This window comes from Providencia sp., assembly GCF_040396775.1.
GTDB lineage: Bacteria > Pseudomonadota > Gammaproteobacteria > Enterobacterales > Enterobacteriaceae > Providencia.
Map to the genome: position 1 here is coordinate 57,672 of NZ_JBEBNT010000005.1, position 57,671 is coordinate 115,342.

The 57,671-nt window shown below is 40.6% G+C and carries 55 protein-coding genes and 2 pseudogenes (2 of these 57 cut by a window edge); 35 read left to right on the top strand and 22 right to left on the bottom strand.

Going from position 1 to position 57,671, the window contains the following annotated elements; all coding sequences use genetic code 11:
* A protein-coding gene (locus ABWP91_RS07960; RefSeq protein ID WP_353242818.1) for an extracellular solute-binding protein crosses the window boundary here: on the bottom strand, nt 1–705 show its start. 1,506 nt of this gene lie to the left of the window's left edge; the window shows 705 of its 2,211 coding nt (coding positions 1–705); the start codon lies at nt 703–705; the stop codon falls past the left edge of the window.
* Between the two features lie 345 nt (nt 706–1,050).
* Here ABWP91_RS07960 and ABWP91_RS07965 point away from each other — a divergent pair, with 345 nt between their 5' ends.
* The 3 genes from ABWP91_RS07965 to ABWP91_RS07975 are packed head-to-tail and all read left to right on the top strand — an operon-like array spanning nt 1,051 to nt 3,870.
* Nucleotides 1,051–1,872: an MBL fold metallo-hydrolase gene (locus ABWP91_RS07965; RefSeq protein ID WP_353242819.1), complete on the top strand. Its 822-nt coding sequence runs from the start codon at nt 1,051–1,053 to the stop codon at nt 1,870–1,872.
* 13 nt (nt 1,873–1,885) lie between these two features.
* A complete protein-coding gene (locus tag ABWP91_RS07970) occupies nt 1,886–3,133 on the top strand; it encodes an MFS transporter (protein WP_353242820.1) in 1,248 nt (415 codons plus the stop codon).
* A 23-nt stretch (nt 3,134–3,156) separates the two neighbouring features.
* On the top strand, nt 3,157–3,870 hold the full coding sequence (locus ABWP91_RS07975) for an MgtC/SapB family protein (RefSeq protein WP_353242821.1): 714 nt from the start codon (nt 3,157–3,159) through the stop codon (nt 3,868–3,870).
* Between the two features lie 71 nt (nt 3,871–3,941).
* Here the strand turns inward: ABWP91_RS07975 and hypT are convergent, their stop codons facing one another.
* Entirely contained in the window at nt 3,942–4,850 is a 909-nt protein-coding gene (gene hypT / locus ABWP91_RS07980; protein ID WP_353242822.1) for a hypochlorite stress DNA-binding transcriptional regulator HypT, read from the bottom strand.
* 456 nt (nt 4,851–5,306) lie between these two features.
* Here hypT and cuyB point away from each other — a divergent pair, with 456 nt between their 5' ends.
* The 6 genes from cuyB to ABWP91_RS08010 all read left to right on the top strand — a co-directional run bounded on the left by cuyB (nt 5,307) and on the right by ABWP91_RS08010 (nt 12,861).
* On the top strand, nt 5,307–6,038 hold the full coding sequence (gene cuyB, locus ABWP91_RS07985; RefSeq protein WP_353242823.1) for a cysteate racemase: 732 nt from the start codon (nt 5,307–5,309) through the stop codon (nt 6,036–6,038).
* A 78-nt stretch (nt 6,039–6,116) separates the two neighbouring features.
* Nucleotides 6,117–7,418, top strand: a complete 1,302-nt coding sequence (locus tag ABWP91_RS07990) for an anaerobic C4-dicarboxylate transporter (protein WP_206084713.1) — start codon at nt 6,117–6,119, stop codon at nt 7,416–7,418.
* Between the two features lie 736 nt (nt 7,419–8,154).
* Nucleotides 8,155–9,228: a zinc-binding dehydrogenase gene (locus ABWP91_RS07995; RefSeq protein WP_353242824.1), complete on the top strand. Its 1,074-nt coding sequence runs from the start codon at nt 8,155–8,157 to the stop codon at nt 9,226–9,228.
* Nucleotides 9,229–9,376: 148 nt separating this feature from the next.
* Nucleotides 9,377–10,237 (top strand): ABC transporter substrate-binding protein, encoded by an 861-nt coding sequence (locus ABWP91_RS08000; protein WP_370661211.1) that lies wholly within the window; start codon nt 9,377–9,379, stop codon nt 10,235–10,237.
* Between the two features lie 157 nt (nt 10,238–10,394).
* Nucleotides 10,395–11,879: a sugar ABC transporter ATP-binding protein gene (locus tag ABWP91_RS08005; RefSeq protein ID WP_353242825.1), complete on the top strand. Its 1,485-nt coding sequence runs from the start codon at nt 10,395–10,397 to the stop codon at nt 11,877–11,879.
* 10 nt (nt 11,880–11,889) lie between these two features.
* Nucleotides 11,890–12,861 (top strand): ABC transporter permease, encoded by a 972-nt coding sequence (locus ABWP91_RS08010; RefSeq protein WP_353242826.1) that lies wholly within the window; start codon nt 11,890–11,892, stop codon nt 12,859–12,861.
* A gap of 161 nt (nt 12,862–13,022) precedes the next feature.
* On the opposite strand, the gene ABWP91_RS08015 is transcribed toward ABWP91_RS08010, so the two are convergent.
* From ABWP91_RS08015 to ABWP91_RS08025, 3 genes are all read right to left on the bottom strand, one after another.
* A complete protein-coding gene (locus ABWP91_RS08015) occupies nt 13,023–14,030 on the bottom strand; it encodes a LacI family DNA-binding transcriptional regulator (protein WP_353242827.1) in 1,008 nt (335 codons plus the stop codon).
* 215 nt (nt 14,031–14,245) lie between these two features.
* On the bottom strand, nt 14,246–15,070 hold the full coding sequence (locus ABWP91_RS08020) for a sulfite exporter TauE/SafE family protein (RefSeq protein WP_353242828.1): 825 nt from the start codon (nt 15,068–15,070) through the stop codon (nt 14,246–14,248).
* Between the two features lie 53 nt (nt 15,071–15,123).
* On the bottom strand, nt 15,124–15,471 hold the full coding sequence (locus ABWP91_RS08025; protein WP_353242829.1) for a thioredoxin family protein: 348 nt from the start codon (nt 15,469–15,471) through the stop codon (nt 15,124–15,126).
* A 172-nt stretch (nt 15,472–15,643) separates the two neighbouring features.
* Here ABWP91_RS08025 and ABWP91_RS08030 point away from each other — a divergent pair, with 172 nt between their 5' ends.
* A complete protein-coding gene (locus ABWP91_RS08030) occupies nt 15,644–16,519 on the top strand; it encodes a leucine-rich repeat domain-containing protein (protein WP_353242830.1) in 876 nt (291 codons plus the stop codon).
* Nucleotides 16,520–16,568: 49 nt separating this feature from the next.
* On the opposite strand, the gene ABWP91_RS08035 is transcribed toward ABWP91_RS08030, so the two are convergent.
* The 5 genes from ABWP91_RS08035 to ABWP91_RS08055 all read right to left on the bottom strand — a co-directional run bounded on the left by ABWP91_RS08035 (nt 16,569) and on the right by ABWP91_RS08055 (nt 21,229).
* The gene (locus ABWP91_RS08035; RefSeq protein WP_353242831.1) at nt 16,569–16,976 is read right to left on the bottom strand and encodes a DUF3597 domain-containing protein; all 408 of its coding nucleotides are present in this window, start codon (nt 16,974–16,976) and stop codon (nt 16,569–16,571) included.
* A gap of 166 nt (nt 16,977–17,142) precedes the next feature.
* Nucleotides 17,143–18,585, bottom strand: a complete 1,443-nt coding sequence (locus tag ABWP91_RS08040; RefSeq protein WP_353242832.1) for a hemagglutinin repeat-containing protein — start codon at nt 18,583–18,585, stop codon at nt 17,143–17,145.
* A 158-nt stretch (nt 18,586–18,743) separates the two neighbouring features.
* Nucleotides 18,744–19,409, bottom strand: a complete 666-nt coding sequence (ccmB, locus tag ABWP91_RS08045; RefSeq protein ID WP_353242833.1) for a heme exporter protein CcmB — start codon at nt 19,407–19,409, stop codon at nt 18,744–18,746.
* Complete coding sequence (ccmA, locus tag ABWP91_RS08050; protein ID WP_273803253.1) at nt 19,409–20,026, bottom strand: cytochrome c biogenesis heme-transporting ATPase CcmA; 618 nt, start codon at nt 20,024–20,026, stop codon at nt 19,409–19,411. Before ccmA ends, ccmB begins: the two co-directional genes overlap by 1 nt.
* Nucleotides 20,027–20,050: 24 nt before the next feature.
* Complete coding sequence (locus ABWP91_RS08055) at nt 20,051–21,229, bottom strand: NAD-binding protein (RefSeq protein WP_353242834.1); 1,179 nt, start codon at nt 21,227–21,229, stop codon at nt 20,051–20,053.
* A 362-nt stretch (nt 21,230–21,591) separates the two neighbouring features.
* On the opposite strand from ABWP91_RS08055, the gene cptA reads away from it, so the two are divergent.
* Nucleotides 21,592–23,301 (top strand): phosphoethanolamine transferase CptA, encoded by a 1,710-nt coding sequence (gene cptA, locus ABWP91_RS08060; RefSeq protein WP_353242835.1) that lies wholly within the window; start codon nt 21,592–21,594, stop codon nt 23,299–23,301.
* Between the two features lie 49 nt (nt 23,302–23,350).
* Here the strand turns inward: cptA and ABWP91_RS08065 are convergent, their stop codons facing one another.
* A complete protein-coding gene (locus ABWP91_RS08065) occupies nt 23,351–24,037 on the bottom strand; it encodes a DUF421 domain-containing protein (RefSeq protein WP_353242836.1) in 687 nt (228 codons plus the stop codon).
* Between the two features lie 289 nt (nt 24,038–24,326).
* Between ABWP91_RS08065 and ABWP91_RS08070 the strand changes: the two genes are divergently transcribed.
* From ABWP91_RS08070 to ABWP91_RS08085, 4 genes are all read left to right on the top strand, one after another.
* Entirely contained in the window at nt 24,327–24,650 is a 324-nt protein-coding gene (locus ABWP91_RS08070; RefSeq protein WP_353242837.1) for a hypothetical protein, read from the top strand.
* A gap of 190 nt (nt 24,651–24,840) precedes the next feature.
* Nucleotides 24,841–25,281, top strand: coding sequence for a GNAT family N-acetyltransferase (locus tag ABWP91_RS08075; RefSeq protein WP_353242838.1), 441 nt, complete (start codon nt 24,841–24,843; stop codon nt 25,279–25,281).
* 78 nt (nt 25,282–25,359) lie between these two features.
* Nucleotides 25,360–25,626 (top strand): DksA/TraR family C4-type zinc finger protein, encoded by a 267-nt coding sequence (locus ABWP91_RS08080; protein WP_219245829.1) that lies wholly within the window; start codon nt 25,360–25,362, stop codon nt 25,624–25,626.
* A gap of 430 nt (nt 25,627–26,056) precedes the next feature.
* Nucleotides 26,057–28,063, top strand: a complete 2,007-nt coding sequence (locus ABWP91_RS08085) for a BCCT family transporter (protein WP_353242839.1) — start codon at nt 26,057–26,059, stop codon at nt 28,061–28,063.
* 106 nt (nt 28,064–28,169) lie between these two features.
* Here the strand turns inward: ABWP91_RS08085 and ABWP91_RS08090 are convergent, their stop codons facing one another.
* Entirely contained in the window at nt 28,170–28,670 is a 501-nt protein-coding gene (locus tag ABWP91_RS08090) for a contact-dependent growth inhibition system immunity protein (RefSeq protein ID WP_353242840.1), read from the bottom strand.
* A complete protein-coding gene (locus tag ABWP91_RS08095) occupies nt 28,670–28,801 on the bottom strand; it encodes an endonuclease toxin domain-containing protein (protein WP_353242841.1) in 132 nt (43 codons plus the stop codon). The genes ABWP91_RS08090 and ABWP91_RS08095 overlap by 1 nt, the downstream gene beginning before the upstream one ends.
* A gap of 1 nt (nt 28,802) precedes the next feature.
* Between ABWP91_RS08095 and ABWP91_RS08100 the strand changes: the two are divergent.
* Nucleotides 28,803–29,027 (top strand): annotated as a pseudogene (locus tag ABWP91_RS08100) (choline transporter); the annotation flags it as partial.
* Nucleotides 29,028–29,133: 106 nt separating this feature from the next.
* Here the strand turns inward: ABWP91_RS08100 and ABWP91_RS08105 are convergent.
* The 8 genes and pseudogenes from ABWP91_RS08105 to ABWP91_RS08140 form a co-directional block, all read right to left on the bottom strand.
* Entirely contained in the window at nt 29,134–29,640 is a 507-nt protein-coding gene (locus tag ABWP91_RS08105) for a contact-dependent growth inhibition system immunity protein (RefSeq protein WP_353242842.1), read from the bottom strand.
* A complete protein-coding gene (locus ABWP91_RS08110) occupies nt 29,640–30,947 on the bottom strand; it encodes an endonuclease toxin domain-containing protein (protein ID WP_353242936.1) in 1,308 nt (435 codons plus the stop codon). The genes ABWP91_RS08105 and ABWP91_RS08110 overlap by 1 nt, the downstream gene beginning before the upstream one ends.
* A 114-nt stretch (nt 30,948–31,061) precedes the next feature.
* Nucleotides 31,062–31,394, bottom strand: a complete 333-nt coding sequence (locus ABWP91_RS08115) for a hypothetical protein (protein WP_353242843.1) — start codon at nt 31,392–31,394, stop codon at nt 31,062–31,064.
* Entirely contained in the window at nt 31,391–31,750 is a 360-nt protein-coding gene (locus tag ABWP91_RS08120) for a hypothetical protein (protein WP_353242844.1), read from the bottom strand. Before ABWP91_RS08120 ends, ABWP91_RS08115 begins: the two co-directional genes overlap by 4 nt.
* 201 nt (nt 31,751–31,951) lie before the next feature.
* Nucleotides 31,952–32,827 carry a DUF637 domain-containing protein gene (locus ABWP91_RS08125; RefSeq protein WP_502935799.1) on the bottom strand — a complete coding sequence of 292 codons (876 nt, stop codon included), beginning with the start codon at nt 32,825–32,827 and terminating at the stop codon, nt 31,952–31,954.
* A 55-nt stretch (nt 32,828–32,882) separates the two neighbouring features.
* Nucleotides 32,883–33,428 (bottom strand): annotated as a pseudogene (locus ABWP91_RS08130) (two-partner secretion domain-containing protein); the annotation flags it as partial.
* Between the two features lie 24 nt (nt 33,429–33,452).
* A complete protein-coding gene (locus ABWP91_RS08135; RefSeq protein WP_353242847.1) occupies nt 33,453–35,126 on the bottom strand; it encodes a ShlB/FhaC/HecB family hemolysin secretion/activation protein in 1,674 nt (557 codons plus the stop codon).
* A 467-nt stretch (nt 35,127–35,593) separates the two neighbouring features.
* A complete protein-coding gene (locus ABWP91_RS08140) occupies nt 35,594–36,190 on the bottom strand; it encodes an FMN-dependent NADH-azoreductase (RefSeq protein ID WP_353242848.1) in 597 nt (198 codons plus the stop codon).
* 103 nt (nt 36,191–36,293) lie between these two features.
* On the opposite strand from ABWP91_RS08140, the gene ABWP91_RS08145 reads away from it, so the two are divergent.
* On the top strand, nt 36,294–37,196 hold the full coding sequence (locus ABWP91_RS08145) for a LysR family transcriptional regulator (protein ID WP_353242849.1): 903 nt from the start codon (nt 36,294–36,296) through the stop codon (nt 37,194–37,196).
* A 252-nt stretch (nt 37,197–37,448) separates the two neighbouring features.
* Here ABWP91_RS08145 and hpaR read toward each other — a convergent pair whose 3' ends face one another.
* Nucleotides 37,449–37,901, bottom strand: a complete 453-nt coding sequence (gene hpaR, locus ABWP91_RS08150) for a homoprotocatechuate degradation operon regulator HpaR (protein WP_353242850.1) — start codon at nt 37,899–37,901, stop codon at nt 37,449–37,451.
* 409 nt (nt 37,902–38,310) lie between these two features.
* Here hpaR and ABWP91_RS08155 point away from each other — a divergent pair, with 409 nt between their 5' ends.
* The 18 genes from ABWP91_RS08155 to ABWP91_RS08240 all read left to right on the top strand — a co-directional run.
* A complete protein-coding gene (locus ABWP91_RS08155) occupies nt 38,311–38,940 on the top strand; it encodes a fumarylacetoacetate hydrolase family protein (protein ID WP_353242851.1) in 630 nt (209 codons plus the stop codon).
* Nucleotides 38,940–39,707: a fumarylacetoacetate hydrolase family protein gene (locus ABWP91_RS08160; protein ID WP_353242852.1), complete on the top strand. Its 768-nt coding sequence runs from the start codon at nt 38,940–38,942 to the stop codon at nt 39,705–39,707. Before ABWP91_RS08155 ends, ABWP91_RS08160 begins: the two co-directional genes overlap by 1 nt.
* On the top strand, nt 39,707–41,173 hold the full coding sequence (hpaE, locus tag ABWP91_RS08165) for a 5-carboxymethyl-2-hydroxymuconate semialdehyde dehydrogenase (RefSeq protein WP_353242853.1): 1,467 nt from the start codon (nt 39,707–39,709) through the stop codon (nt 41,171–41,173). The genes ABWP91_RS08160 and hpaE overlap by 1 nt, the downstream gene beginning before the upstream one ends.
* 240 nt (nt 41,174–41,413) lie before the next feature.
* Nucleotides 41,414–42,295: a 3,4-dihydroxyphenylacetate 2,3-dioxygenase gene (hpaD, locus tag ABWP91_RS08170; RefSeq protein ID WP_206084683.1), complete on the top strand. Its 882-nt coding sequence runs from the start codon at nt 41,414–41,416 to the stop codon at nt 42,293–42,295.
* Between the two features lie 9 nt (nt 42,296–42,304).
* Nucleotides 42,305–42,688, top strand: a complete 384-nt coding sequence (locus ABWP91_RS08175) for a 5-carboxymethyl-2-hydroxymuconate Delta-isomerase (protein WP_353242854.1) — start codon at nt 42,305–42,307, stop codon at nt 42,686–42,688.
* 27 nt (nt 42,689–42,715) lie between these two features.
* Nucleotides 42,716–43,942, top strand: a complete 1,227-nt coding sequence (locus ABWP91_RS08180) for a Bcr/CflA family multidrug efflux MFS transporter (RefSeq protein ID WP_353242855.1) — start codon at nt 42,716–42,718, stop codon at nt 43,940–43,942.
* Nucleotides 43,939–45,402 (top strand): NAD-dependent succinate-semialdehyde dehydrogenase, encoded by a 1,464-nt coding sequence (locus ABWP91_RS08185; protein WP_353242856.1) that lies wholly within the window; start codon nt 43,939–43,941, stop codon nt 45,400–45,402. Before ABWP91_RS08180 ends, ABWP91_RS08185 begins: the two co-directional genes overlap by 4 nt.
* 174 nt (nt 45,403–45,576) lie before the next feature.
* On the top strand, nt 45,577–46,380 hold the full coding sequence (gene hpaH / locus ABWP91_RS08190; RefSeq protein WP_219245815.1) for a 2-oxo-hept-4-ene-1,7-dioate hydratase: 804 nt from the start codon (nt 45,577–45,579) through the stop codon (nt 46,378–46,380).
* Nucleotides 46,381–46,390: 10 nt separating this feature from the next.
* Nucleotides 46,391–47,197 (top strand): 4-hydroxy-2-oxoheptanedioate aldolase, encoded by an 807-nt coding sequence (gene hpaI, locus ABWP91_RS08195; protein WP_353242857.1) that lies wholly within the window; start codon nt 46,391–46,393, stop codon nt 47,195–47,197.
* Nucleotides 47,198–47,357: 160 nt separating this feature from the next.
* Nucleotides 47,358–48,725, top strand: coding sequence for a 4-hydroxyphenylacetate permease (gene hpaX, locus ABWP91_RS08200; RefSeq protein WP_219245813.1), 1,368 nt, complete (start codon nt 47,358–47,360; stop codon nt 48,723–48,725).
* 226 nt (nt 48,726–48,951) lie between these two features.
* Nucleotides 48,952–49,842 carry a 4-hydroxyphenylacetate catabolism regulatory protein HpaA gene (hpaA, locus tag ABWP91_RS08205; protein WP_353242858.1) on the top strand — a complete coding sequence of 297 codons (891 nt, stop codon included), beginning with the start codon at nt 48,952–48,954 and terminating at the stop codon, nt 49,840–49,842.
* A 478-nt stretch (nt 49,843–50,320) separates the two neighbouring features.
* Nucleotides 50,321–51,883 (top strand): 4-hydroxyphenylacetate 3-monooxygenase, oxygenase component, encoded by a 1,563-nt coding sequence (hpaB, locus tag ABWP91_RS08210; protein WP_353242859.1) that lies wholly within the window; start codon nt 50,321–50,323, stop codon nt 51,881–51,883.
* Between the two features lie 19 nt (nt 51,884–51,902).
* A complete protein-coding gene (gene hpaC, locus ABWP91_RS08215) occupies nt 51,903–52,421 on the top strand; it encodes a 4-hydroxyphenylacetate 3-monooxygenase, reductase component (RefSeq protein WP_353242860.1) in 519 nt (172 codons plus the stop codon).
* A gap of 236 nt (nt 52,422–52,657) precedes the next feature.
* On the top strand, nt 52,658–53,491 hold the full coding sequence (locus ABWP91_RS08220; protein ID WP_353242861.1) for a winged helix-turn-helix domain-containing protein: 834 nt from the start codon (nt 52,658–52,660) through the stop codon (nt 53,489–53,491).
* A complete protein-coding gene (locus ABWP91_RS08225; protein ID WP_353242862.1) occupies nt 53,481–53,963 on the top strand; it encodes a FidL-like protein in 483 nt (160 codons plus the stop codon). The genes ABWP91_RS08220 and ABWP91_RS08225 overlap by 11 nt, the downstream gene beginning before the upstream one ends.
* 453 nt (nt 53,964–54,416) lie before the next feature.
* A complete protein-coding gene (locus tag ABWP91_RS08230) occupies nt 54,417–54,968 on the top strand; it encodes a fimbrial protein (RefSeq protein WP_353242863.1) in 552 nt (183 codons plus the stop codon).
* Nucleotides 54,969–55,012: 44 nt separating this feature from the next.
* A complete protein-coding gene (locus ABWP91_RS08235; protein WP_353242864.1) occupies nt 55,013–55,582 on the top strand; it encodes a fimbrial protein in 570 nt (189 codons plus the stop codon).
* 34 nt (nt 55,583–55,616) lie between these two features.
* Nucleotides 55,617–57,671 carry the 5' portion of a fimbria/pilus outer membrane usher protein gene (locus ABWP91_RS08240; protein ID WP_353242865.1) on the top strand. 435 nt of this gene lie beyond the right edge of the window, so only the first 2,055 of its 2,490 coding nucleotides appear in the window; the start codon lies at nt 55,617–55,619; its stop codon lies off the right edge, out of view.

The window sequence follows — 57,671 nt, forward strand, 5'->3', positions numbered from 1 at the left end:
TGTTTGGTCTAAGGTAAAAAAATCAAAAGCCGCTTTGTACGATTCATCATTCGAAGCTCGGATAACAACATATTTTTTATTTGGCGCGTGTTGTTTTAGGTTTTTTTGTAACTCACTCACAAATGTTGAGCGCTCTAACTCACCATGTTCATCACTAAAAATCCCCACCAGTTGGCTGCGACTTGTCGCAATTTGTTGGCAAATGGCATCAGCGGCTTGAGAAAAATCCAGTGTGAAAAAGTGATGAGCATTAGTGGGCTGGCGATAAATAAACACGATTTGAGAAGCGGGCAGTTTTAACGTGTCAAAATAAATATTTGCATCCTGCAAGCAACTCACAGCAACTACCTGTTTATAGCCACCCGCCGCAATTTTTTGTAATGCATCTAGCTCCGTTGTTTCAAGATCATCTGTCAAAAACAGATCATAGGTTATTTCTGGGTACAAAGAGATTGATTGTCTAAATGAATTAAAAAAGATTGCGTATTTATCGGATACCAACTGCGGTAGCAGTATCGCGACTTTATGGCTCTTATTGGTTCTCAACAATTGTGCTTGTGTATTGAGCTGATACCCCATTTGCTTTGCCGCTTTATACACCGCTTCAATTTTTTCCACACTCACATTTCCACGTTTATTCAAAACGTTAGAAACAGTACCATGAGAAACACCCGCCAATTTTGCAATGTCTTTAATTGTTGCCATTTGTCTTTTTCACCTTAGTTGCTTCTCGCAATAGCATACCTGAATTATTTATCACGACTACCCATAATTAATTTGAACGTTCCAAATTAAATTTGCTGATATAACAATCAAATGAGCAAAAAAGTTACATTTTTATCCCCCTACAATAAAAAATTAAAAATATACAAATTAATCAAATAGATAGTTATTTTAATTTGAATGAGATCACTGATCTGAACATCTATTATTGGCAAGGTAAGCCACTCAGATTAATATTGGAACGTTCAAATAAGCAATTTATAGATTTAATACCAGCACCAGGGATTTAATAAAATTAAATAAAACAATAAGATAAAGGTAATTATCATGAAAATTCACTTTTTAGGCACTGCGGCATCAGAGGGAATACCAAATCCTTTTTGCCGTTGTGAGCATTGCCAAAAAGCAAGGCAACTTGGCGGTAAAGATATAAGAACCCATTCTTCAGCGATTGTGGATGATCTGATGTTGATCGATGTGTCTCCAACATTTAGCTACCAACTCATGCGCGATGGAATGGATGCAACCCATTTTGAAAGCCTGTTATTCACGCACACTCATCCCGATCATTTTAATGTCGGCGATCTGTTCAGTAGAATGGAAGGCTATGGTTTTGAAATTCATCATCCACTTCATATCTTTGGCAATGATCGTGCTATCAACGGTTGCCTTGACGTGTTACCGGGGTACAGCAAAGAACGCTTCGCTTTTCATTGCTTAATCCCTTTTGTCACCGTTGAAAGAAACGGATATAAAATTACCCCATTACTGGCAAACCATGCGAAATGGGAACTTTGCTATGTTTATCATATTGAAAAAGATGGCAAAGCAATTTTCTATGGCCACGATTCAGGCTGGTTCCCAGAACTGACTTGGCAATGGCTTGAAAACAAACCATTGGATATTGTTGTATTCGAATGCACTTATGGCCTAAATGGCAATAATCATACCGATAACCATATGAGCCTAGAAACCGTCTTTGCAGCACAAGAAAGACTGCAACAACAAGGTTGTTTGCATTCTGATACTCAAATTGCCGTTTCTCATATTTCACACAGTGGTAAATTACTGCATGAAGAATTAGTGGCGGTTTGTGCTCCTTATAATATCCGTGTCGCATATGACGGATTAACGTTAGAAACACATTAAGAGGGAAATAAAAATGGATATGAAAATTACTTCCCGCTTACTGATTATGATGTTTGTCCAATATTTCATGCAAGGTGCATGGAATATGACTATGGGGCTGGTATTAAGCACCTATGGAATGGCACACATCATTGGTAATGCTTATGCGTTATTAGGTGTCGCAACTATTATTTCACCGTTATTTATTGGTATGGTTGCTGACCGTTTCTTTGCATCACAAAAAGTGATGGGGATCCTTCACTTAATTAATGCCGCTGTTATTTTATGTGTGCCTCAATTTATTGAAGCGCAAAACAGTGGTATGACCCTATTTTTGATCTTCATTATTGGCCTGCTGTTTTACCCAACAACCGCGCTTTCTAATAGCATCAGTTTCTCCCATATTAATGGCGTGAAATATTTCCCTATCATTCGAGTATTCGGTACGTTTGGTTTTATGGCTATCGGGTTTATTTTAGGGGAAATGGGTTTCTCTGGCAGCACAATGACATGGTATATCGCTTCTGCCGTTGCGGTCGTATTAGGTTTTTACTGCTTTACACTGCCAAATACACCACCAAAAGCCAAAGGCAAACCGTTCTCTGCACGCGATATTTTATGCCTAGATGCGCTTTCATTATTTAAAGACCGCTATTTCGCCATTTTAATGTTTAGCATCTTTGTATTAATGATCCCAAAAACAGCTTATTCCGCCTATATCCCTGTATTTATTAAAACGCTCGGTTTCGACAATGCCGCGTCTATAATGCAAATCGGTATTGCTTGTGAAGTGCTGTTTATGTTCTTCCTCTCGTTCTTCTTAATGAAATTTGGTTTTAAAATCACCTTATTATTAGGCGCAATTAGCTGGATTATTCGCTCCACATTATTTGCCTACGCTGCGGTTGATACCAGTTTGTACTTTATCGTGTTTGGTTTGATGCTTCAGGGATTATGTTGGGACTTCTTCTTTACCGCTGGCGATATTTATGTCGACCGTAAAGCAAAACCAGAAATCCGCGCACAAGCTCAAGGGTTACGCTTTATTGTTTCAAATGGCTTCGGTTTATTATTCGCCTCCACGATTTGCGGGCAACTATTTAACTCAACGGTTACAGAAAAAGGCAGCGAATCCTTACCGCAGTGGGAAACCTTCTGGCATTACCCTGCTATCGTCGCCGCTGTCGTCAGTGTGTTCTTTATCTTCTTCTTTAAAGATGATGTATCTAAAAAGAAAAATAATGACGATAAAAAAGCACCTGAGGGCGCTGTAGCACTGTAATTTGAAATATACAGAGGTAAGCCATGGATGCTCTTATACAGTTTGTCGACACCATTGGCCCTTTGTCACTATCCAGTATCGCTAAATTACTCGCCGCCTTTATTTTAGGCGGCTTTATTGGCTTAGAGCGTGAATCAAAGGGAAAACCTGTCGGCTTTAAAACTTGTGTCATTATTGCAGTCGCCAGTAGCTTATTAACCATTGTTTCCATTCAATCTGCCGAATATTACGCTAATATTTCAGATAATATTCGCAGTGACCCAATGAGATTAGCTGCACAAATAATCAGTGGCGTGGGTTTTTTAGGCGCGGGAGTTATTTTACATCGTCGTGATGATGCTATTTCCGGGCTGACAACCGCAGCGATTGTTTGGGCTTCAGCTGGGGTAGGAATTGCTTGTGGTTCTGGATTTTATTGGCACGCATTAATTGTCACCGTTCTTTTTTTCTTGGCGATTCAACTGAGCCCACAAGTGGCACTATTTCAGATGAAAAATCAAAAATTAGGTAAGATTAAAGTTCGAATGTTGTTTACCCATGAAGATGGCGTTCCCTTGCTTATTGAGTATTTGAAACAACATAAAGACATTATTGAAAACCTGACTATACGTGACATTAAAAAAGAGCGAGTCGAAGTGAATTTAAAACTAGTGGTTCGCCAAAAAACCACATTGCCTGAATTTTATTGCTCGTTAAAACAGTTATCCTATGTACATTCTGTTTCTTTAGATCACTGATATTCAATGATTGTATGGCACAAAACCCGCAACTAAAGCGGGTTTTGTCGTTATAGGATTTCTATTATGTTTTACAAATGCTTTAAATCCTCAGGAATATTTCTTTTTAAAATGCGCCAGAAATCCTCTGCGGTTTTATTTAAGCGAGTGTCCATACGGTAAATGTAAGCTTGAATTGGAATGGTTAACTCTGGGGTATCAAGACAAACCAGTTTCTTTTCTTTTAGCTCATTGACCACTGAGTAAATCGGCAACCATGCGATACCATGACCATCCAATGCCATATTTTTTAATAATTCACTCATGGAGGACATAAACAATGTTTTAGAACTAATTGCACCGAACTCACTTAACCGACGGTTAACTAATCGCCCCATATAAGAGGCACTGGTATAATTCAACAAGGGAACTTGCGGTTGGTAAATATCGAATAATGGCTTGCCAAATTCATCTGCGGCACAGATAGGGTAAAGCTCAGACTCAAAAACATTTAAACACGAAAATGGCGACTGCATTAAATCCTCATCATAAAATGAGATGATAAAATCACTTTTCCCCTCTCTCAATGCATTCACCACCTGCACCACGTCAATGGCTTCAACATGATAGACAAATTCTCCGCCATAACCAGACAACGCATGAACAAGCTTGGGTAATAATGTTAATGATAATGAATGTGCCGCCGCAATTTTAATATTCGGTAAACTTAAAATATTATGGCCCGATAACTCATTCAAATTACACTCTAATTGCTGTAACAAGCTACGTGCTTGAGAGTGGAAAACTTTGCCCTCTTCAGACAACTGCAAGGGTGACGTGGTTCTATCAAACAATTCGACACCAATCGCCTCTTCTAGCGCCTTAATACGCCGACTAAAAGCGGGCTGGGAAATATTTCTTTGTTCCGCGGCATGGGAAAAATGCCGGCAAGATTCCAAGGTTAAAAAATCGTACAGCCACTTTGTTTCTATATTTTTCATGTTATTAAGCCTTAAGCAGACTCGCTGTTAAAATATAAAATAATAATGAGATTCTTATTGGTATATTTAGTTAACCATCAGTTAAATTATCATGCATGTATTGTATATCTGTTATTTGTATTATGCATAAAGTTATCGTTTTAAACATTAATAAAAATCAAAGTTTATTTTTTATTAAATAGAGCATTACCGTCAAACCCAATTATATTCAGGCTTTGTCCTTCATTTCATTGCGCCCCTTCGAGTTAACATTAAAATCTTAATGCATATCTTGCATCACCCCATACTTACTTGCATTTCTCTTACATAAAAAACATTGCTAAAAATTAGGCACCGATTAATTAGAACTTATCGTTAATAATTAATTAAAAAATGCATTTCATGTTAAATAAGTTAAGCAATATCGCGTTTAATTTATCTTAAATCAAAAAAGATAAAAATCGCAGGAGCGTAATAATGAAAGGTTTAATTGGTGTATTAGGTGGAATGGGCCCAGCAGCAACCGTCGATTTATTTAATAAGTTTGTAACATATACGGTTGCAAATAAAGATCAAGAGCATATTCCATTAATTATTTCATCCATTCCTGATATTCCAGATCGTACAGAAGCATTGCTAAACCATGGGGTATCACCACTCCCTTTAATGACTAATTACTTAAAGAAACTTGAAGATGCAGGGGCAGAATGCATTGTTATCCCTTGTAATACTGCACATTTTTGGTTCGATGAACTAAAAAATGCTTGCCATGTGGATATGCTGAGTATTGTTGAAACCACCATGCAAGAGGTTCTACTAACTAAGAAAAAAAATATTGGCTTATTAGCAACTAACGCAACTATGTATATGGGGCTTTACCAAAAAAGTATTGAACAAAAAAAATTAAACTGCATAACACCCAATGAAGAAAGTCAGAATTTAGTGATGAAAAGTATTTATTTATTAAAATCTGGAAATAAAGATGCAGCGGAAAAAATCATGAAATCACAAGCTGAATTATTATTTTCACGCGGAGCTGACATCATTGTTTTAGGCTGTACTGAAGTTCCCGTTATTTTAGCTAATGAAGTCAATAAACATCCCGATAAATATATAGATTCAACAGGCTCCTTAGTTAGAGCTAGTATTCATTGGTATGAAAATCGAGTTGGTAAATCACATTTAATAACAAACCAGAATTCACAGTAAATATTTAACCATTATTAAAAATAATCATTTTTATAAATTCTATTACTAATGACAGCATATTGTCTATTGGAGACGATTATGGTTTGGCTAGAGATCATTGTTGTACTAGGTGCAATTTTTTTCGGTATACGCATGGGCGGAATAGGTATTGGCCTATGCGGGGGATTAGGCTTAGCGGTATTAACTATTGGATTTGGTTTGCCAATAGGTTCTCCCCCTGTCGATGTTATTTTAATTATTATGACCGTTGTTGTTGCAGCATCCGCATTGCAGGCAGCTGGAGGGATGGATTATTTAGTTCGCCTAGCCAGCACATTTATGCGTAAAAATCCGAAGTACCTAAATATTATTGCGCCAATCACCACGTGGGTGATGACCATTATGGCAGGTACAGGTTTTATTGTTTTCTCAATGCTTCCTGTCATTGCTGAAATTGCCAAAGACTCGGGTATCCGCCCTTCTCGTACATTGGCAGGTTCTGTCGTTGCCTCACAAATTGCTATTTCAGGCTCGCCAATTAGCGCTGCAATGGCGGCAATGTTAACCATTATGGAGGGCAATGGCGTTACATTTATTGTTGTTATGTCAGTGTGCTTACCTGCTTCATTTGTCGCTGCGATGGTTGCTGCATTTATTGCGTCACGCCAAGGTTGCGAATTGGAAGATGATGAAGTTTATTTAGATCGTTTACAAAAAGGGTTAGTCCATAAATACGAAGAGAAAAAAGGCGAAAGCACCACCCGTGAAAAATTTTCAGTTGTGGTTTTTCTCATCGCAACCGTTGCGATTGTGATATTAGCGGCTTTCCCACAATTACGCCCTGGCTTTGATATCGGCAAACCGATGGGTACCCGAGATATCATCATCATCTGTATGCTCAGTGCAGCCTGTTTGATGGTTATTTTCTGTAAAACATCACCAAACTCTATCGTTTTAGCACCAACGTTCCGTTCAGGAATGAGCTCCCTTGCTGTCATACTGGGGATTGTGACATTAGGCACCACTTTTGTTGATGCCCATATGGATCAAATCAAAGCTATCGCAGGGGATGTGTTATCTGCCTACCCTATCTTGTTAGCTGTCGTGCTGTTTTTTACCTGTGCATTACTCTATTCCCAAGGGGCAACCACGCCGCTAATCATTCCATTAGCTATTGCTTTGGATGTACCAACATGGGCTATTTTAGCGTCATTCGTTGCTGTCACGGGGGTGTTTGTTTTACCAACTTACCCAACGTCATTAGCCGCAATCGAATTTGACTCCACAGGTTCAACCCGCGTCGGAAAATATATTCTTAACCACCCCTTTATGCTACCGGGGCTCGGTGGAATTATTGCTGGGGTTGCCTTTGGATTTATTATCGCGCCGATGATTGTTTAACTTGATAAGTGAGGGTCTCATCCCTCACTTATCACTATAAATAAAAACACCGATTTCCTTACAAAATGAAGTTATTAATTGGTATTTTTTGGCTTTATTCTGAGTTGAGTTGATTAAATACAATGCTGAATAGAGCCCTTTTTTCTTTCAAAGCTTATTTTTATTCATACTCAATTTTGATAAAAATTTAATTTGAAGTATCTGTTGCTTTCACGTCTAACTATAAAATTATTTTTAATAAATAAAATAATGGTTTATTTTCAATTTTAAATCACCTTATTTAATGAAAATAAAATTAATTTTCATATAAAAATGTGAGCTGAAATGTTTTTGCATGAATTATCCACTTCTGAAAACAGTTAAAATAATTATACTCGGCTTCATATTCATTTCTTAATAAAGCTAACACGAGGGATGAATTTTATTTTATTACTTATTTTTCATCGTGTTAGAAACTTGTGATAGACGTTTCCTCCCCCTTTTGAAGGTGCCCTGAAAGCAATTAAAATTAAGAGTTAAATCACAAATCTTAGTTTTTCTTCTTCGCTCTTTCAAAAATGACGACGTCGTCATATTAAAAATAAATTATTTTATCTATAACATTAAAGAACCATTTTTCTTACATTCGTATCCAAATTTATCGTTAAGCGTAAAAATTAAAGCAATTTAGAGATAAAAAAAACGCTTAATGTTGACGTCAACATTAGGGCTAACAACTAGAAAGAGGTTTTAGAACATGAGTAACCTACCTGAAAAAATGAAAGCCGTTGTTTGTCATGGTCCCCATGACTATCGCTTTGAAAATATTAAAAGACCAGCGGCTGGCTTTCGTGAAGTTGTCATTAAAGTCGATGGCTGTGGGATCTGTGCAGGTGACTGCAAGGCCAATGATGGCGCACAAATGTTCTGGGGCGATGACCCGTGGATCAAAGCCCCTGTCGTCCCTGGACATGAATTCTATGGCAGAGTCGCAGAATTGGGCGAAGGATCCGCTGAAAAATATAAATTAAAAGTGGGTGACCGTATCCTCGCAGAACAAATCGTCCCTTGCTGGGAGTGCCGTTTCTGTAAGTCAGGTAAATATTGGATGTGCGAAACCCATGATATCTACGGTTTCCAAAAAGAAGTTGCAGATGGCGGGATGGCAGAATACATGCGTTTTTCTGAGCGCGCTATTATTCACAAAATTCCTGATGAGCTTTCCGATAAAGACGCCGCATTAATCGAACCAATGGCCTGTGCTATCCACACCGTTCGCCGTGGTGATATTGATTTAAATGACGTCGTCGTCATTGCAGGTGCAGGCCCACTTGGCCTGTGTATGATCCAAGTTGCAAAACTCAAAACCCCCAAAAAATTAGTCGTGATCGATGCTATTGACGAACGCCTCGAATTAGCGAAAAAATTTGGGGCCGATGTGGTGATCAACCCACTGAAAGAAGACGCCATTAAGTTAGTCAAAGAGATGACGGAAGGCTACGGTTGCGATGTTTACATCGAAGCAACAGGTGCCCCTGTTGGTGTGACTCAAGGATTAGAAATGATCCGTAAACTTGGCCGTTTCGTTGAATTTAGCGTATTCGGTAAAGAAACCACGGTTGACTGGTCAATTATTGGTGACCGTAAAGAACTCGATATCCGCGGTGCGCACTTAGGCCCATACAGCTACGAGGTTGCTATCGATCTCTTTAGCCGCGGCTTAGTTAATGCTGATGATATCGTTACCCACTTCTACTCTATCGATGATTGGGAAGAAGCCTTTGTCATGGCGAAATCTGCCGACTCAATTAAAGTCGTCATCAAGCCATAGGCATAACTAACTGTTTGTAATAATTAATAATTTTAATAAACACTAAATAAGTAACACCCTACATATAATTAAATGCTCTTTAGGAGAACATCTTATGTTGAGTAAATTCAAAAAGTTAGCTGTAGCAGCAAGTGTCCTGACTTTAGGTATGGCGTTCAATGCTACGGCAAAACCCGTTTCAGTTGGTATGTCGTTTCAAGAATTAAACAACGAATATTTCGTCACGATGAAAGAAGCTCTGGAGAGCGCAACTGGCGATATGGGTGCTCAGCTGTATATTTCCGATGCGGCGCATGATGTATCGAAACAAACCAGCGATATCGAAGATATGTTACAGAAAAAAATCGATATCTTGTTAATCAACCCAGCGGATAGCGTTGGTGCAGAGACCGCAGTACTGGCAGCGAAAAAAGCCGGTGTTGTGGTTATCGCTATCGATGCGCAAGCTAATGGCCCAATTGACTCTTTCGTCGGGTCTAAAAACTACGATGCAGGCTTAATGGCAGGTAAACGCTTAGGTGAAGCATTGGGTGGAAAAGGTGAAGTCGCAATTTTAGATGGTATCCCTGTTGTACCAATCCTCGAACGTGTTCGTGGCTTTGAAGCTGCAATGAAAGAATATCCAAACATTAAAATTGTTACCAAACTAAATGGTAAGCAAGAACGTGACACTGCGATGAACGTCACAGAAAACATGTTGCAAGCTAACCCGACTTTGAACGGTATTTTCAGTGTTAACGATGTGGGCTCATTAGGCGCATTAGCGGCTATCGAATCTTCTGGTCGTGATGTGAAACTCGTCAGTGTTGATGGTTCACCTGAAGCCGTTGCTGAAATTGCGAAAGGTAACTCACCGTTTATCGCAACGTCTGCACAGTTCCCACGTGACCAAGTTCGTATTGGCTTAGCAATGGGTCTGGCAAAATATTGGGGTGCTAACGTACCAAAAGAAGTGCCGATTGATGTTAAATTAATCGACAAAACAAATGCAAAAGATTTCCACTGGTAATCGAATGTTGACTCACTAATTGTATTGCACCTGTACTTTACGTATTAGGTGCAATACCTCTACATAACAATTAATAATTAAATGCATATTGGAATCACTTTATTCCAAATGACTTTGTTACCCATTTTTAAGCGGTTAAGAAATATAGGGAAGCAATATGATGCAATTATTAGCATTACAAGATGTCAGTAAAACTTTCCCTGGGGTTAAGGCGTTAGATAATATTAATCTCTCCCTTGAAAAAGGTGAGGTTCACGCATTATTAGGTGAAAATGGCGCTGGTAAATCCACGCTGATGAAAGTTTTATGTGGAATACACAAACCTGATAGCGGAAAAATTCTGATAGAAGGTAAAGAGCATACATTTCATAACTACAGGGATGCAATTAAGGCAGGCGTTGGTATTATTTTTCAAGAATTTTCTCTAATCCCTTATTTAAATGCTTTTGAAAATATATTTTTAAATCGCGAATTAAAAAATAAATTTGGTTTATTAGATAGAAAACTGATGCGCCAAAAGTCTCAAGCTCTACTGGCCGACCTTGGTGTCAATATCGATATTGATGAGCCAATTAGCCACTTAAGTATCGCTGAGCAACAATTTATTGAAATAGCTAAAGCACTTTCTTTAGATGCCAAAATTTTAGTATTAGATGAACCAACGGCGACTCTGACACCGAATGAGGCGAACCATCTATTTGATGTAATGAGGGACTTAAAAGCCAAAGGCGTTGGCATGTTTTTCATTTCTCATCACTTAGAAGAAATTTATGAAATATGCGATACCATCAGTGTATTACGTGATGGGCAATATATTGGCTCACGTAAAGTCGATGAAACGGACTTAGACGTCATTATTGAAATGATGGTGGGTCGTGAAGTGGAAAATATCTATCCGCATAAGCGTGAATTCATCCAACAAGAAATTATTCTTGATGCTGAAATTCAACGGTTTGCGAATAGCCCAGTGAACCACCTTCAATTGAAAAAAGGTGAAATTTTAGGGTTAGCGGGCCTTGTTGGTTCAGGGAGAACAGAAACTATTCTCGCCATGATTGGCGCGGATAAGGCGTATAAGAAAAAAGTCGTTTTAGAAGGCAAAGAAGTCAAAATTAAATCTGCGGCAGCCGCGCTGCAATTAGGTATTGGCTTATTACCTGAAAGCCGTAAAACCCAAGGTTTAGTTTTACCGTTCTCAGTCAATGAAAATATTTGGCTGAATAACCATGCTCAAAAATTATTTTTAATTCAAAATAAAAAAGAACTGACTTTATCCATTGATTTAATTTCTCAAGTAAAAGTTAAAACACCAGAGCCCCATACTGCGGTTTCCACATTAAGTGGTGGTAATCAGCAAAAAGTTGTTATTGCTCGCTGGCTAAATAAACAAGCCAAAATTCTTATTTTCGATGAGCCTACTCGAGGTATTGATGTTGGGGCAAAATCAGAAATTTATCAGCTAATGCGCTCACTCACTGAAAAAGGGATCTCCATTATTATGATCTCTTCTGAACTACCCGAAGTTATTGGAGTGAGTGACAGAGTTTTGGTCTTTCGTGATGGTGAAATTGCCGCTGAGTTAAGTGGAGAAGATATTAACTCGACTCAGATTATGGTGCATGCGGCTGGCAATATTATATAGGATAACGACTATGTCTAATCAAAGTGCAATTCCTTTAACTAAACCTAAATTTAGTTTTTCTAGATTAACAAAAATACCGGCATTTTTACCATTTGTTGGTTTAATTCTTTTATTTACTTGTATGTCCATTTTTAACGAACATTTTTTAACGGTAAATAACCTTTCAACAATTGCGCGACAAGTTTCAATCAATGCCATTATCGCTATTGGGATGACTTTTGCTATTTTAACTGGCGGAATTGATTTATCGGTAGGTGCTGTTATGGCGCTATCAGGTACTTTAATGGCCGGCCTGATGAAATATTATGGTATGGATCCCTACGCAGCCATTGCACTGGGATTATTATCAGGGATCGCATTTGGCTTTATTAATGGGGTTTTAGCCGCTTACGGTAAAATGCCGCCAATTATCGTCACATTAGGTGCGATGATTATTGCGAAAGGTCTAGCATTAATTTATACCGGCGGCTATCCAATCTCAGGACTACCTAAAGAATTTGCCTTCTGGGGTCGTGAAGAGTTAATGGGTATTCAAGTCCCCATTTTATTAATGCTTGGCCTTTATCTTATTTTCTATGTCGTGTTAAACCATGTTTCATTTGGCCGCTATATTTATGCCATTGGTGGAAACGAAGAAGCCGCTCGCTTAAGTGGTATCCGCGTTGAACGTTATAAAATGCTGGTTTACGTAATAAGTGGTTTTACCGCCGCATTTGCAGGGTTAATTTTTACATCACGTGTTATGAGTGGGCAACCTAATGCTGGAGTCGGTTTTGAATTAGATGCGATTGCCGCAGTGGTATTGGGCGGCGCTTCCATCGCAGGTGGACGCGGTATGATTATCGGCACTCTAATTGGTGCGATGATCCTAGGGGTTCTCAATAATGGATTGAATTTACTGGGTATTTCCCCTTATGTTCAATACATCGTCAAAGGTTTAATTATCTGGGGTGCAACATTTATTAGCTCTATGAAGCGCTAAGTTTTTTCATGATTCAACCTTATCGGTTAATTGCTTGTCGATTATGATAGCCAATTAACCGATTTTTTAATCACTAATGAAAATGAGATATAAAATAGTAAAGGTATTATGGAGAGGGAAGAATCGGATAAATAGCCCCTTTACGAGGCAATTTATTATTATTAATAAATAACAAGCTGACCATTAACAAAAATTTGTTTCGTTTCATGGTCTTTATTAGTGTCACGCTCGATTTCTGAGAATAATAATTCTGTAGTTAATTCACCAAGGTAAACAGAATCATGATGAACACCAGAAATAGACAAATGATAGGTATCTGCATAAGGCGGTAAATCGACTGAAAAATAACGACAAGACAACCCTAATTCTGCAATAATTTTATACATCCCCGCGGTAATAATTCCATTCAACCCAACAATGTACATACCCGGAGTGTAAAGCTCTTGAACTTTTTGCCTTAAATATGCTTCATCTTTCTTATTAAACATATAACTGCTATATAAGACATTAAGATTCTTTCTATTTTTAAAGCTTGCATATATTCCAGACAAACGGGACAAACTAATTTCCGAATCTTTAGGGCCAGAGATAATTAATGTATTTTCGCTATTTTGTTCATTAAGGAATTTCCCAGTTAATGCCCCAATTTCAAAATTCTTTAAAAATAATCCTGAATATTTTTTTTCATAACCATAAATTGCACGGTCAACAAATACTAACGGCACATTATGTTGATCAATTAATGAAAGATAGCTAGGCTGATAACCTTTATCATCACGAACAGGAGATAGCAGAATACCACTTGCTTTATAACTAACTAAGGTTTCTATTGCGGTTTTCTCTGCTTTTTCATCACTATCCGAATCAAAAATCATCACTTGATACCCTTTCTCCTTTGCTAAACGAGAAACAGTCTGAATGAGTACCACATAGAAAGGGTTAAATGTACTGTCCGTAACCACACCAATTATGCGACTATTTTTATTTTTCAGATTTCGTGCAAAAAGATTTGGAACGTAATTGAGTTCTTGAGCAATTGCTAATATTTTGTCCCTTGTTTCTTTTTTTACCATTTCAGGATGGTTAAATGCACGTGAAACTGTAATATCAGTAACATTTGCACGCTTAGCTATATCAATTATTGTTGTTGAGCTATCTTGTTTTGTCATAATTATATTAGTCAACCTTTAATGATGCCCCTGATTGATATAGTGAAATTTCTTTAAGCTATTATCAGAGAAGATGAAATGCGATTATTCATTATACCGTATTGAAGGTGAAGATAAATCGTTTTTCTTCAATAATGGCACAATAATTCACTCCCCAAAAGGGTGATGTGCACCATAAAATGAAAAATAATTAAATTATAAATAAGTAAATAGATTTATTCTATTTTTAATTCAAACCACATCATTAAAATTATATTTAGCTCATCAAATACTGAATAGAGCATCCCAATAGAAACAATAACAATCAAACTCGCAAAAATGTTTTTAACTAATTTCAATGAAATATAATTTATGATTACTCGCCCTATTAACATACCAATAATACAAGAAACGATAAATATTGTGCTAATTTCTTTAGGGTATTGAAACCCATTCAAAATATTTATTAGGATACTCACGCTACCAATACAAAAAATGACCATTAATGAAGTGGCAATAATGCTTTTTATATTTAAGTTGGACACTTTTCGTAAAGCAGGAACAATCACAAAACCGCCGCCAACACCTAACAACCCAGTTAAAAGCCCCGCAATAATACCGATACCACCCAATATGGACGCCGTTTTTATATTCCAAATAAACTTGCCTGTTTCTTGGTTAATTTGGCAGGGGGCATCGTTTAGTTCAGTTAATTGACTAAAAAAAGTACGATACGCAACAAAAAGCATCACGAGGCTGAAGGCTAACGTCAACCAAATAGGCGTAATTATTTGGGCCAGATAAATGCCATATTTGGCAAAAGGAATGCTAACTATAACAATCCATATAGCAGCTTTGTAACGTATTGTTTTACTAATAAGACCTTGAATAACACCAATAAAAGCAGCCATTGTGATTGCCAAAAGCCCAACAGGGGCAGCAAGTGCCACCGTCCAATTTTGGCTAGCCATTAACGCAGGCACCGCTAAAATACCACCACCCGCCCCTGTTAACCCCAGCAAGCATCCAATCAGTAAACCTTCAAGAATCAATAGCAGCATAACGATGAATTTATAATTGCGATAAAAAGAGAAAATTACTTTAAACCGAACGCCTAATTAACACAAAATATTTGATTTAAAGTTTCTACGGCTTTGGCGAAAGAAAGTTCACCCGCCATCACTTTTGTCAATCGAGACTCTTTAAAAACAGCAATTGTTGGAACAGATTTAATGCCATATTTAGGTGCTAATATGGGGGAGTGAGCGATATCAACCAAACCAAATTTAACCGCACTTTTTTCAAAGTGGCTCGCTAATTGCTCAAAGATAGGCTTCATATTTTTGCAAGGTATACACCATGACGCTGAAAAATAGACAACAACTATGGGTGAGTCTTGCTCTTGTGGGTTATATAATGTGCGTGAGAAATTTTCACTATCTAACAACAAAATATTAGACATTTTGTCCACCTAGGCTGGTATTGATATCCGTTAATTTCTTAAACTGTATCATAGATAGCAGCATGATTAATGACTTAAAACGCCATTCAATTCAATCTTATTATGTTGTTCATTATTCTATTTTTTACAGATAAACTGCATACAATATATTTTAATTAGAGCGAGGAAGGCGATGCTACACCAACATTCAAACTCACAGTTTGAACTCAACCTGGATTCAAGCTGCCGAGAAGAAATTGATACACGTATTCTAGCGCCTTTCGATTACAGCTTAGTCAGTGCCTATAACAATAAACTCAGTGTATTTCCTCATAACGTAACTCACTGTAAAAATCTCAGCGTTCTTAATCTTTCCTGTAACCAGATTAAATCGATTCCTGCTGAAATAGCAAAGTTAACACAGCTCAAAATGTTAGATTTAGGGCACAACCATATTGCCGAAATATCCAATGAAGTAGGTAAACTGCATCAATTACAATTTCTCTATTTGAGCGACAACGGTATTCACACTTTACCAAATTCATTATCTCAATTAAAAAATCTCGTTTATTTTAATGCAACGGATAATCTATTAACTGAGATACCCTCTTGGTTTTCTCAGTTACAAAACCTTAATGAACTGCGACTGTATAATAACCAAATCGAAAGTTTGTCCGACTCTCTTTCTCAATTACCCAATGTGCATGAAATGCACTTGATGAATAACTGTATTTCAGAACTTACAGATAACATTTCGGGCTTATCTTCTCTTCGTGTTCTGGATCTGAATCAAAATAAAATTCACACGGTCTCCCCTGCAATATCTGCGCTTAAGAAGTTACATACTTTAAATTTAAGGTTTAATCAGTTAACTCAACTACCTGAATCAATAAGTGAAATGACATCTCTCCAATACTTGGATTTACGTGCCAATCAACTTAAAACATTACCCGACAGTTTAATAAATTTGACGAGCCTAATTAAGCTAGATTTACGGTGGAATAGCTTTACTGAGGAACCGAAAGTGGTTGAAGCTCTGAGGGATAAAGGCTGTACCGTTTTTATTTAATGGTGACTTTAAGCGTGCCGCAGTCATGACACTGCGGCACTACTGAAAATTATTTTTTGAGTTGATTCACAAGCTCATTCACATTACCACCCGCTTGCTCTAACTGCTTAATCACTTCTTTAATTAACCATACGTTCATGGTTGCAGTATCATTTGTGTCGCCTTGGTAACCTAGCTCTGCGGCAAGTTTTTTCCGTGCAGTTAAGCTGTTATCCAAACCTAATAATGTTAATAAATCAACAATGGATACTTTCCAATTCAGTTTTTGCGGGTAACTTTTTGCCAAGCCTTCTAACACAGCCATGGCATCAATTTTATTATCTGAAATAGCATCATTACTGATATTAATATTGGCTCTAATCGCTTCCGTCATGGCTGCAACAGGGTCTGCACCGTTTTCTATTTTTGCATCGTCGGGTTTAAAAACCTTAGTTAAAATCTCTTGGAAAAAGCTCATAAGTGCCCCTCTCGTATTGTGCTAAAGGATAATATTCTTCATATAAACTATAGCACCCTACGCTGAGAAATCTATTTTTCAGGTTATCCACTAGCGCTGGATTTTTTAGGTACTCATTGTTCTTATTAATTTAATTTGCCGTCTCCCTCTGGTCGAGGTTTAAATATCAAGCTACAACAGCAAAATATGTATGTTTATCCACCGATTGATAATCACTGTGCATCTCGGTTTTATTCACATTCACCGATGCCGTGGTATTCAACCCTGTGCCAATACTCCCCGACAAGCTACCGCCTTTTTGCTTCGAGTCGTATTTGTCTGTGGTTTGCTGGCTCGATAAAGTTAAATCGCCGCCAACATTGGCTTTCACTGTCTCGCCGCTGACCTGCGCACCTGTTAATGTGGTATCTTTGCCGCTGTTCAAGGTCAGTTGTTTACCTGCATCCACCTGTGTATCGGTGTAATACTCGCTATTACCTTTTTCGAAACCGCTGCCTTTATTGACGCTGGCATTGACGTTCCAACCGCCTGAGCTGATACCCGCACCAATTGAACTGCCTGAGCTTGAGTTTTTGCCATCCACTGTTTGCGTGTTACTAGCACTGGTTAGGTCGATATCATTTTTTGCCGTTAACGTGATGTTTTTATCTGCGGTTAACTGGCTGCCTTGTACTGCCAAGTTGCCTTGGCTGCCCTCTTTTTTACCTGTGGCCGTAAGGTTAATATTGTCCCCAGCGCTCAGGCTGCTACCAGATACGGTATTTTGCTGCGTTTTTGTCGTGGATTTTGACGAGCTGCTGCCATAAGACACGTTCACACCAAAGGCATCGGTGACACTACCGCCTTTTTTCAGCCCAGCCAACTCACCGGCTTGTTCTGCTTGAACACCTTGTAGACCCGCTTTCATCCCTTTAAGTGCCGCTAATTGGCCATCGTCTTCCTGTTTCGCCGATTTCGCTGTCTGCGCCATACCGTCTAACATACTGCCCGCAGTACCCCCTAATGACACCGTGAGGCCGCTAGACTTACTTTCCACCGTCGTTATATCGGTTCGGCTATTTTCAGCGGCCGTAATATTCACATCACTGCCTGTGATATTAATATCTTTCGCGGCGATCACATCACTGCCATGGATGTTCGCTGAACCACCAGCCTCCAGTGTCACATCACCTGCGGAGCTGCCGATTACGCTGCCTTTTTTCAAGTTACTGTCACTATCAGTCGTGACTTTTTGAGACGTTGACCCGACAGTTAAGCCCAAGCCACCTGTACTCATCAGCCCTGATTTTTTCGTCTTCGACATGTGCGTTTCATGTAACGCCTCATCAGACGTGGTGACATTCAGCTGATTATTGTGGCCACTAATTTCCCCAGACACCTGATTAATGACAGTCGTCGAACTCAATGCAAACTCACCAAGGCTAGATATTAACCCATAGTTTGTGAAGCCTTGGGCAAAATTAGCGGTTAGGCGTTCCCCCGCCTGAATGCGCCCATGGTTTTCAAATGCTTGATTGATAGCCAATGTCAGTACTTTTTGGGCAATAAGTTTCCCTTCACCTGTTAATGTGTTTGCAGATACACTCGCAGAGCCGTTGCTAACAATCACCCCTTGCTGGTTTGTGAGCGTTAATCACTCAAAAAATGAGTAAGATTATCTTATTAATTTAGGTTTTGTTGTGAACTGATACTTAGTCAGTGAAAATCACTAAAAAAGAACAACAAGGGCAATAATTTGCCCTTATTAAAAGATAAATGACGTGATTTTTAGCTATTGCTGATATTGATTTTCAACGCTGCGGCAATCGCTAAAGGGGAGAAAGTAATACTTGCGGCAAATAATGCGGCGAGAATGGCAAAATAGCCATCTAATGGCATTTTGAAACTGTGGGCTTCCATGGTACCTGTCGCGTAAATCAACACAGGAATATATAAAGGTAATACCAGCAAACTGACTAACACGCCGCCTTTTTTTAATGATACCGTCAGCGCTGCACCTATCGCGCCAATAAAGCTTAAGACAGGTGTTCCCAGTAGTAATGTCCCCGCTAATACCATTAGGGTATCGCTATTAAATGACAACATCAGTGCCGCTATCGGTGACAATAAAATCAGCGGTAATCCCGTCACTAACCAGTGCGCAATGACTTTTGCGAAAACAGTGATAAATAGAGGATGAGGCGCCAACAACAGCTGCTCAAGGGAGCCATCAAGGTAATCATCTTTAAATAAACGCTCTAAAGAAAGCAAAGAAGACAAAATCGCAGCAACCCAAAAAATACCCACCGAAATACGCGCTAATAGCTGGGGCTCAGGCCCAATACTCAGCGGAAAAAGCGTAATGACAATCAGGAAAAACCACAGTGGGTTAACAAGCTCAGAAAAACTGCGAAAGGCAATTTTCAGCTCTCGTTTAATTAATAACCAAAACATTATTCACCTCCCCCAGTCAGTTTTAATGAGCCAAATTGCCCTGACATCGCTTGGTGAGAGGTAAACAAAATAATGCCCCCTTGCTTGGCATGTTGATGAAAACGCATCGTTAACCGTTCAACCCCCGCCACGTCAATTGCCGTAAAAGGTTCATCTAAAATCCACAATGGTGCTTCACTTAACCACAAGCGCGCGAGATTCACCCGACGCTGCTGCCCCGCCGAAAGCTGGTTCACAGGGATGTCTTCAAAGCCAATCAGTGAAACTTCCTCTAAAGCCTGCCATATGCTCTCGCCCTCAGGCCCTTTGTGATGCATTTGGTGATAAAACTTGAGGTTTTCATATGGTGTCAGTAACGATTTAACTGCGGGTTTATGGCCTAAATAGAGCAAGTGCCGAGTAAATTCTTCTTTAAGTTTATCAATCGGTTGATTTTGCCAGCACACATCCCCTTCGTCGGGCTTAAGTAACCCCGCCATCATCCGTAAAAGCGTAGTTTTCCCTGCGCCATTAGGCCCTTCAACCTGCAAAATTTCACTGGGGTGAACAGTAAAGTCGAGCTGTTGAAATAAAATGCGATTTTGACGATGGCAACTGACTTGTTGTGCACTTAGCATGCCGTTGATTTCCTGTTGTTTATTCTAAGGTTTGGCAATTTTGTTCAACAGCATATCACTGATAGAATCACTCGATATTGCTTCACCGCAAAGCACTTGCATCAAAACCTCAGAACCTAAGGTCGATAACGAAAATAACATGTCGGGTTTAAGCAAACGGATTTTATCCATATTGCTTTCTTGGTTGATCAAGACAACCGTTTTCACTGTGCTATCGCTGCCTGCTAATTCCCTGACGCCTAATAAAGCAAATGTGCTGAGTGAGTCACTGTCCGTCATGATAAGCACGCACTTTGCATGTTTGACATTCGCCGCGGCAAGTAGCTCCGAACTGGTTGGGTCACCGGTGACGATATTGTCTTTTTCAGGGTAATGGCTACGGTGATTTTCTTGGCAAATAACTGCCACAGGTAGCTCGCGTTTTTTTAACCCTTGATACACATTGACCGCCATTGGCGTGCTACCAATCACCACATAATGATTTTTCATATACGAAAACCTCTTGCGCACAATTTCTTTTGTGCCTTTTGCCAATACGCCAACAACATACACCACTGAGGTGGTAAAAATAGTGATCCCTAAAATAATCACCGTAACAGTAAAGACTCTAGCATCAACTGTTACAGGCACAATATCGCCAAAACCAACGGTCGTCATGCACACCAATGCGAAATAAAAGGCCGTGGTGCCATCTTTTACGGCGGGTAGGAATTCATTGCCGATATAGAGGGTACCAAAAATGGAATATAGCAATAACGAGATAATACATGTTATTGCCACAAAACCGGCACTGGTTAAGCTATGATGGTGATAAAGCTTCCAAAATAGCCCCAGTGCAATACATAAGGCCAAAGAAAAATAACCTTGGTGAATATTTTCTTGCGCTAATCGTAGGTCAACAAATGAAATTATCCCCAATAAAAACAGAGCAAAAACCCAAGCGATACGTGCGCCATTTAACATAAAGAAAGAAAGGAAAATAAGAGAAATACCGAGTAAAAAGCGCGGAATATCCAATAATTTCATAAATCCTAATGATTTTAGCCATTCGGTAAAACCATTTTCACGCCAATCAATGTAATCGGTATAAGCGCTTAAAACGGGTTTTAAAATCATCGAACCATCAATGATGATCAAAATAGAAAGTACTATCCTAATCGTTAAGGATGATCTCAAAAAAGCCACAAACGCGTTATCTAACATGACTGACTCTCACCCTTTCTCAGCAAACCATTAAAACTTTTTATATACCATAAATATAACAAAAGATAATATCAATTTGGCTAGCCCAATAACAAACGGTAATTCGTTATCTTACTATTTAGATTATGAATGATAAAACATCGTCTATAATTGAAAGTCACCCTACTAGGTGAGCGGCTAAAATGGATTGCACGCAACCTCATTTTGCTGAAAAAACACAAGATTAAGAAATACTTAAAGATTTATCATGGGTGACTAAACTATTATTGAACTTAAGTTTGGCCAGTAAATCTAAAAAACGATTTTTCGATTATTTTTCAATATTATTTCGCGATTAAAGAAAATAAGAGTTTAAAAACACTATGCTCAACACTACACGCACAGAGAAATTTAGCTGGTTATCACTGTTCTGGCTATTAATCTACTTTTGGTATTTCTCATCGTTATTGCAGCTTTATGTGGTCGTCACAGGCCAAAGTAACAGTATCGGGTTAAGAGATTCCCTGCTGTATAGCTCATTATGGCTAATCCCTGCTCTTCTTTTCCCACGGAAAATTAAGCTTATCGCAGGGGTTATTGGGATCATCCTGTGGCTGTCTTCTGTGGTGGCACTGGCTTATTTTGTGGTTTACGGCCACCAAATATCACAAAGCGTGATGTTTGTGATGTTTGAAACCAATACCAATGAAGCGGGTGAATTCCTCAAGCAATACTTTAGTTTTAAAGTGGTTGGCGTCATTCTTGCCTACACCTTAGTGGCTATTTTCTTGTGGTCACGACTAAAACCGGTTTATATACCGAAAAAAGGCAACGTGGTTGTTTCCTTGCTGATATTGATCATTTTGTTTGGTGTGCCGTATTACAACAAAGGCATCAAACAAGATAGGCCTCTGGCGAATGTCGCTTCCTATGTGAATAGCAAACTAGCATATGCAGCGCCATGGCAGTTTGTTAGTGGTTACTTCCTTTATAAAAATCAGTTAGCCAATATGGAAGAACTGATCCGCGATAACAGCAAAATTCCACCACTTGCGAACTTTGTGGATACCAATGGTAATACACCTCGCACCTTTGTATTAGTGATTGGTGAGTCCACCAGCCGCGACAGAATGAGCCTGTACGGTTATCAGCGCCCAACGACCCCTGAGTTAGCTGAGCTGGCAAAAGACTACCCCGCTAACTTATCGGTATTTAATGATGTAGTGACTCCGCGTCCGTATACCATTGAAGCTCTGCAACAAATTCTCACGTTTGCGACCCAGACTGAGCCTGAACTGTTTAACTCCCGCCCTTCTATCATGAATATGATGAAGCAAGCAGGCTTTAAAACGTTTTGGATCACCAATCAGCAAACCATGACGGAGCGAAATACCTTACTGACGGCCTTCTCTCGCCAGACCGATAAGCAGTACTACCTCAATAATGATATGGCTCAGAGTTCACGTATCTACGATGACGTAGTGTTCTCCCCTTTCCAAGAAGCCCTTGCTGACCCGGCAGAAAAGAAATTTATCGTGGTGCATCTGCTAGGCACACATATGCGTTATGAATTCCGCTACCCAGAAGATAAAGCGGTGTTTACGCAAAGGGACAGCCTGATACCTGCTAACTTGAAAGATGACCAAGTCAAAGACTATAACGCCTATGATAATGCACAGCATTATAATGATTATGTGGTATCGACCTTAATTAAAGACTTTGATTCTTCGAAGGAAAATGGCTTCTTAGTCTTTTTCTCTGACCACGGGGAAGATGTCTATGATACGCCGCCACATGAAATGTTAGGCCGCAGTGAAGGTAAACCAAGCAAGGTTATCTACAATGTGCCGTTCCTTGTTTGGCAATCACCTGAATGGTTAAGTACTCATCAATTTGATTTAAATGATAAAACAACCCGTCCATTCAGCACGATGGATTTTATCTACGCATGGTCTGACTTAGCGGGCTTCAACTACACAGGTTATGAACCAGAAAAGAGCCTGTTTAGCACAGAGTTTAAACCACAGCCTCGTTATATTGGTGACCCTGATAACAAATCCTCAATCATGCTTTATGATGATTTGAAGAAGTAATGTCGTTACAAGTAGATGGAGTGCATTGCATTTCATCTACTTGCCTACCTTAAGCAATACTTTTTAGTTCATGTGTACCCTCGCGGTTTATTTTGCCATCTTGCAAAATAAAACTGACTTCACCACGCCAGAACTCCGCTAAGAAAATATCATCGAGCGATTCAATACCTTGAAATTCAATCTGTTGTTTTAACCAAGCCTCATCCCTTTCTATCGATTCCAACTCACTGGTTCTTATCACACCATCTTTCATTAAAATAACCGAAGGCATGTTTTTTTCATCACAAATGATGGTAAGTTGCCCGTCAGGCTCAATTTGTGCATAGTAAATTTCTTGAAATGAATGAATACCTTGGGCATGAATACGCGATGAAATATTGATGATATCTATTTTATTTTTTTTCTTGAGTATATTTTCCATAATGAATTGCCCCTTTTTAATAATCGGTATTGGGTTGCCAATCGCAACATTACGGAAGAAATTCACTTTTTTTGTTAATAAATTCAACGAACTAATAAATAAGACACCAATCATTAAAATCGTTATATATTGATATAGCGGTATCGTATCACTATAAATCACCCCTCCGATAATTCCCCCTAAAACAAAATTACCAATAAAATCAATCGGGGTCATTTGGGAGAGCTGTGTTTTTCCAGATAAATTCATATGGGTAATAACGATAGCGAAACCAATAATGAACTTTAAAATGATAAACGAATAATAGTACGTCATATTGCTATCCTTTTATTTACCTAATTTAAAACGTTTTTTTGCTTCTTGTGCAATCAGTTTAGCCTGTTTACTGAGCTTTAGATGTGATGACTTCTCTAACCATTAAAAACCATGAACATTTAGCATAAGGAAGCAATTAACGATGCCAGACAACCACACACCATTTTAATACTTCAAAAATTCACCTATTAATTTTATTAAAATCTTAAATTCAACTATATTAAAATATGAGCATAAGTATCAATGCTGATAAATGGTTTTAAACTCATTTAATTCTAAGGATATGTTTATGAACAAGAAAATCATCGCTTCATTATTTTTTGCCGGTCTATTTACTGTCATAACAGGCTGTGATGATTCATCTAAACCTAGCGATACTGTTAAGCAAGCTGAAGAAAAAGCTCAACAACTCAAAGCCGATGGTGAACAAAAAGCTAATGAACTTACTGAGGCAACAAAAAATAAAGCTGAGGAGCTGAAACAAGATGCTTCTGCACTTGGTCAAGAAGTTAAAACAGATGCCATCAATAAAGCTGATGAAGTGGCAACTGACGTTAAAGAAAAAACAGAATCCATCAAAGCTGAAAATGATGCAAAAACAGAGAATAAGTAATGTTTAAAAAAATATGCTAGCAGAGCACTGCAATTGTACTTAATCATTACCCCAAATGCAGGTTTTTTACCTGCATTTGCCTGTTTTATCTATTACATCCTAAAAAGCACCAAAACCTACCTGTTCCAATGGCTATCTCGTTATATAGTAAACCTTCTTTTATTTTATGACGTCAATACTAGGACTCTCCATGGAAATCAAACACAGCCTTGGCCATGCAAACCCTGCACTGGTCGCAGATGCTTTTGACCTACGCCAGCAAGTTTTTACACAAGAGCAGTGCTTCCCCGCTGAAATTGATGTGGATGAATATGATGCCGCCGCACTGCATGTGGTTTTATATTTAGACCAACAACCTGCGGCGGTTTTGCGCTGTGTATTTATGGATGGTGGATTGATCAAAGTGGGACGTGTTGCCGTGCAAAAAGTGCACCGAGGTAAAGGCTTAGGCCGCGAAATGATGAAGTTTGTCCAACAATATGGCGCTGAAAACCAGTACCAAAAAATCGGCCTTTCTGCCCAACACACCGCCATTACGTTCTACCAGAGTTTAGGTTATCAAACCGAAGGGGAAATGTACGATGAAGATGGCATGGACCATATTTTTATGAGCTTATCTTTAAACCGTTAACCCTGCCCTTGAAATTACTGTTCTCGCCTCTATATTAATATCAGGTCAATTATTAACCAATTAAAGTAGAGGTATGTTATGGCTAATGGCTGGGCAAATGAAGATGCCGTACAGGAACAAATTGATGCCACGTTAGATGACGCAATTGCGAAAGCACGTGGCCAATTGCCTTCAGGCGAAAGCGCCGAATTTTGTGAAGAGTGCGGCGAACCTATTCCTGAAGCACGCCGATTAGCCGTATTAGGCGTGAAACTCTGTCTAAAGTGCCAATCTGAACTAGATAAAAAACAAGCCGCTTTTAGTGGTTATAATCGGCGTGGGAGTAAGGATAGCCAATTGAGATAATACGTTTTATCATCAACTAACCCGCACTTTATAACAAGTTAATAGTGACTTTCACCTATCTTCCTTAACTTATTGGTAAAACATGTAAATTTATCATTCTTAATGATTAATAAATTGATAATTAACATGATATTCCATCCATTTAACCAATCTTATTTCCCCCTATTGTTGATCATTCATCCATATCATGGCAGTATAACCGCCTATTTTTTAACTTACGAAGGCGGCAAAGACTCGACACTTATGATTTTTTTCGGCAGTTTTCACTGCCAACAACACCACGTATAACGCGTTTTTATTGTTCTTTCTATTACGTTCCCTTAGGGAATATTTTCGCAATTATCCATTGTTTCATTAAGAAGGACAGGTCGTTGCATGCCGTTCTCACTCTTGGTATGCCAAAAATAAAATAAAACAAAAGAAGGTTGTTATGAGTCAAATTGCTACTGATTCGAAAAAAGTTCGTTCTAAAATTAGTCCCCCTGTGTTTTATAGCTCTGCCATTATTATTTTGGTTATTGTTGGCTTTGCCGCGCTGATGCCAAAAGTCGCAGAATCTCATCTAAGTCATCTTCAACAAAACTTGTTTAACAACGCCAGTTGGTTCTACATCCTTGCTGTAGCCATCATCCTTCTGAGTGTGACTTATCTGGGACTCTCCCGTTATGGACAAATAAAACTGGGGCCAGACCACGCGCAGCCAAATTTTAGTTATGTATCGTGGTTTGCCATGCTGTTTTCCGCCGGTATGGGGATTGGTTTGATGTTCTTTGGGGTCGCTGAACCCGTGATGCATTACCTCAATCCGCCTGTCGGTGAGCCACAAACTATTGAAGCCGCAAAAGAAGCCATGCGTTTGACCTTCTTCCACTGGGGCTTACACGCTTGGGCCATTTACGCCATTGTTGCCTTAATTTTGGCGTTTTTTAGTTATCGCCACGGGCTACCCCTGACACTACGCTCTGCACTGTATCCCATTATTGGCGATCGTATTTATGGCCCTATAGGCCATGCCGTTGATATCTTTGCGGTCGTAGGTACGGTGTTTGGTGTTGCCACTTCATTAGGCTTCGGTGTATTGCAGGTCAATGCGGGTCTAAACCACTTATTTGGCTGGCCGGTGAATGAAATGGTGCAAGTAGGGCTAATCGTCACCTTTACTGCACTGGCAACGCTTTCTGTGGTCTCAGGGTTGGATAAAGGCATTCGTATTTTATCCGAACTTAACTTGGGTCTCGCCTTCTTGCTGCTGTTGCTGATTGTGATACTGGGGCCGACGGTTCTGTTATTAAAATCGTTTGTGGAAAATACGGGCGGTTACCTTTCTGAGATTGTGACCAAAACCTTTAATTTGTACGCCTATGAACCTAAATCAAGCGATTGGTTAGGTGGCTGGACGTTACTGTATTGGGGTTGGTGGTTATCATGGTCACCGTTTGTGGGGATGTTTATCGCGCGAATTTCCCGTGGTCGTACTATCCGTGAATTTGTCATGGGCGTATTATTCGTGCCTGCTGGGTTCACATTGATGTGGATGACGTTCTTCGGTAATACTGCCATTGACCTTATCAAGAACCAAGGGGCAGTTAAGCTGGCTGAAACCGTGCAATCGGATGTCTCTCTTGCCTTGTTTGAGTTCTTGAATTATTTCCCATTCTCCTCTGCATTGTCATTTTTTGCCATGTTGATGGTGGTGGTGTTCTTTGTCACCTCGGCAGATTCAGGGGCGATGGTGGTGGATACACTGGCCTCTGGCGGTGATTCTAATACCCCAATTTGGCAACGTATTTTCTGGGCTGGGCTGATGGGTGTCGTGGCTATTACGATGCTACTGGCTGGTGGCTTACAAGCGCTGCAAACCCTCACCATTGCCAGCGCATTACCGTTTGCCATGGTCTTGCTTGTCTCTATTTATGGGTTATTTAAAGCGCTGCGCGTGGATGCCTATAAGCGCGATAGCCAGCAATTAGCAACAATTGCGCCTACAGCAAGCCGTAACCCAATCCCGTGGCAACGCCGCTTGCGCAATATTGTCTATTTCCCTAAGCGTGCCCATGTGAAGCGCTTTATGGAAGAATCTGTTAAGCCGTCAATGGAGATGGTTTCCGAGGAATTAGCGAAGCAAGGCACGGTTTGCCATATTCATACCGACAGAGACGATAGAATCGGTTTTGAGGTGGATTTAGGCGACGATATGAACTTTTTCTACGAAGTTCGCCTGCGTTACTATGTTCAGCCATCTTTTGCCTTAGCGGGTATGGGCACGGAAACAGATGACGAAAAGAGTGAAGAACAACGCTATTACCGCGCCGAAATTCACTTAAAAGAAGGCGGGCAAGACTACGATGTGATGGGCTGGGCAAAAGAGCAGATCATCCACGATATTCTCGACCAATATGAAAAACACATTCACTTCTTACACTTGTTGGGTAAATAGTTCATAAAATCAATTATTAGAGGCTATTATTTAGATTATAGCCTCTAATATTTTGAAAATTAAGGTCATCTTTATAAATTGATAACCTTAATTTATAAACATAGAGTTAGAATTTTTTAGAGGTACAACGACTCAAGGCTAGTCTAACTCCAGAACCAATTTCATCAAATGTGTTATCGAGCGATAAAATAACATGCTTAGATTCATCTACCCCTTCCCATCCTTCTAACTTTGAATGGTAAGTTGGCTTAATTGTTAGTTTATTGTTTAAAAGATATATAGAGCAACTCAGCATGTTCGCTAAAAGCTGGCGTTTAGAACGATAGTTATATTTTGACTTTAGTTCTTCAAGTCTTGAGTTCCAGTTTTCTTTCGACTTTTTAAAAAGATTGTCATATTCTTCATCGTTTAGTTGAGTATTGCTATATGCTAAAGCTTGAACTAGCTTTTCGCCAAGTACGTCATTTGAGCAGTCTAAAGGCAACATTATTGGAGAATAATTAGTGTCTATGGTTAATAACCCATATCCTGACCAAGTGTTTATACAAATAAATTTATCTGTAATGGTTAAGCCTGCAGAGTAATCTTTATCTTGAATAAAGTTCATTATTTCACCTGTGTTATTTTTACTTCAATGCCTACACTCTGACCGTATGAGACTGCTCGATTAATTTCTACCCATTGGGTTTTGTTTGTTGAATTTGGAACCGCAAGCCAAACTTCACGTTTAGCAATCATAGTTCGCCTACGTTACTATATTCAGCCTTCTTTTGCTTTGGCGGGTATGGGCACAGAAAGCGATGAAGAAAAGAGTGAAGAGCAACGCTATTACCGCGCCGAAATTTACTTAAAAGAAGGTGGCCAAGATTACGATGTGATGGGCTGGGCAAAAGAGCAGATCATCCACGATATTCTCGACCAATATGAAAAACACATTCACTTCTTACACTTGTTGGGTAAATAGTTCATAAAATCAATTATTAGAGGCTATTATTTAGATTATAGCCTCTAATATTTTGAAAATTAAGGTCATCTTTATAAATTGATAACCTTAATTTATAAACATAGAGTTAGAATTTTTTAGAGGTACAACGACTCAAGGCTAGTCTAACTCCAGAACCAATTTCATCAAATGTGTTATCGAGCGATAAAATGACATGTTGTGATTCTCCTAGACCTTCCCATCCTTCAAGCTTTGAATGATAGGTTGGCGTTATTTTTATTCTATTATTCGAAAGATAAATCGAACAATTTAACATGTTGGCTAAGAGCTGACGTTTAGATCGATAATTATATTCTGACTTTAACGTTTCAAGCCAAGTGTCCCATTTTTTTTTCATATTCTCTTTTTTAAAAAGATTATCATATTCTTCATCGTTTAGATGAGTATTGCTCTTTTCAAGAGCTTGAATTACTTTTTTTCCTAGCTCATCATTAGAACTATCCAATGGTAATATGATTGATGGGTGATTAGGATCTATTGTTACTAGTCCATAACCCGACTCTGTATTTATACAAAAAAATTTGTCTGTTATTACTATTGAAGCACAATAATCTTTATTTTTAATAAAATTCATTATTTCACCTGTGTTATTTTTACTTCAATGCCCAAGCCTTGTCCGTATGAGACTGCTCGATTAATTTCTGCCCATTGGGTTTTGTTTGTTGAATTTGGAACAGCGAGCCAAATTTCGCGTTTAGCAATCATATCGGAACGTAAGCTAGTACCTGATAATGAATAACTGTCAAATTTAACAGCACTATCTATATTACCTTTAATAGAATTATAGATCTGTTTTGGCTCATTGAGCTTGCTCAACGTTTGAGTATCTAAACTTTTAGCACTAACCGCAATTTTTTGTTCTGCATTATAAAAGTCAAAGGTTTTAAAGTTTTTTGGTAATCTAGCTCGGTCTGGTAAGGTTTTGGCAATCGCATCCTCCCATGACATTCCTTGTGTATTGATCCCCCCACCTTTTGAATACCACTTCATTCCAATTTCTGAAGCTGATATTGTTTTTATAGATGAATTTCGGCTAAAGTAATTAACAGTAAAATCACTTAATCCTTTTGCTAAATATCCACCACTCACAACAAGAAGTTGATTTTCAGAGTCTGATACCCATGATGAAAATTTTATCCAAGAGGGGGTTTGTGTATCAATTTTAGCTAAATCTTGTGAATTCCAATATTGGACATACTGCTTTGCTAAATCATTTTGCATGACATCAAAGCCGAGGTAACTAGCCCAATAAGGCCGCTCTGCTAATGCAAAAGTATTTTCAATATATCTTTTCTTAAGTTCTTGAACGGATAGAGAATTATCTTTTAGCTCAACGTCTAAATTAAAGCTATTTTTATTACTAAATGCAGCAAATTGATTGATGGTATTTGATTGGCAATTGAGATCCTTACCACATTTTTGCATCTCTCTATCAAAATCCATGGCGAGTTCGTGGAGTAGATGATTAAACCTGAAGGTACTTTCTGCCGAGTCCGCGCCACTGTAGACCCCACCTGCATTACCTGTGAATATTGCACCCGCAAATCCCCCCAACACGCGGGATAATTGAGCGTATTTCTCGGAATCTTTTTGCCATTCTTTTTCATTGATTAAATTGTTGTTTAGCGTAATTCCTGCTAACTGAACAGCAAGACTACCAACTATTGCCCCTTTTGCATTTCCACCTGCAATTTCTGCGCTAATACCCGAAACCACAGAATGGCCTAAAAGCTTGCCTGAATGACCTAAAATATCTCCCTTATCTCCAATCAGCTTTGCGCCTTCGGCATTAATCTGATTACCAATATTACTGAGTAAGGCATTCTTGAAGTTATCGGTAAAACTGCCACCTTGAACTGTTGTGTTCACCGTAGAACTAATTACATATAGCTATATCATTTTAAGGGAAGTGGACATCAATAGCTAAAAGCTAGGACAGTTTTTACCATCCTAGCTTTTGTATAGGTTTACTTCTTTATATTAATTATTATATGTTTACTTAGATAATTCTAAAGCAATTAATAGCTTTAGTTTAGGTAATTTTTTTTTGATTTCCTTTGAGTACTCATCAACCGTTATGATATGTATGTCATAAATTGAGCTATTAATTCTAGATATTTCAAAGTCAATAACTTTATCCCCATTAACTAGTAGTGTATATAGTTCCTCACCTTGATCTGGTGTTACCTGTAAAACATATACACTTTTAACTTCTTGAAAATGCTGAATAAGAAAGTTGATTATTACTTTATCTTCCATAATTAATGGAGAGTATTTTTGTAGGTTATCTCTTATCTCTTTCTCTATTTTAGAGTTTATTAATTTCATGGTAATCTTCCTGGATGAGTTGTTATAAGATTTCCTTGATTATCAGTTAAAATAGTCATTGTATTTGTTGCCTGATAACCATTAAACTTATCGGTCCCAATATTTTTATCTAATGTAATAACTCGCTCAAAACGTGGGCCATCTGATGAACTAATGATTCTACTGATTGGTACTTTTGATATATCATTACTTTGAAGGATTGATTTTAAATCCGTTTGACTAATGCTAAATTGGCTTGCGTTTTTATCAGAAAAATGACGGTTAAGCACATGATTCCAGACAGATTTATTATCACCAGTTTTTACATTAATACGAGATTGAACAATGGGGTGATCTAAACTAGATTTAGGAACCATAGTATTAGAGCCATTATAAACTCTATAGCCATTGGAGGTCGTACCTATAAGTCCTCTTGATGTTATTTTTATTGAAACTTTTTCGACTAAATTTACTCCTCCTTTTGCAATCCCTGCACCGCCTGCAAAAGTACCTGCGATATCAAAAATTAATTTACCTCCTTCAACGCCAGCCTTAAATGCTCCCTCTGTTCCTGCTTTTTAATATTCAGTCTCCATTTTGTTCAGGCGTGATAAATATGATTGTCTGACAGCATCACTCATGATGCCTAATGTATCATCACTCATTAACACAACTCTTAAAGCGGAATATATCTCTTTAGGATTACTGGCTAAACTGGCTAAACCATCAATTGTTTCATATAGTCCCGCAGGGATCCCCCCTATCATGCCCGCACCAAAGGCAACATCTTGGTCTATATCAATATAAAGCCATTTCATTGCAATGAGTGCTTTTTTAAAATCATTAGGTTCAGCCGCAAGCTCTTTATTTTTTAATGCATCTTGGTGATGAGAAAGATAATTATAACGGAAGGTGGTTTCTGCTGCATCCGCACCACTGTATACGCCACCTGCATTACCCGTAAATATTGCACCAGCAAATCCACCAAACGCCCTAGCAAATTGCGCTTGAGCATCTGATTTTTTTTGCCACTCTTCGGCTTTTATCGTGTTATCACCTAAGGAAATGGCGGCTAATTCAGCCGCTAATGCACCAACAATCGCACCACGTGAATTTGCTTGCTTAATTTCTGCGGATAAACCAGAAAGTGCGGCATGACTAATCACTTTACCAGGACGGCCTAGAATTTCACCTTTATCACCGATCAGCTTAGCACCTTCAGCATTAATCTGATTACCAATATTACTGAGTAAGGCATTCTTAAAGTTATCGGTAAAGCTGCCACCTTGAATTGTTGTGTTCACCGTAGAACTAATCACGGATTGCGCGGCAACACGCTGGGCGACTTTATTCCAATCTCCATTGCTTAATAGTGGTAATTTGGCATCAGCGGGGTTACCTGTCGTCCAGCCCATCTTGGCATCAAGGCCATTAAGTGCCCCTGAAATCACCATTTGGGTAATAATCGATTTGACGGTATCACTTTTACCCAGCGAGTTAAGTGTTTTGGATAACCACACTGCCTTTTTTCACTTCAACTGCAGACAAGGCGCCCTTGTTATCCTGAATGGGTTTCCCCGTGGTCAAGGTAATCGCAGGGGTATTCACAAAGCTACAGCCATTACAGGTAATCCCATTTGGGTTAGCAATTAAGACATTCGCCCCTTTACCTGCCACTTCCAGCTTGCCCTGTAATTCTGAGCAGCTACTGCCCGTCACTTCGTTAATAATCAGATTGGCAGCATTCCCCTTTAAATTAGCATTGGCTTTGATTTGCCCGGCAATTTGGGAGTTCACATTGGTGGTGGCGTTATTGAGTACCGCACCTTGTTTATCCACATTGAAGTCTTGGAATTTATTATGCGATATCCCCGCCCCATTCGGCGTGGCAATATTAATAACTGGAATATTATTTTGTTGGCTGATTTGGGTGTTTTTATCTGCCGCCGTCATGGCTGCACCCCAAGCGGGATGTAAAGGGTAGACAGCCGTTAAGAAAATAATGGCGTAACTTAATAGCCGCTTAGGGCGCGAAGGCAACTGTTCATTTAGCATAAATAATCCTTTAAAAACGTAAAGCTACAGAGAGAATAAAACCGACCAATAGGCCGACCAATTGTCTGGTTTAAGTTGTGAGGGATAATGCAAAGGCTTACTGAGTAAAAACTGAGAATAAAACAAGCTATTGCCAGTAAAAGAGAGGCCAACGGCTCCCCCCGCAAGCGTGTCATGTTCAACGTGGTATTTATCTGAGCCAATAAACCCGTAATCTAAAGCACCGATAAAACGCAGTTGCCCAATTGCCGTATTGGCGATGTCTTTGTTAATTTCATTACGCCAATACCCGCCACGGTTACCGCTTAAAGACTGCTCATGGTAGCCACGAACAGAGTACTGCCCGCCAATGCTGATGCGTTCAATGCCATATACGTTATCGGGGGAATATTGGCCATAAAATGAGGTTAAATAGGTTAAACCATTAGGAAAAAAATACTGATAACTGCTACTTAGACTGAATTTGCGGTAATGGCTGCGTGGCGAGTCTTTCGCGAGGGTATCTGGTGAGGCGCCAAAGGCAGATATTCCCCATTCAGCCGTAGGGTTAAACGTGAAATAACCTTGCCCGAGTGTGGTGCTGTACTGCGGAGTAAACGAGAGGGAGGTTAAGGTTGGGCTATTGATACTCAGTGTTTGGGAAGCCAACTCAGTATTGGCTTTTTTATGTTTTAAACTGCCCTGTAAGGTTAGACGCTGCTTGCCATCACGATAAATTAAACGGCTGACATCAAATTGTTGGTTGGTATTTTTGCCTTCATAACGGTATTGCTGACCCGACGTCTTAAACGGTTGTAGCGTGCTGTTACGGTAAAATTGATAGCGGTAAGACCAATAGCCATAAGGGATATTCAAATTCGCAACAATATAACGATTATGGTGGGATGCGCTTCCTTCCATGTCGCTATTGGCTGAGACTGACCACTGTTCACCAATTCCCAAAAGGGAGTCCGCCGTCAAACTGCCCGTAAGTAGCTGTTTCCCTGTTGCCTTCATCCCTGAATTATCGAGGTTCAATTGGCTCGTGAGTGGCCATTTTTTCCCTTGTTGATGAATAATAATCCGAGAGTAACCATTTTGGCTGCCAGGCTGGATATCGATAGTGTATTTGGCAGACGATAATCGATTGAGTTGCTCCAACCCTTGTTCAATATCCCGTAAATTTAATATGCTGCCTTGTTGATGAGGAAAGACCTGATGAACCAAACGCTTCGGGGAATTTTCTATCTCGATAACTTCAATTTGCCCTTCAATCACTTGCAATATTAATTGATGTGAAGACAAATCTTGTTCTGGGATAATGGCTTGGGAGGTAATAAACCCTTGCTCGATGTAATAGTTAGTGACGTGCTTGGTGAGCCCATGTATTTCGCTAAGTGTGAGACAACGTTTGAGGTAAGCTGAGGTTAATTGCGTCTTAGTTGTGGCACTAAGCTGCGTGGCGCCGACAAATTGTATCTTATCGATAGGGAAACATATTTTATCTTGAGTCGGTTTTAACAAAGCATTATCAACAATGATAGTACTTTGTTTTTCCAGTTGATTACGTTGTTTCAGCTCTAACTCTAACCGTTGCTTTTGTTCAAATTGAACGCTCTCCTGAGGTGAGCCCAGCAATGGATTTTCTGTATAACCATAAGGAGAAATGATAAATAACGATAAGCAGAATAAGCGCCACAAAGCTTGGTGATTTGTCATGTTATTTTAGTTTACGTCATGAATAGTAAATTTAACGTAATGTAACTTATTCTCATTAACTGTTTTTAGATAAAAAATCTCCCCCATGAATAAAATTTAATCTTTTCATGTTTAATACGTTTTTTTGTGTTTTTTTTATTTTATTGCTTCGATTAACGCTTTTTTGGCGGTAAAAATAAATGTCATATGCTAGCAATCAATCGTTTGATTTTATTAGGAATGATTTTGCTGAAGAATTTCTCACAAGTAACCCTACAGGCAATTTCACAATTACAAAAAAGATAAAAAACAGGCAACTCAAAAATGAGCCGCCTGTTTTTTATCTTTTTTACTCACGGTTATCTAGCTTGGGCTTATCTACACACTACCATTAAGCCTAACGATATACCTTCTATGGTAGGCAGTTAAAAACTTACAATGAAATGAACCGTTCAATTTTTAGGGTTTCTATCATTTACTCACGCCCTTCAAGTAACGTTGGCAAGGTGATACCTCGCATTGGCGATACCCAATTTACGCCCATCAGGCTTCATATCCATTCCTTCAGCATAAATAAAATTAACATCATTTATTCCGATAAGTCCGAGAGCAGCACGCAAATAAGAGGTGACGGCATCTGTTGGTTGGCCTTCATGCACTCCCCCTCGAGAACTAATCACTACTGCTCTAACCCCTTTGACTAACCCTTGAGGATAACGGTCAGTATAGAAAAAAGTTTTGTTCGCTCGTACAACGAGGTCGAACCACTTTTTTAAGTCAGTAGGGACATTAAGGTTATACATTGGGGCACCAATAATCAGTAAATCACTTTCCTTTAGCTCATTAATTAGCGAGTCCGATATTTCCACGCCATTTCGTACTGATGAAGATGAATCGTCCCCTCCCCGCATAGCTGAAAAAAGCGATTGGTTGAGTTTAGGTAACGCCATAGTCGTCAGATCATGCTCAATAATCGTATCTTGGTAGCCTGCCTGCTCGCGCAATAATTGGTATTCATCAATCAATTGATTGGTTAAGGAGCTTTGCCCATTAATGCTAGATTTCAAAATTAAAAGATTACTCATAGTCATATTCCCGTATTAACTGTATGACTAAAGAATATCACTGTCTTTTTGCCCTTATTAGTGACATTATTTCTGATTATTGTATCCCAAAAGGAACCAATAAATGTTAAATGACCTAAGTGGTATACCTGTTTTTGTCGCTGTTGTGGAAAGTGGTAACTTTTCTAAAGCCGCACAAAATCTTTTTCTCACGCGTTCCGCTGTAGGGAAGACCATCTCACGATTGGAAGAAAGGCTCGGTGTCGACTTGTTCAAACGCACGACTCGCACTCAGACATTAACAGAAGAAGGTAAGATATTTTATCAGCAATCCCGCCTGGCTCTTGATAGCATTCGTAAAGCAGAAGATGAAATACAACAAGGAAAAGTGCTCGTTAAAGGCCACCTAAAAGTGAGCTTACCCGTCTTATTTGGCCATAAATGCGTTATGCCGATCCTATTTTCCCTTGCTCAGACTTACCCTGAGCTTAAGCTAGATCTTGCATTCAGTGATCAACAAATTAATTTGCTTGAGGAAGGCGTCGATCTTGCTGTGCGCATTGGCACCTTAGCGGACTCATCTTTTATTAAAGCTCGCCAACTCGGTCAGCATGGAATGGTGCTTTGTGCATCACCTGACTTTCTAAAAAAATACGCGGAGCCTTTCACTTTAGCGGAGTTAAGTCATCATCCTACTATTGGGTATAAGCGAGGGGGCATTATTCAGAATTGGCAGCTGAAAGATGACATTGGAAATATCGTTGATTTTTGCCCTAACACGATTTTGACAACTGACGATTTTACCGCCATCGCAGCAGCGGCATGTAATGGAATTGGGCTGGCTTGGCTTCCTGATTGGTTAATCTCAAGGGAAATCGAATTAGGTGAATTGCAGCAAATCTTACCAAATAGCGCCTGTACAGCTTTCTCAATTAATTTGATATGGCCAAATTCTACATGGCTGCCTTATAAAACTCGTGTCGTCATCGATGAACTTGTCGCTAAGCTTCCCAAGATGATTTCTTAAGTTAATCAGATTATTACATCGAGTATTTTAGAAAGAGGGACATATCGAGCCACAGACTTGCGTATGTGCCCCAAGTCGTCTAGCGCGTGCAACAACGTCACAGTGCGAAATATGACGACAGCAAATTAATTTTCTAAATAGTTCGTGCTGTGACTAGGCGCTAAACGAGGATATCTTGGGGAGCATACATTAGTATGTGACCCAAGTAGCCGAGTGCCAGCAACAACGTCACAGTACGAAATATGACGAAAATTACGCGTGCTTCTTCTCAGAAACAATATTACTATAATCCGGGCTCTCTAACGCAATGAGCTCATCCAACAACGCCGTCAATTGCTGCATTTTCTCTGGCGAGAATGCCTGCTCAATTTTTTGGTAACCTGCTTCGACTTCTTGACGTGCTTTGTCGTACAGTTCTTGCCCTGTTGGCGTTAGCGAAACGTAGAGTTTGCGTTGGTCATTCAGTGGCTTTAAGCGGAAAATTAAACCTTCGCGCTCCATACGGGTTAAGATCCCCGTCAGACTTGGACGGAGAATACAGGTTTGAACCGATAACTCATGAAAATCAATTGAACGGTTATCAGCTAAAACTCGAATGATACGCCATTGCTGTTCAGTCAAATTATATGACTTTAAAATTGGTCGGAAAAAACCCATTGCGGTTTCTCTCGCCTGCAATAATGCAATTGTCAATGATTCATGCATAAGCTTAAAACTCACCACTTAATTAATGTTATGTAATCCCAATTTAGGTAATTTGAGATTGTGCTTTTGGGCTCTCTACAAAGAAAAGCACCCTAGTTTCAACACACCTCACTCACCTCTGTTAAAGAGTAGCATGCTCAAATAACAATCTCAAAGAAAAACCCTAAAATATTAATGAGTAAATAATTTTTTAATTATCATTGAAGTTAAATAATTGTAATTAAAAAAAATTTGAAAAAATAATAAAGCAATTAATAACAACCACTTACAGAGTGATCATTGGATTTTGTTAATGAGATCACAATTAAAATTAACATTTCCATAAAGGTATTGCTAATTTCAAAATTATACTTTATTAATATGTTAATAATTACTCGAAAGTTGAATTCTTTTCATTAAGGAGTTGTCAATGAAAGGCACAGTATTTGCCGTTGCCCTCAATCATCAAAGCCAACTTAGCCATTGGCTCGAGGCATTCCAGCAAGCCCCTTATAAAACCCCACCAAAGACCCCAGTGTGGTTTATTAAGCCGCGCAATACGCGCATCAATTCTGGCGAACAGATTCTGCACCCTGCAGGTGAAGAAGTGCAAAGTGGGGCAACCCTTGCACTGGTAATTGGCCAAGACGCACGGAAAGTGAGCAAAGCGGATGCCATGAAATTTATCGCGGGGTTTGCGCTTGCAAATGAAGTGAGCCTGCCAGAAGACACCTTCTACCGCCCTGCTATCAAAGCAAAATGCCGTGATACCTTCTGCCCAATCGGCGAGATGGTGAAAACGTCCCTGAATGCCCCTGTTGATATCATTACTCAGGTGAATGGAAAAGAAGTTGATCGCTGGTCAACAAAAGATTTGATCCGCGACGCCAGTGAGCTAGTGGCGGCCCTCAGTGATTTCGCCACCTTAAAACAAGGGGATGTGATCCTGATGGGAACACCACAACAACGAGCTACTATCAAACCCGGTGATGAGGTCGTGGTTCAAGCCGAAGGCTTCCCTAGCCTGAAAAATACCGTAGTCGCGGCAGGAGGAAAATAATGAAGCACGCAAAAATCCTTTTTAAAGGGACGGAATATGCCGTCACTGTCGGCGATAACGAAGCCATCACATTACCCAACGGAGACATTGTCGCTGGTGATTCCGCAGATGTAACTTGGTTACCCCCTGCACAAGGTACCCTGTTCGCCCTTGGTTTGAACTACGCCGACCACGCCGCAGAGTTAGAATTTAAACCACCTGAAGAGCCGTTAATTTTCTTAAAAGCAGAAAGCAGCTTAATAGGGCACCGCCAAGTATCTGTTCGCCCAGATAATGTTGAGTATATGCATTATGAGTCTGAGCTGGTGGTGGTGATTGGCAAAACCGCACACAAAGTATCGAAAGAAGACGCGATGGATTATGTTGCGGGTTACACCGTGTGTAATGACTACGCTATCCGTGACTATTTAGAAAATTACTATCGCCCGAACTTACGGGTAAAAAGCCGCGATACCTTAACGCCGATTGGCCCGTGGTTAGTGGATAAAGACGATGTGAAAGACCCACATAATCTTGCGCTGTATACCTATGTGAATGGGGAGTTACGCCAAAAAGGCACCACGGCAGATTTAATTTTCGATATTCCATTTTTAATTGCTTACCTCAGTGACTTTATGACACTGCAACCCGGCGACATGATTGCGACAGGCACGCCAAAAGGGCTGTCTGATGTCGTGCCAGGTGACGAAGTCATTGTTGAAGTTGAAGGCATTGGCCGACTGGTCAATACCATTATCAGCGAAAAAGACTATGAGGAACGAGTGTAATGACTAAGATTAATCATTGGATCAACGGTAAAAACGTTGCCAGCAAAGAGTATTTCCAAACCACGAACCCAGCGACTGGCGAAGTGCTCGCTGAAGTTGCTTCTGGTGGTCAAGACGAAATCAACCAAGCGGTTGCCGCAGCAAAAGAAGCGTTTCCAAAATGGGCTAACACGCCAATGAAAGAGCGCGCTCGCTTAATGCGCCGCTTGGGTGAGCTGATCGACGAAAACGTCCCACAAATTGCGGAAATGGAAACCCAAGATACGGGTTTACCAATCCACCAAACTAAAAATGTGCTGATCCCACGCGCTTCACATAACTTTGAATTCTTTGCTGAAATTTGCCAGCAGATGAACGGTCGTACTTATCCGGTTGACGACAAAATGATGAACTACACCCTCGTTCAACCTGTGGGAGTGTGTGGGTTGATCTCTCCGTGGAACGTGCCGTTTATGACCGCGACATGGAAAACGGCACCGTGTTTAGCGCTCGGTAATACCGCGGTGTTAAAAATGTCTGAGTTATCGCCATTATCCGCAAACCGCCTTGGTGAATTAGCCCTAGAAGCAGGTATCCCTGCGGGCGTGCTGAACGTGGTTCAAGGCTACGGCAGCACAGCAGGCGACGCATTAGTCAAGCACCATGATGTTCGCGCAGTGTCCTTTACGGGAGGTACTGCGACGGGCCGTATGATCATGCAAAACGCGGGTCTGAAAAAATACTCAATGGAATTAGGCGGTAAATCCCCTGTTCTGATTTTTGAAGATGCGGATATTGAACGTGCAATGGATGCAGCTTTATTCACCATTTTCTCTATCAATGGCGAGCGTTGCACCGCAGGTTCACGTATTTTCATTCAAGAAAGCATCTACCCAGAGTTTGTGAAACGCTTTGCTGAGCGCGCAAACCGCCTGATCGTCGGTGACCCGAACGATCCGAAAACCCAAGTGGGTGCATTGATCAGCGAACAACACTGGAACAAAGTCTCTGGTTATATCCGTATCGGTATGGAGGAAGGCGCAACCTTATTAGCAGGCGGCCCAGACAAACCAACAGATCTGCCTAACCACCTGAAAAATGGTCATTTCTTACGCCCAACCGTTCTGGCTGATGTCGATAACCGTATGCGGGTTGCTCAAGAAGAGATCTTCGGCCCTGTAGCGTGCTTAATTCCGTTTAAATCGGAAGAAGACGGTTTACGCATGGCGAATGATATCGAATATGGCCTTGCTTCTTATATTTGGACACAAGATGTCAGCAAAATTCTACGTTTATCGCGCAATATCGAAGCGGGTATGGTGTTTGTTAACACCCAAAATGTCCGCGACCTGCGCCAACCATTCGGCGGCGTAAAAGCCTCTGGTGTTGGCCGTGAAGGTGGCGAGTACAGCTTTGAAGTGTTCGCCGAAATGAAGAACGTGTGTATCTCCTACGGAGACCACAATATCCCACGTTGGGGTGTGTAACTTATTAAGTCATTTTTATTATCAATTAGATACCTATAGAAATTTGAACTGTAAATGATTCACAACAAATAATAGCTACAACAGATTATGGGTAAACTCGTTCCTTACCCTAAATAGTTTGAGTTGTAGCTAGGCGGCAAGCGAAATCATCCCTATGAGCATACATAAGTATGTGATTAGGGTGGTTTTGTGCAGCCAACACCGCTACAGCTCAAAATATAACGGGTAAGAGAGGATGAAATGGGTAAACTAGCTCTGGCCGCAAAAATAACACACGTCCCATCCATGTACCTATCTGAACTTCCAGGTAAAAACCATGGATGCCGCCAAGCCGCTATCGATGGCCATAAAGAAATCAGCCGTCGCTGCCGTGAATTAGGCGTGGATACCATTATTGTTTTTGATACCCACTGGTTAGTCAACAGCGCGTATCACATCAACTGTGCCGATCATTTCAAAGGTATTTATACCAGTAATGAACTTCCACATTTCATTCGCGATATGGAATATGAATATGATGGCAACTCCGCCTTAGGCCAGATGATTGGTGAAGAGGCTCGCAAGCTCGGAGTTCGTGCTCAAGCACATGAAATTCCAAGCTTAACTCTCGAATATGCCACCTTAGTTCCAATGCGCTATATGAATAGCGACCGCCACTTTAAAGTGATTTCAATCTCTGCATTTTGTACGTCACATAGCTTTGAAGACAGCCGCAAGTTAGGCGAAGCCGTCCTCACCGCCATTGAAAAATACGATGGTACGGTGGCGGTATTAGCCAGTGGCTCATTATCACACCGCTTTATCGATGACCAAAAAGCAGAAGATGGCATGAATAGCTACACCCGCGAATTCGATGAGCAAATGGACAAACGTGTCGTCAAATTATGGCGTGAAGGCCGTTTCCAAGAGTTCTGCAAAATGCTGCCTGAATATGCAGATTACTGCTACGGCGAAGGCCATATGCATGACACAGTCATGTTGCTTGGCATGCTAGGTTGGGACAAATATTCAGAGAACGTAGAAATCTTAACGGATTTATTCGCCAGCTCCGGTACTGGGCAACTCAATGCTGTGTTCCCGCTGCCAAGCTATATCACTGATAAGCAAACTGAAACTGCGTAAGGAATTGTTATGCCACATTTTTATGCAGAATGTACCGAAAATATCCGTGAAGAAGCTAAGCTTCCCGAGTTATTTGCCAAAGTCAATGAAGCCCTTGCGGGTACCGGTATTTTTCCATTAGGCGGTATTCGTAGCCGTGCAATTTGGTTAGATACATGGCAAATGGCAGACGGTAAGCATGATTATGCTTTTGTGCATATGACGCTAAAAATTGGTGCAGGTCGCTCCCTTGAAGATAGGCAAAAAACGGGGGAAATGCTTTTCGACCTGATCAAAACGCATTTTGCAGATTTAACGGCAAAACGCCTATTAGCCCTGTCATTTACCATGGAAGAGCTTGACCCTGTATTGAACTATAAACAAAACAACGTTCACACCTTATTCAAAGCGTAATCGTTGAGCGCAAAAAGCGAGGGCACGATGGTCAAAAGTTTCGATAAACGCATCCCACACTGGTTGATCCCATTATTAGGATCATTAGTGGCATTTGGGCCATTGTCTATCGATATGTACCTTCCTGCCCTGCCCCAGATGGGCATTGCTCTTCATGCAACACAAGGGCAAATGCAGTATACCCTCGGGGCATTTTTTGCGGGTTTCTGTGTGGGCATGCTGTTTTACGGTCCCCTCAGTGACCTACTGGGTCGGCGAAAAATGTTGTTAAGTGGGCTGGCTATTTTTACGGTGGCAAGCCTGTTATGTGCCCAAGCGACTGATGCCAATACCTTGATTATTTTCAGGGCGTTACAAGCATTTGGTAGCGGTGCCGCCATCGTGATGGCAAGGGCAATCGCACGGGATGTTTACCCTGCAAATGAATTACCGAAAGTGCTGTCATTGATGACGTTAGTCACCATGATTGCGCCGTTGTTAGCGCCTTTACTGGGCGGTTTTCTATTAATTCATTTCCAGTGGCAGGCAATTTTTTATCTGTTGGCGTTAGTTGGTTTAATTTCGGTGAGTGCTATTTTCCTGCTATTGCCTGAAACGTTAGTCCACCAGCGTACATCAGAGAATTTACTTTGTGTGGCATTTAAAAACTACACACAGGTGCTCACAGACCGAGAAGCACTGAGTATTATCGGCACCATGGCCTTCTCTTTTGCCGGAATGTTTGCCTTTATCAGTGGTTCACCGTTTGTGTACATCAACTATTTTGGGGTATCTGAACAGCATTATGGCTTGTTGTTCGGCTGCAATATTTTGGGGATGATTGTGATGTTATTGCTGAACGTGAAACTGCTAAAAATTTACAGTTTAACGCGCATACTCACTATGCAAAGCGGCTTTCAATTGGCATTTGGTCTGTTTTTGCTACTTTTTTACCAACAAAGCCTCCCCATAATTGTTATTCTTGTGGTGCTGTTCCTATCGATGGTCAACGCTATCGGCACCAACAGTTTGTCACTGTTACTGCAACATCGCGGCAAAATTGCCGGCAGTGCAAGCGCGCTTGCGATTTCAATTCAATTTGCATTAGCAGCGCTCGCCAGTGTTGCCGTTTCTGTCTTACAGGATGAATCCCCTTTTGCTATGGCACTTGTGATGGCGATTTGTGCTGGGTTAAGTTTTGCAAGCCAACGTTTATCGGCTAAAAATATCCGCCCACAAATCCAATCCGTGTCTTCGGAGAAAAACGAAAAATGAGCATAAACACCAATTCTACATTATTCCGCCAACAGGCTTATATCAACGGTCAATGGGTTGATGCCCAAGACAAAAGCGTGTTTGAGGTGACTAACCCTGCGGATAACACGGTGATTGCCAAAGTCAGCAATGTGGGCGCAGTAGAAACCCAACGCGCTATCGAAGCGGCCGAAAAAGCTTTACCTGCTTGGCGTGCAAAAACCGCCAAAGAGCGTAGCCAAATCTTAAATAAATGGTTCCGTTTAATGATGGATAACCAAAAAGAGTTAGCACAACTGCTAAGCGCAGAACAAGGCAAGTCGATGACAGAATCGATGGGTGAAATCGCTTATGGTGCTAGCTTTATCGAGTGGTTTGCTGAAGAAGGTAAGCGTGTTTACGGTGAAAGTATTCCGTCACCATTACCGGGTCGCCGCCTTGTGACCATCAAACAACCTGTGGGCGTTGTCGCGGCAATCACGCCATGGAACTTCCCGAATGCGATGATCACGCGCAAAGTGGGCCCAGCCCTTGCGGCAGGCTGTACGATGGTGCTGAAACCTGCGGCTGAAACACCACTGTCTGCCCTTGCATTAGCGGTTCTTGGTGAAGAAGCAGGCATCCCTGCGGGGGTGTTTAATATTGTTCCGGGTACTGATGCACAAGCCATTGGTGGTGTGATGACCTCAAGCCCAATCGTGCGCAAGCTGACATTCACTGGATCAACCCGTGTTGGTAAATTATTGATGGAACAGTGTGCCAACACCGTGAAAAAAATGTCATTAGAACTTGGCGGTAACGCACCGTTTATCGTGTTTGATGACGCCGATTTAGATGCGGCAGTTCAAGGTGCTTTAGCCGCGAAATTCCGTAATAGCGGCCAAACTTGCGTATGTGCAAACCGCATTTTAGTGCAAGAGGGTGTCTATGATGAGTTTGCGGCTCGCTTAGCCAAAGCGGTTAATGCATTAAAAATTGGCCCTGCAACACAAGCCGACTCCCAACAAGGCCCATTAATTAACCAAGCGGCTATCGACAAAGTTTCCGAGCACATTGCGGATGCGGTTTCTCATGGGGCAAAAGTGATTGCTGGCGGTAAAGCAGCAAGTTTAGGTGGCTTGTTCTTTGAACCTACGGTTATCACTGGCGTGACAAAATCCATGAAAGTCGCCAAAGAAGAAACCTTTGGCCCATTAGCACCTTTATTTAAATTCCGTGATGAAGAAGAGGCTATCGCCCTTGCCAATGACACTGAATTTGGCTTGGCGTCTTATTTCTATTCACGGGATATCGGCCGTATCTATCGCGTTGCTGAAGCATTAGAAAGCGGCATGGTGGGTATCAACGAAGGCATTATTTCGAATGAAGTCGCCCCATTTGGTGGCATTAAGCAGTCTGGACTGGGGCGTGAAGGTTCGCGCTACGGCATTGAAGATTATCTGGAAGTGAAATACCTCTGCTTTGGCGGTCTTTCTAACTAGTTAATTAGCAGACTATTTTTCAAAAAATTGCAGATAAAACCTAAGCTCGAAGTATAACTTGAACGGATGATTTTAAATCCAAATTGTTAGCTCTAAATAATTCGAGTGAGAACAAGGCAATTAACGCAGTTCTCACTCGAAGTATGACGAGCTGAGGTACAAAAGGAAAATAAGATGTTACAGAAAGACATAATCTTGCAAATAGCACAGCGTCTAAATCAAGCGGAGAAAAGCCGTGAGCAGATCCGCCAGATTTCTTTAGATCACCCTGAAATGACGATCGACGATGCTTATGCCGTTCAAAAAGAATGGGTTGGGTTAAAAATTGCTGAAGGGCGCGTGCTTAAAGGCCATAAAATTGGGCTGACATCAAAAGCCATGCAGGCCAGCTCACAAATTGATGAGCCAGATTACGGTGCACTACTTGATGATATGTTTTTTGATGACGGCTGTGACATCCCAACCGACCGCTTTATTGTACCGCGCATTGAAGTTGAACTTGCGTTCGTTTTAGCAAAACCACTGCGTGGGCCAAATTGCACTATTTTTGATGTTTATAACGCCACTGACTACGTGATCCCCGCTCTTGAGCTGATCGATGCCCGTTGCCATAACAATGATCCTGAAACTAATCGCCCACGTAAAGTGTTCGATACTATCTCAGATAACGCCGCAAACGCCGCGGTCATTTTAGGCGGACGCCCAATTAAACCACGCGATTTAGATATGCGTTGGATCAGCGCCCTGCTTTATCGCAATGGTGTCATTGAAGAATCAGGTGTTGCGGCGGCAGTGCTGAATCACCCTGCCAATGGCGTTGCATGGTTAGCTAATAAATTGGCGCCCCATAATGTTCAGCTTGAACCCGGCCAGATCATTCTTGGGGGGTCATTTACCCGCCCTGTTCCTGCACGTAAAGGCGATGTATTCCACGTCGATTACGGCAATATGGGCTCTATAAGCTGCCGTTTTGTATAAGGAAATCACGATGGACATCTTAGAAAATAAATTTAAAAAAGCGTTAAAAAACGGCCAACCTCAGATTGGCTTATGGCTGGGTTTATGCAGCCCATACAGTGCCGAATTATTAGCAGGCGCGGGCTTCGACTGGCTGTTGATCGATGGCGAACATGCGCCGAATAATGTGCAAACGACATTAGCGCAATTGCAAGCGATCGCCCCTTATCCATCACAACCCGTTGTTCGCCCTCCGTGGAATGATCCGGTGATCATCAAACAACTGTTGGATATTGGTGCGCAAACTTTATTGCTACCAATGGTGCAAAACGCCGAACAAGCGAAGCAAGCGGTACGCGCAACACGCTACCCACCCGCTGGGATCCGCGGTGTGGGCAGCGCATTGGCTCGTGCCTCTCGTTGGAATCGCGTTCCTGATTACCTCACGCGTGCCAACAATGAAATGTGCGTGATCGTACAGGTCGAAACCCGTGAAGCAATGAATAACCTACCTGAGATCTTAAAAGTTGAAGGGGTTGATGGTGTGTTTATCGGCCCTGCGGATCTCAGTGCAGACATGGGCTTTTCAGGTAATCCTAACCATCCCGAAGTCAAAGCCGCAATCGAAAAAGCGATCGTGCAAATTCGTGCCGCAGGCCTTGCCCCTGGCATCTTAATGGCAGCCCCAGAGGTTGCTGAACATTATCTGAAACTCGGCGCGCTGTTTGTTGCTGTCGGGGTAGATACCACGCTGTTAGCACGCACCGCCGAAGCCCTTGCCGCAAAATTTGGCAAAACGGTCTTGGAAGTGACATCCAGCACGCCGAGTGTTTACTAACTAAGTCTGCTCATTTAGATAACTTTTTACCCTACAGACAAACGGTTTATCTAAACGAGTGAAATATTAAAATCGCAATAAAGGGCAGACACCACCATGACTGCCTCATCGTCCCTTGTACCTATAATAATTTTCAGAAGAAAGAATTGAGGGCCCTACAATGAGTAATCAACAACTTGCAAGCACTAACCCTGCTGATCAACATAAAAATTTAACCGAGCCTCAGCAGCGGGTGATTAATAAATTATTCAAACGGCTGATCGTCTTTTTATTCGTGCTGTTTGTCTTCTCTTTCTTAGATCGGATCAATATCGGCTTTGCGGGTCTCACCATGGGGAAAGACATCGGTCTAACCTCAACCATGTTCGGTTTAGCCGCCACCTTGTTCTATGCCACTTACGTTATTTTTGGTATTCCAAGCAATATTATGTTGGGGATTGTTGGTGCGCGTCGCTGGATAGCCACCATCATGGTACTTTGGGGGATTGCTTCAACGGCGACCATGTTTGCCACGGGACCGACAAGCTTGTATGTCCTGCGGATGTTAGTGGGTATCGCTGAAGCCGGCTTCCTTCCGGGGATTTTGGTTTATCTCACTTACTGGTTCCCCGCCTATTTCCGTGCCCGTGCTAATGCCCTATTTATGATTGCGATGCCTGTCACCATGGCGTTCGGTTCACTGGCTTCTGGCTATATTTTAGGAATGGATGGCATTTTAGACCTAAAAGGCTGGCAGTGGTTGTTCCTGCTTGAAGGCTTCCCATCCGTCATTCTGGGTGTTTTGGTCTGGTTCTATCTGGATGATTCACCGAAAAAAGCCAAATGGTTGACGCAAGAAGACAAAGACACACTGCAAGAAATGATGGACAAAGACCAACTGGAGCTCGTGCAGCCACAAGGGTCAAAAAGCCACAGTGCCCTGCAAAATACCAGTTTATGGAAAGAGATTTTCACCCCTGTTATCTTGATGTATACCGTCGCATATTTTTGTTTAACCAATACGTTAAGTGCGATCAATATTTGGACGCCGCAGATCATGCAGAGCTTCAACCAAGGCAGCAGTAATGCCATGATTGGGCTACTGACCGCTATACCGCAATTCTGTACGATTTTGGGGATGATCTACTGGAGCCGTCGTTCAGATAGGTTGCAAGAACGGAAGATGCACACTGCTTTACCGTATTTATTCGCCGCGGCAGGTTGGGTTCTCGCCGCAATGACGAGTCATCCAATCATTCAATTGATTGGTATTATCATGGCATCGACGGGTTCCTTCACCGCGATGGCGGTATTCTGGACAACCCCAGACCAATCCATCAGTTTACGTGCTCGTGCCATCGGTATTGCGGTTATCAATGCGACAGGTAATATAGGTTCAGCCGTCAGCCCATTACTCATTGGCTGGCTGAAAGACCAAACCGGTAGCTTCAACTCTGGCTTATATTTCGTCGCAGGTTTACTGGTCGTCGGTGCGTTGTTAGTCATGGTTATTCCAATGAAAAACTCACGCCCAAGAGCAACGCCTTAATATTTTAATGATTCGAATGTTTTGAATGTTTTGAATGTTTTGAATGTTTTGAATGTTTTGAATGTTTTGAATGTTTTAATAATTTATGCTGCATAATAATTATTAAAGGGTGTTACCCAAAATAATTTGGTTTGCAGCTAGGCGGCAAGCAAGTTAATCCCTAGGAGCATACATAAGTATGTGACTAGGGTTGGCTTGTGAAGCCAACAACGCTGCGAGCCGAAGAATGAAGGGTAACTCAACTTTAATTACGAATATAGATATTAGTACCGACTACGACGAAACCCAAGGCACCGACGACGTCCACTACCAAACCTTCGGCAACATGGCTGCCTTTTTTGGTCGTGACATGCAGGCGCATCGTCATGATGGTTTCTTCCAGTTGCACTATTTGGTCACTGGCCACATTACCTTGCAGCTTGACGAATTACGCTATTCTGTCCAAGCGCCGCTGTTTATTTTAACGCCACCGTCTGTCGCCCATGCTTTTTTTACCCAAGAAGACACCGATGGTCATGTGCTCACGGTGCGTCAAGATCTCATCATGCCACTGCTTGAGTCCCTTTACCCTGCTCACCCTGATTTGGTGGATATCCCTGCTATTTGCTTATCTGTTGCTGACAAACCCGATGAGATTGATACTTTCAATCATTATTGGGCATTAATGGCACGTGAATCAGCGAACAGCTTCGTGGGGAAAGATCAGGTTTTATCCTCTTTAGCCCAAGCGCTATTTACCTTTCTGTTGCGGTCTATCCCCTTAGATGAGCACCCGACTAGCGGCGTTAGGGGCGAACATCGCTTGTTCCAGCGGTTTAACCAGCTGATTGACCTACATTATCATGAGCACCTTGCTGTGCCCGAATATGCAAAAAAGCTGGGTGTCACAGAATCTCGCCTCAAAGACATGTGCCGTCGATTTGCAAATCGCCCGCCAAAACGGCTTATTTTTGACCGTATTTTACGCGAAGCGAAGCGGTTACTTATTTTTTCCGACAGCCCTGTTTCTGAAATTGCCTATCAGCTTGGGTTTAAAGACCCCGCTTATTTTGCTCGGTTTTTTAACCGATTAGTGGGCTCCTCACCAAGCACTTGGCGCGAACAAAATATCCATTAACCGACTCAACTTTTTCCCTTTTCCTGAAAAATTTTATTGCCGTTGAATCGCTCAACGGTAATATCATTAAATTTTACATATTAAAAACATTTTTATCTCTTGCCAGTTTTGTTTTAATTTTCTTAATTTTGCATAGCAAGAATAACAAAAAGTGAAATCATAGATTAATAAGTAATCACTTAAATTCAACAAAATTCACTTATGTTAATATATAAATAAATATTAATATTATGATTTTTAAGTACTTTAATTCAAAAAAAATAATTACATTAATATTAAAACATCGATAAGATCACACTTCTTTTACAAACATTCCATTTCAACGAAAAGTACCAGCAAACCTTTCGAAAGTCTCTTTAAAATCGACTCAGAAAGCGATTCAATTAAGAAACACAAAACAAACATAAAATTAACATATTTCGCTTGCACCTTTGTCCCCTATCAATGCAAGCCCTCATTGTGAGATAACGAGGTAGACATGAAACCAGAAGATTTTCGCTCAGATGCTAAACGCCCTTTTAATAGCCAAGAATACTTAAAAAGCCTACAAGATGGCCGTGAAATTTATATTTATGGCGAACGCGTAAAAGATGTCACCACTCACCCTGCTTTTCGTAATTCAGCGGCTTCCATAGGACAGTTATATGATGCGCTCCATGATAAAACGACTCATGACCAGCTTTGCTGGAACACCGACACAGGTAACGGTGGATACACGCACAAATTCTTCCGTTTCGCGAAAAGTGCAGATGAATTACGCCAACAACGTGATGCAATTGCAGATTGGTCACGCCAAAGCTACGGATGGATGGGACGCACTCCAGACTATAAGGCGGCATTCGCCAGCTGTTTAGGTGCCAACCCTGAATATTACGGCCAATTCGCAGATAACGCGCGCAATTGGTACAAACGCATTCAAGAAAGCGGCTTGTATTTTAACCATGCGATTGTTAACCCACCGATTGATCGCCATAAGCCAGCTGATGAAGTGAAAGACGTTTATATCAAACTCGAAAAAGAAACTGACGCCGGTATTATCGTCAGCGGCGCAAAAGTGGTTGCGACCAACTCGGCGTTAACACACTATAATTTTATCGGTTTTGGTTCTGCGCAAGTGATGGGCGATAACCCTGACTTTGCCCTGATGTTTGTTGCACCAATGGATGCCGACGGTGTGAAATTAATTTCTCGCGCATCTTATGAATTAGTGGCAGGCGCAACTGGCGCACCATTTGATTACCCTCTTTCCAGCCGTTTCGATGAAAATGATGCCATCTTGGTGATGGATCATGTGTTAATTCCATGGGAAAACGTCCTGATTTACCGTGACTTTGACCGCGCACGCAACTGGGCAGTACAAGGTGGATTCGCACGTTTATTCCCATTACAAGCTTGTGTCCGCTTAGCGGTTAAATTAGACTTCATTACCGGATTGTTACAAAAAAGTTTAGAATGTACAGGTGTTATTGATTTCCGTGGTGTACAGGCTGATCTGGGTGAAGTGGTTGCATGGCGTAACCTGTTCTGGTCATTGACTGATGCAATGACTTCAGAAGCGAAAGCATGGGAAGGCGGCGCATTCCTACCTGATGCTCAAGCTATCCAGACTTACCGTGTGATGGCACCAATGGCCTACACCAAAATTAAAAATATCATTGAAAGTAACGTAACGAGTGGGCTGATTTACTTACCATCCAGCGTTCGTGATATGAACAACCCAGAAATTGATAAGTACTTAGCAAAATATGTGCGCGGTTCAAACGGAATGGATCACGTTGAACGTATTAAGATCCTCAAACTCATGTGGGATGCGATTGGAAGTGAGTTTGGCGGTCGCCATGAACTGTATGAAATTAACTATGCAGGTAGCCAAGACGAAATTCGTCTGCAATGTCTGCGTCATGCACAAGGTTCTGGCAACATGAAAGCCATGACAGATATGGTTGATCGCTGCTTATCAGATTACGATCAACATGGATGGAAACGTCCACACTTGTATAACAACAATGATATTAATCAGTTAGATTCGCTGCTGAAGTAATCAGTAGCAGGAGGTCAATATGTCTTTAGAAAATGAACATCGCCTGCGTTTCAGAGATGCGATGGCAAGTCTCGGTGCAGCAGTGAACATAGTCACCACGGATGGTACTGAGGGTCGCTGTGGAATTACAGCAACCGCAGTCTGTTCAGTTACAGACACGCCACCGACTTTGATGGTATGTGTCAACCGCAACAGTGCAATGAATGCGGTGTTTCAAAAGAATGGCCGCCTGTGTGTGAACGTGCTGAGCCATTCTCAAGAAGAGTTAGCGTGCCATTTTGCGGGAATGAAAGGTTCCACAATGGAAGAGCGTTTTAGTTGGAATGTGTGGGACAACGGTATTTTACAACAACCTTTGCTGAAAAATGCCCTTGCCAACCTCGAAGGCGAAATCACGCAAGTACAAGACATTGGTACACACTCTGTTTACATGGTTGAAATGAAACAAATCATTGTGAATGATACGGGCCATGGGTTAGTTTACTTTAAACGTAAATTCCACCCAGTTGTGCACCAAATTCTTGAGCCTACGGCTTAACAGATAATCTAATTCATCAGAGCCCCCTAACCGGGGCTTTTTTATTTAACTAAACATAATAATTGCAATTAACCCAATTAAATTTAATTTATTTTTCCTAGCTATTTATTCTGCGTTTTCCACTTTAAATAATATAATGGTTTACTCTAATTCAGTTTAATTGACATATCCCGAATTACGGGTATAAACTGACACCATACAGTTGTATTCCACTATAAATAAAAACCCATCCTAAAATGAAATATTTAATTAATCAGCATGTTACCTATGACAGCTATCAGGGGCTGTTGTATACGAGTGACGTTGACGATGCAATTAAGCTGACGACAACGTTAAATCGTTTACTTTTAGTATTAGCACAAAATAACGGGGAAGTTTTAGATAGAGAAACTTTATTGCGCCGAGTTTGGGAAGAACATAACCAAGTTGTTTCTGATAATAATTTAAATAGCAGTGTCTCTGTTTTACGCCGCCATTTAGCCTCTTTTTTCGATGAGGAAGTTATTTCAACTATTCCCAAGGTAGGAATAAAATTTTCAGCTAATTTAACGCTTATCACTCCCGAAGAAAAACTTGAAGAACAATCAGAAGAAATGATTGTAGAAACCCATCCAACCCTTTCAACATCTTTTGAGCCATCCTTCGAAAACGATGAAAAAGATGAAATAAAAACTGAAGCCGCTGTCAAAAAATCCTATATTTTAAATAATCGTTATCTCGAGATAACATTGATTGTCGTTATTATCTTTTGTTTACTTTATCTGTTTAAAAGCTATTTTTTTGCTAACCGTACAGAATACCCTGAAGTTGGGCAAATTGATCAATGCTCAATTCGTTATATAAATAGTTATCATAAGGCAGACACTCGCACGATGAGTTTTTCAGTATTAAAAGAAAGACTCAAAAAGCTGGATATTGACTGTAAAAAGCCTGCCACGGTTTTTTACTACAACGTAGGGATTATCACTCAAAATAAAAATTTCGATGATGACTATTTATTTTTATCATATTGCCCAAAAACAGCAAAAGATGGTGCGACAATAAGCTGTGAGAATTTCTATGTCAAATAATAGACCTGCACGCCTTGTTTTTTTACTCCTTACTACCATCGTTTTAGTTTTTATTAGTTTATATTCTTACATTAAAATTAGCACCCCTATTGTACCTGACTGCCGTGCAACCTTGAAAATTGACATTTCAGACGATCGTTCTAGTTTAAGTGGCTATTATTTATTGAGTGTCATTCCAAGTGCAGAGAATAATAATCAGCACTCTTTTATCATGACGGGTGAAATTAATTTTAATCATAAAAAATACATTATTTCTCGTAAGCTGCTTATTGAGTATAAACAACAAGGCAGCCATTTTTTTTCTCGTGTAAAAAACATCTACATTGACCCAAATGACCAGGCTGGCGATGACATTTATATCCGAGGCCTACCACAGCTTAACCAAATTTATTTCACCAGAGTAAAAAAATTAAACGATAAAAATTATATTTTTGAAGAAAATTACTCGCCAATGTTTATTTGTACGATCTAATTACCGCCAGTAACCATCAAAAAAAACAACAAAAATGCATCAAACATTCTAAATTTGATGCATTTTTTTTGCATTTTAAAAAAAGAAACATTAAAACACCTTAAAGACACGAAGATTAATTATTTACTTCAATATTAACAAAGCATAAAAATATTAAAACATATTAAAATACATTAATTAGCAGGATTAACATTCATATTGACTTAAAATACAAGAATTTTATTTCAATATACACTTCCCAAGGGTAATCTTTACTCCGTCGAACAGACTACGTTTCAAGTATCATTTCCTGATATGGAAGTACGAATGGAAACAGGTTTATAAAAGGCCCAATTTCTTTTATATACAACTAGTTACACCCCAATAATGGGTAAGTAAATGAATTCCTATAATGCCCCTTAATTTAGAGGTTTCATTATAGAAGTTGTTAATTTTTCTCTTAAGGATTTTAGTATGAAATTAAATAAATTATCTGTTGCTGTTTTATTTGCTGCGTCAACACTGTCTAGCGCTGCATTAGCCAGTGGTAACACGGGCGAATTACATTTTAGCGGCCAAGTGGTGAATGCGCCATGTAATATCGAATCTGAAAGCACTAAACAAGAAGTCCCTTTTGGTCAGCTTTCTCGTGCTTCTTTAGAAGCTGGTAATGCCGCAGAGAAAGACATCGCGATTAAAATCAAAGACTGTAATTTTGATGAGTTCAGCAAAGATGCTGATGATAACTGGGTTGCGGTTAAAGACATCAAAATTACTTTCGGCGGTAAAAACTATGTCGGTACTGACAAAGAGTTCTTAGGCACAACAGGCTCTGCTAAAAATATTGGTGTTCAAATTAAAGACTTCAAATTTGATGAAGCTAAATCTGTGATGAACCAAATTCGTAATAAACAAGGTGAAAACGTTTTAGAGTTTACCGCATTAGCTAAACGCGTTGATGGTGCTGTTGCAGTCACTGAAGGTGAATTTAGCTCAATTGCTGATTTTAAAATCACATACGAGTAATATTTTTAAGGGGAGGGTGTTCCCTCCCCATAAAAAGGTTCATTATGAAAAAATACATTTATTTATGGACTACCTTGTTATTTTCTTCTATTCAATCGCATGCAACAGAGCCTAATTTGGGGCATGTACAAGATGGACTTCGTGGTGAGGCAGTCATGCAAGGCTATATTGTTGCGGCGCCCTGCTCTATTGAAACAGACAGTCAATATCAATATATCAACTATGACTATATTTCTAATTTCAGTATTAATGAAATAAACGATAGGAAGATAACAAGAAAGCCCTTTTATATCAAACTGAATAACTGCATCAGTGAATATGACAATAATAACCACAAAGGGATTAAAATTCGCTTCTTTGCTCCGCAAGACTTATACAGCAATGCCATCAAACTTTCAGGCCCTAAGCCCGGTGTTGTTTTATATATTTATGATAACAATGAAAACTTATTAATGCCCAATAAACTCTATGCCATATCCGATAACTATATTTATTTCGATCATAAAAGTAAAGAAAGTTATTTAAAATATGAAACAGAGTTAGGCACAAGTAATAATGAAATTATCCCTGGGGATTATTTTGCCACGATTAAATTCAATGTTACTTACGATTAATAAATACACGCATAATTAATTTGATGAAAAAATCATGGTTAAACTTAATATTTATTCCTACCTTATTGTGACATCTTTTTTATCGTCGATTTCGTCAATCGCTTATGCGGTCGAATTTAATACGGATATGTTAGATACCGAAGACACACAGAATATTGATTTTAGCCAGTTTTCTCAGGCCGGATTTATTATGCCTGGCACATATCATTTAACGGTCAAAGTGAATAATGAGAGTGTGGGCAATGCACAAGATATTACGGTGACTGCACCACAATCCCAACAAAGTCACTTATTCAGCACCGTGTGTGTGCCGTCCAATATTCTGGACCGTTTAGGGCTAACATCGGATGCTATCCAATTAGTCCAATACCGTGAGGATGGAAAATGCTTGGATTTATCCGCGCTTGAGGGGGCATCCTTAAATGTGGACTTATCCACACTCACGCTCTCCATTTTAATTCCACAAAGCTATTTGGAATACACCGACCCCAGTTGGGTGCCCCCTTCCCGTTGGGAAGAAGGGGTGAATGGTTTTTTATTGGATTACAACCTAACGGGTTCTTTAACGCGCAGAAATTCAGGTTCACGCGAGTCGTATCTTTCCGCCAACGGAACCACAGGGCTGAATATCGGCGCATGGCGCTTACGCGGCGATTACCAAGCCAACTACCGTAAATCCACGGGGAGCTTTGAAAACCAATACAGTGATGTTGCCTTTAGCCGACTCTTTGCGTATCGCTCGATAAAATCCATCGCGTCTATTGTAACGCTGGGTGAAAACTATTTTTACTCCGCTATTTTTGATTCTTGGCAGTACACCGGTATTTCCCTTGAAACCGATGAAAATATGATGCCGCCCAAATTAACGGGGTATGCCCCTGAAATTATTGGTATCGCCCAGACCAATGCGACGGTGATTGTCAAAAGCCATAACCGTATTGTGTTAGAAACCACCGTGCCGGCGGGGCCATTTCGTATCCAAACACTCGACAGCTCCATTCGCGGGACGCTCGATGTCACGGTACGTGAAGAAAACGGCGAAGAACAGCAATTTAGTATTACCACCGCGGCGTTACCTTACTTAACCCGGCCGGGGCAAATCCGCTATAAATTTGCCGCAGGGAAACCGCGTTTTAACGGTCGTGAACTCGAAGGGGATTTAACGGCTTCAGGCGAGTTGTCCTACGGGTTAAATAACCTGTGGTCTGTCTATGGCGGGTCGGTTTTATCGAAAAACTACCAAGCCTTTTCAGCAGGTTTTGGCCGTGACTTGTTTACCTTTGGCAGCCTTTCCTTTGATGCCACGCAGTCACATGCGCAGTTAATCGATAAAACATTAACCGGGCGAAGCTACCGCCTCAGTTATTCCAAATCGTTTGACGAGGCCAGAACGGATATCACGTTCGCAGGGTACCGTTTCTCAGATGAAACCTACCGCTCCTTGCAACAAACCTTGGATGAACGCCGCACAGGCAATGAAGCCCAAGCACAAAAAGAAAGCTACCAAGTGAATATCAACAAATATTTTGATGATTTCTCGTTGGGGGGCAACTACCAATACAACACTTATTGGAATAGCGAAACCGAAGAACAGTACAGCTTATACCTGAGCACCCTGTTGAATTGGGCGGCAGTAGGACTGAAAAATATTAACCTCACCGCATCGGCAACTCGTTCAAAAAGAGCCGGCTACCAAGATGATGCTGTCAGCTTATATTTTACTATTCCATTATCTCAAGGCAGTAGTTTTAGCTTTTCGGAAGGTTACACACGGGATCAAAATGGCAACCATAGCTCAACTCACAATGTGGGCTACAGCGGGTACAGCGATCAGCGTAGCTATAACTTGAATGTAGGCTACCAAACAGGGAGTAACCAAAATGACCAAACCAGCTTCAGCGGCTATTTAAGCCAAAACCTGCCGTATGCCTCTATTTCAGGGAATGCCAGCTATGTGCCCAATGAATACCACAGTGTAGGGGGCTCAATTAATGGCGGCATCACCTTAATTAAAGAAGGGATCGCCATGCACCAAGCGGCCTATGGGGGCACGCGCCTCGTCGTCGAAACGCCGGGGGCATCAAATGTA

Coding starts and splice junctions, on each gene's coding strand:
- ABWP91_RS08065 (WP_353242836.1), bottom strand. CDS start 24,037: ATGACGTACTATTATTCGTTTATCATTTTAAAGTTCATTATTGGTTTC.
- ABWP91_RS08020 (WP_353242828.1), bottom strand. CDS start 15,070: ATGCTGCTATTGATTCTTGAAGGTTTACTGATTGGATGCTTGCTGGGG.
- ABWP91_RS07970 (WP_353242820.1), top strand. CDS start 1,886: ATGGATATGAAAATTACTTCCCGCTTACTGATTATGATGTTTGTCCAA.
- ABWP91_RS08025 (WP_353242829.1), bottom strand. CDS start 15,471: ATGTCTAATATTTTGTTGTTAGATAGTGAAAATTTCTCACGCACATTA.
- ABWP91_RS08145 (WP_353242849.1), top strand. CDS start 36,294: ATGTTAAATGACCTAAGTGGTATACCTGTTTTTGTCGCTGTTGTGGAA.
- ABWP91_RS08160 (WP_353242852.1), top strand. CDS start 38,940: ATGAAGCACGCAAAAATCCTTTTTAAAGGGACGGAATATGCCGTCACT.
- ABWP91_RS08105 (WP_353242842.1), bottom strand. CDS start 29,640: ATGAATTTTATTAAAAATAAAGATTATTGTGCTTCAATAGTAATAACA.
- cuyB (WP_353242823.1), top strand. CDS start 5,307: ATGAAAGGTTTAATTGGTGTATTAGGTGGAATGGGCCCAGCAGCAACC.
- ABWP91_RS08115 (WP_353242843.1), bottom strand. CDS start 31,394: ATGAAATTAATAAACTCTAAAATAGAGAAAGAGATAAGAGATAACCTA.
- ABWP91_RS07990 (WP_206084713.1), top strand. CDS start 6,117: ATGGTTTGGCTAGAGATCATTGTTGTACTAGGTGCAATTTTTTTCGGT.
- ABWP91_RS08035 (WP_353242831.1), bottom strand. CDS start 16,976: ATGAGCTTTTTCCAAGAGATTTTAACTAAGGTTTTTAAACCCGACGAT.
- ccmB (WP_353242833.1), bottom strand. CDS start 19,409: ATGTTTTGGTTATTAATTAAACGAGAGCTGAAAATTGCCTTTCGCAGT.
- ABWP91_RS07965 (WP_353242819.1), top strand. CDS start 1,051: ATGAAAATTCACTTTTTAGGCACTGCGGCATCAGAGGGAATACCAAAT.
- ABWP91_RS08140 (WP_353242848.1), bottom strand. CDS start 36,190: ATGAGTAATCTTTTAATTTTGAAATCTAGCATTAATGGGCAAAGCTCC.
- ABWP91_RS08030 (WP_353242830.1), top strand. CDS start 15,644: ATGCTACACCAACATTCAAACTCACAGTTTGAACTCAACCTGGATTCA.
- ABWP91_RS08055 (WP_353242834.1), bottom strand. CDS start 21,229: ATGTTAGATAACGCGTTTGTGGCTTTTTTGAGATCATCCTTAACGATT.
- cptA (WP_353242835.1), top strand. CDS start 21,592: ATGCTCAACACTACACGCACAGAGAAATTTAGCTGGTTATCACTGTTC.
- ABWP91_RS08010 (WP_353242826.1), top strand. CDS start 11,890: ATGTCTAATCAAAGTGCAATTCCTTTAACTAAACCTAAATTTAGTTTT.
- ABWP91_RS08235 (WP_353242864.1), top strand. CDS start 55,013: ATGAAAAAATACATTTATTTATGGACTACCTTGTTATTTTCTTCTATT.
- hpaX (WP_219245813.1), top strand. CDS start 47,358: ATGAGTAATCAACAACTTGCAAGCACTAACCCTGCTGATCAACATAAA.
- ABWP91_RS08090 (WP_353242840.1), bottom strand. CDS start 28,670: ATGAACTTTATTCAAGATAAAGATTACTCTGCAGGCTTAACCATTACA.
- ABWP91_RS08080 (WP_219245829.1), top strand. CDS start 25,360: ATGGCTAATGGCTGGGCAAATGAAGATGCCGTACAGGAACAAATTGAT.
- ABWP91_RS08075 (WP_353242838.1), top strand. CDS start 24,841: ATGGAAATCAAACACAGCCTTGGCCATGCAAACCCTGCACTGGTCGCA.
- ABWP91_RS08070 (WP_353242837.1), top strand. CDS start 24,327: ATGAACAAGAAAATCATCGCTTCATTATTTTTTGCCGGTCTATTTACT.
- ABWP91_RS08085 (WP_353242839.1), top strand. CDS start 26,057: ATGAGTCAAATTGCTACTGATTCGAAAAAAGTTCGTTCTAAAATTAGT.
- hpaH (WP_219245815.1), top strand. CDS start 45,577: ATGTTACAGAAAGACATAATCTTGCAAATAGCACAGCGTCTAAATCAA.
- ABWP91_RS08135 (WP_353242847.1), bottom strand. CDS start 35,126: ATGACAAATCACCAAGCTTTGTGGCGCTTATTCTGCTTATCGTTATTT.
- ABWP91_RS07975 (WP_353242821.1), top strand. CDS start 3,157: ATGGATGCTCTTATACAGTTTGTCGACACCATTGGCCCTTTGTCACTA.
- hpaD (WP_206084683.1), top strand. CDS start 41,414: ATGGGTAAACTAGCTCTGGCCGCAAAAATAACACACGTCCCATCCATG.
- ABWP91_RS08015 (WP_353242827.1), bottom strand. CDS start 14,030: ATGACAAAACAAGATAGCTCAACAACAATAATTGATATAGCTAAGCGT.
- ABWP91_RS07995 (WP_353242824.1), top strand. CDS start 8,155: ATGAGTAACCTACCTGAAAAAATGAAAGCCGTTGTTTGTCATGGTCCC.
- ABWP91_RS08220 (WP_353242861.1), top strand. CDS start 52,658: ATGAAATATTTAATTAATCAGCATGTTACCTATGACAGCTATCAGGGG.
- ABWP91_RS08155 (WP_353242851.1), top strand. CDS start 38,311: ATGAAAGGCACAGTATTTGCCGTTGCCCTCAATCATCAAAGCCAACTT.
- hpaC (WP_353242860.1), top strand. CDS start 51,903: ATGTCTTTAGAAAATGAACATCGCCTGCGTTTCAGAGATGCGATGGCA.
- ABWP91_RS08225 (WP_353242862.1), top strand. CDS start 53,481: ATGTCAAATAATAGACCTGCACGCCTTGTTTTTTTACTCCTTACTACC.
- ABWP91_RS08180 (WP_353242855.1), top strand. CDS start 42,716: ATGGTCAAAAGTTTCGATAAACGCATCCCACACTGGTTGATCCCATTA.
- hpaI (WP_353242857.1), top strand. CDS start 46,391: ATGGACATCTTAGAAAATAAATTTAAAAAAGCGTTAAAAAACGGCCAA.
- hypT (WP_353242822.1), bottom strand. CDS start 4,850: ATGAAAAATATAGAAACAAAGTGGCTGTACGATTTTTTAACCTTGGAA.
- ABWP91_RS08125 (WP_502935799.1), bottom strand. CDS start 32,827: ATGGTGATTTCAGGGGCACTTAATGGCCTTGATGCCAAGATGGGCTGG.
- ABWP91_RS08120 (WP_353242844.1), bottom strand. CDS start 31,750: ATGGTTCCTAAATCTAGTTTAGATCACCCCATTGTTCAATCTCGTATT.
- hpaB (WP_353242859.1), top strand. CDS start 50,321: ATGAAACCAGAAGATTTTCGCTCAGATGCTAAACGCCCTTTTAATAGC.
- ABWP91_RS08005 (WP_353242825.1), top strand. CDS start 10,395: ATGATGCAATTATTAGCATTACAAGATGTCAGTAAAACTTTCCCTGGG.
- hpaA (WP_353242858.1), top strand. CDS start 48,952: ATGAAGGGTAACTCAACTTTAATTACGAATATAGATATTAGTACCGAC.
- ABWP91_RS08000 (WP_370661211.1), top strand. CDS start 9,377: ATGGCGTTCAATGCTACGGCAAAACCCGTTTCAGTTGGTATGTCGTTT.
- ccmA (WP_273803253.1), bottom strand. CDS start 20,026: ATGCTAAGTGCACAACAAGTCAGTTGCCATCGTCAAAATCGCATTTTA.
- hpaE (WP_353242853.1), top strand. CDS start 39,707: ATGACTAAGATTAATCATTGGATCAACGGTAAAAACGTTGCCAGCAAA.
- ABWP91_RS08095 (WP_353242841.1), bottom strand. CDS start 28,801: ATGATTGCTAAACGTGAAGTTTGGCTTGCGGTTCCAAATTCAACAAAC.
- ABWP91_RS08175 (WP_353242854.1), top strand. CDS start 42,305: ATGCCACATTTTTATGCAGAATGTACCGAAAATATCCGTGAAGAAGCT.
- hpaR (WP_353242850.1), bottom strand. CDS start 37,901: ATGCATGAATCATTGACAATTGCATTATTGCAGGCGAGAGAAACCGCA.
- ABWP91_RS08185 (WP_353242856.1), top strand. CDS start 43,939: ATGAGCATAAACACCAATTCTACATTATTCCGCCAACAGGCTTATATC.
- ABWP91_RS08230 (WP_353242863.1), top strand. CDS start 54,417: ATGAAATTAAATAAATTATCTGTTGCTGTTTTATTTGCTGCGTCAACA.